This window comes from Streptomyces sp. NPDC001020 (assembly GCF_053599115.1).
Genome location: NZ_JBSFLQ010000009.1, coordinates 54,239 through 108,990 on the forward strand (window position 1 = coordinate 54,239; position 54,752 = coordinate 108,990).

Below are 54,752 nucleotides of genomic sequence, written 5' to 3' on the forward strand. Positions count from 1 at the left end.
ACGCGGTGGAGACGGCGATACGGGAGACGGGCCTCGGAATGCGTGTCCTGGTCGCCGCGAACCGTATGAAGCACCCTTTGGACGCGCGCACGCTGGCGCGGCTGGCGGTGCGCTACCAGGACCGCGGGGTGGTGGGCTTCGGGCTGTCGAACGACGAACGCCGGGGCATGGCACGGGACTTCGACCGCGCGTTCGCGATCGCCCGTGACGGTGGCCTGCTGTCGGCGCCGCACGGTGGCGAGCTGGCGGGGCCGTTGTCGGTCCGTGACTGCCTGGACGATCTGCACGCGACCCGGATCGGCCACGGGGTGCGGGCCGCGGAGGACCCGCGGCTGCTCAGGCGCCTGGCGGACCGGGGGGTGACGTGTGAGGTGTGCCCGGCGTCGAACGTGGCGCTCGGCGTCTACGAGAAGCCGGAGGACGTCCCCCTGCGGACGCTGTTCGAGGGGGGCGTCCCGATGGCGCTGGGCGCCGACGACCCGCTGCTGTTCGGCTCCCGCCTGGCGGCGCAGTACGAGATCGCCCGCCGCCACCACGGCTTCACGGACAGGGAGCTGGCGGAGCTGGCACGGCAGTCGGTTCGCGGGTCGGCTGCGCCGGCGGACGTGCGGGCGCGGCTGTTGTCGGGGGTGGACGCCTGGCTCAGCGGCCCGGCCGCTTGACGCGGACACAGGGCGGATCCGGCCTGACGCGGATCTCAGCCCCGCACGGGGTACTTCATACCTGTGCCGAGGGGCTCTCGGCCACGGACAGCCCACCCAGCAGCGTCCGGGCGATGCGCCGTGCGAAGTCGTCCACGGGCGGGGGCTCGCCCGCCTCCGTCGCGTCGTAGGCGAAGGCCCGCTGCGCGCAGGCGCCGAGCAGGAGCGAGGCCGCCGCGAAGGTGTCCGCGTCGGCGCGGATCCGTCCGACGGCCTGCTCCGCACGCAGGTATGTGTCGAGCAACTGGATCGGCACGTGCGGGCCCGACCCCATCTGCCGCATCGCCTCCTCGTGCCGCCGCTTGAGCTGGGTCTCGGCGTACAGCGACGCGGCGATCGGAAAGCTCTGCTCGTAGAAGAGGGCCGCCTGGCGGGCGATCTCGGTGAGGTTCTCCCCCAGGGTGTGCCGGCCCGGGTCGGCCGCCAGGTCGTTCAGCAGCGGGCTCAGCCGGGGCAGCCGTTCCGCGAGGACCCGGATGAACAGTTCCTCCTTGCTCGCGAAGTACTTGTAGAGCGCGGCCTCGGAACAGCCCGCCGCCTTGGCGATCTCCTTGGTCGTGGCACGGGAGAGCCCCACCGTGAGCATCAGCTCGTGTGCGGCGTCGAGGATACGGACCCGCGCCGGTCTCTGCTGCGCCGTCTTCTGTCGCGCCCCTTTGTGCTGCATGGGCACAAGGATTCCATGGACGGTCCGCTCCAGGCTTGACTGGTGGGTGAGTGCTCACTCACCCTAAGGGCAGGCAAGGTGAGTGAATGCTCACCCACTGCCGACCACATCGATTCTCGAACGGGAAATACGGAGACACGCCATGCAGCTCACCGTTTTCGGTGCCACCGGCGGCATCGGCCGGGAAATCGTCACGCAGGCCCTGGCGGCGGGCCACCAGGTCACCGCCGTCGTACGGGACCCCGCCCGGCTCGCCGTGACCGGCGCGGGCCTGGAGGTGGTGCGCGCGGACCTGACGGACGTCGACGCGCTGCGCCCGGCGGTCGCCGGCCGCGACGCCGTCCTCTCCGGGCTCGGCGCCCGCAGCCGCAAGGACGCCGGGGTGGCGACGCGGCTGACGCGTACGGTGCTGGGCGCCCTTGAGGCGGAGGGGGTGCGCCGGCTGCTGGTGGTGAGCGCGGCGCCGGTCGGCCCCGAGGCCGAGGGCGCGGGCACGCTCGACCGCATGGTCCGCGGCCTCATCTCGGCGATCCTCAAGGACGTCTACGCCGACCTGAGGGAGATGGAGGCGGAACTGGCCCGCAGCGCCACGGACTGGACGGTCGTACGCCCGCCGCGCCTGCAGGACAAGCCGCTCACGGGCTCGTACCGCACGGTCGTCGGCGGGTTCCCGTCCAAGGGCCGCTTCATCGGCCGCGCCGACGTCGCCCACGCGATGCTGGCGATGGCCGACGACCCGGGGACGGTGAAGCAGGGGGTGGGGGTGGCCTACTGAGGGCCACCCGCGTCTCAGAGGCGCACGCCCACCGTCACCGGCTCGTTCACCAGCGTGATCCCGAAGGCGTCCCGGACTCCCGCCACGACCTCGCGGGCCAGGGCGAGCAGGTCCTCGGTGGTGGCTTCGCCCCGGTTGGTGAGGGCCAGGGTGTGCTTGGTGGAGATGCGGGCCGGTCCGGTGCCGTATCCCTTGATGAAGCCCGCCTTGTCGATCAGCCAGGCGGCGGAGGTCTTGACGTGCCCGGTGCCCGTCGCGAACGCGGGCGGCTGCGCGCCCTCGCCCAGCCGCTCCTTCACGCGCGCGTGGAACGCGGCGAACTCCTCGTCGGTGAGGATCGGGTTGGTGAAGAAGGAGCCCGCCGACCAGGTGTCGTGATCCTCGGGGTCCAGGACCATGCCCTTCCCCGCACGCAGCTTCAGGACGGTCTCCCGGGCGGCTGAGAGCGGTACGCGGTCGCCCGCCTCGACACCGAGCACGCGGGCCGTCTCGGCGTACCTGAGGGGGGCCGAGAGCCCCTGCGCGTCCTCCAGTTCGAAGCGGACACGCAGCACCACATAACGCTCGGGGTCGGCCTTGAAGCGGCTCGCGCGATAGGAGAACGCACACTCCTCGTTCGCCAGCGTGACCGTCTCGCGCGTCCTGCGGTCGTACGCGACCACCTCGGTGATCGTCGAGGAGACCTCCTGGCCGTACGCGCCGACGTTCTGGATCGGGGTGGCGCCCGCGGAGCCGGGGATTCCGGCGAGGCACTCGATACCGGCGAGACCGGCTTCGACGGTGCGGGCGACGGCATCGGTCCACACCTCGCCGGCGGCCAGTTCCAGCCTTGTGCCGTCGAGGGAGAAGCCCGTCGTGGCGATGCGCAGGGCGGTGCCCTCGAAGCCCTTGTCGCCGATGACGAGGTTGGATCCGCCGCCGATCAGCAGCAGCGGCGTACCGGAGTCGTCGGCCTCCTGAACAGCGGAGATCACCTCGGCGTCGGTGGTGGCGGTGATCAGGCGGGTGGCGGGGCCGCCCAGCCGGAAGGTGGTCAGCGGGGCGAGCGGGGCGTCGTGGAGTTCCTGCACGCGCCCAAGACTACGAGACGCCATCGAACGGCTCCGCATCGCACACGGGACGCCTCACAGCGCGCGGACGGCCCCGCCGGAGGACCGGCGAGGCCGTGTCGTTCGCCACGGAGGCTGCGGGACGGTGGTGCGGGAAGGAGGCGGCTCAGGGCGCGACCGTCTCCAGCGCCGGGGCCGGAGCCGCGTCGGCCCGGCCCTGTGCGGTGTGCCGCCTGGCCGGGATCAGCAGGGCCGCGACTCCGGCCAGGGCCACCACCGCGGCCCCCACCGCCAGTGCCGGCCGCAACCCGTCCACGAAGCGCTGTGCGCTCTCATAGCCGCCCTGCGCCGCGAAGATCGACGACATGACCGCGATGCCGAGCGCGCCGCCGACCTCGCGCAGAGCATTGTTCGCGCCGGACGCGATGCCCTCCTCCTGCGGCCGGACGCTGGACATGACCAGGCTGGCGGCCGGGGCGAAGTAGAGGGACATCCCGATGCCGCTGATGATCAGTGCGGGCAACTGGGCCACGTACGAGGTGTCGGTTGCGACCACGGAGGCGAAGAAGGCGAGCCCGACGGCCTGCAGGAAGAGTCCGGCGGCGACGACCGGGCGTCCGCCGATGCGGTCGGAGAGGTATCCGGCGGCCGGCGCGATCAGCATGGGCATGCCCGTCCAGGGCAGCATCCGCAGGCCCGCCTGGGTCGGCGAGTAGCCCAGCACGCCCTGCAGGTACTGGCTGAGCAGGAAGATCGAGCCGAACATCCCCAGGAACATCAACAGGCTCGCGGCGTTGATCCCGGAGAAGGCGCGGGAGCGGAAGAGCCGCATGGGGAGCATGGGGTTCTGGTGGCGGATGCCGTGACGGATGAAGCCGACGAGCAGCGCGGTGCCCGCGAACAGGCCCGTCAGTACGAGGGAACCGGTCCAGCCGTCGACCGGGCCGCGCACCAGCCCGTACACGATCCCGAAGAGACCACCACTGACGAGCAGGGTGCCGGGGATGTCGAGCGAGGCGCTGCTGCCGTACGACTCGGCGAGGCGGAGGCGGGCGAGAGGCATCACGGCGAGGCCCAGCGGGACATTCAGCCAGAAGATCCAGTGCCAGGAGATGTGTTCGGTGAGGCTGCCGCCGATGAGGGGCCCGGAGGCGACCGCGAGTCCGTTGACGGCTCCCCAGATCCCGTACGCCATCCCGCGTTTCTCGACCGGAACGGCGGCGGTCAGCAGGGTCAGGGTGAGCGGCATCATGATGGCCGCGCCGACGCCCTGCACGGCGCGGGCCGCGATCAGGGAGTCGATGCCGGGCGCCATGGCCGCGGCGGCGGAGGCGGCGGTGAAGACGCCCAGCCCGACGAGGAAGAGCCACCGGCGGCCGAACCGGTCGCCGAGGGCCGCGCCGAACATGAGGAGGACCGCGAAGGTGAGCGTGTACGCGCTCACGGTCCACTCCAGGTCGTCCAGCGCGCCCCCGAGGTCCTTGCGGATGGAGGGCAGGGCAGTGGTGACGACGAGGTTGTCGAGGGCCGCCATGAATCCGGCAACCCCGGTGATCACGAGGGCCCAGCCCGCTCCCCCGCGTCGTGCTGTGTGCTGCTGTGACATCGCTCCCCCAGCGGGTACATCGCTCGACTATTAGTTATCGATTACTAACTTCCTGAGCAACGAAAAGGCCACCGACGGGCCTCTCGCCACCGTTTCGCTACTTCTCCAGTCGGCCCTTGAGCCGGGCTGACGGGTACATCCCCTGCCAGACCGGGTGTTCCGGCGGAAAACCCATGGCCGCGAGGGTGTTGACGAGCATCCCGTACGCCAGGAACGTCGTGGTCTCGTTCACGTCGGCCCCCAACGGCAGGTGCACCGTCTCCCAGAGCTTCATCCACCCGGCTCGGACCGTTTCACCGAACTCGCGGTCCCCCTCCGCTTCGGCGGCCGCCACGGCGATGTATGTCTGCATCTGCATCAGGAGCCTCTCGGGGTGCTCCGCGATCAGCCGCGTGTACGCATTCGCCATGGCATGCAGGGCCTCCTCGCCCTCAAGCCCCTCGGCGGCCTCCCCGAAGGCCCGGCACACGTCCTCGACGCACCGGCGCGAGGCGGCGACGAAGATCGCCTTCTTGCCGGGAAAGAGTCGGAAGAGATACGGCTGCGAGACGCCCACACGCTTGGCGATCGCCTCGGTGGAGGTGCCGTAGTAGCCCTTCTGCGCGAACTCGGCTGTCGCCGCGCGGATGACGCTCTCGCGCCTCTCCTCTGCGCTCATCCTGACCATGCGAGAAAGTTAGTGCTCAATCACTAACTACGTCAAGCGGTCTGCCGCGTGGAAACACCGCTCCGTCAGGCGTGGTTAGGCGGTGGGCCGTTCGTTCCAGTAGCGGGCCGCGCTCGCGTGAGGGGCGCCCGCAATGGCGGACGCCCCTCACGGCCGGTCGCACTGCCGTTGGCCTGCTCTCAGGCCAGCCGTACAACCGCCCGCGACATGGCCAGGACCTTCTGTCCCGCGCTCATCGCCGTGAGGTCGACGCGGACGGTGTTGTCGTCGAGCTTGGCCGCGACCTTGCCGCTGACCTCGACGAGGGCGCCTTGGTCGTCGTCGGGGACGACGACGGGCCTGGTGAAGCGGACGCCGTACTCGACGACAGCACCGGGGTCACCGACCCAGTCGGTCACCACGCGGATCGCCTCGGCCATGGTGAACATGCCGTGCGCGATCACGTCCGGCAGGCCGACCTCCTTGGCGAACCTCTCGTTCCAGTGGATCGGGTTGAAGTCCCCGGAGGCACCCGCGTACCGCACGAGCGTGGCTCGGGTGACGGGGAAGCTCTGCGCCGGGAGTTCCATGCCGACCTCGACGGCGTCGTACGCGATCTTCGCGGTCATCCGCGTCATGCCTCCTCTTCGGGCGCCCGGGCCACGAGCTTGGTCCAGGCGGTCACCACGTGCTCACCGGCCTCGTCGTGGACCTCGCCGCGGATGTCCAGGACGTCGTTGCCGGCGAGGGACTTGATCGACTCGATGGTCGAGGTGACGCTCAGCCGGTCACCGGCGCGTACCGGGCGGCTGTAGGCGAACTTCTGGTCGCCGTGCACCACCCGGCTGTAGTCCAGGCCGAGCTGGGGGTCCTGGATGACCTGGCCCGCGGCCTTGTAGGTGATCGTGAAGACGAACGTCGGGGGGGCGATCACATCGGTGTGGCCGAGCGCCTTGGCGGCTTCCGGGTCGGTGTAGGCCGGGCCGGCGTCTCCGATCGCCTCCGCGAACTCGCGGATCTTCTCCCGGCCGACCTCGTAGGGGTCGGTGGGCGGGTAGGACCGCCCCACGAAGGACTGGTCGAGCGCCATGGGCTCGGCACCTCCTGGTTGTTCAGCGGGTTCGCCCTCGCCGGTGCCACCGACGAGGCCGGATCTCCGTTCGGCCGACGTGACTGATTCTGCCCGGTCCGTGACCGGAGGTTCCCGTCCGGCCGGCGGGCCGTCAGTCTTCCGCCAGCCCTACGACCAGTCGTGGTCGTCTGTGAGTGTGGCGGTTCACGGTTGGGCAGCCATGACGGGCCGTAGGCCCCTGGGCGTGTCCGCGCGCGTTCTCACCCGTGCGGCGGCCCGGTCCCGCCGATACCGCGGGCTCGCGGGTACGGGGCGCGCACGCGCCGGGTGGCCCGGTCACGGACCTCTCGACCTGGCGTAACGCAGCGAGGCCGCCCCCTTGCTTGTGGGGGCGGCCTCGCTTTGAGCCTGATTTATCGCGTCTCGCGGTGCGCGGTGTGCGCGTTGCAACGCGGGCAGTGCTTCTTCATCTCAAGACGGTCCGGGTTGTTACGCCGGTTCTTCTTGGTGATGTAGTTCCGCTCCTTGCACTCCACGCAGGCCAGCGTGATCTTCGGGCGGACGTCGGTGGCAGCCACGTGAGTGCTCCTTGACGAACAGGTGGACGAAATCTAACGCATGAAAGAGTAGCCGACTGAAGGACCGACCCCGCAATCGGCTACTACGAGTAGCGGTGACCGGACTTGAACCGGTGACACAGCGATTATGAGCCGCTTGCTCTACCGACTGAGCTACACCGCTGCGATGCGATCGGGCCCCGTCTTGCGACGGGAACCTCTCACACCAGAGCCCCAAAACGGAATCGAACCGTTGACCTTCTCCTTACCATGGAGACGCTCTGCCGACTGAGCTATTGGGGCGAGCGATGAAGACATTACACGGTCGCCTGCCGTTCGCCCAAATCCGTTTCGCGGCACCCGCCCGGCCTGTCCCCCACGGTTCCCCGGACGTTTCCCGAGCCACTCCCGCGCCGCGAGCGACGGCGGCCGCCGCGCCACCGGGGCACCAGGAGTGGCCGAAGCGGAAGGGGCTTCTCGCAGTAGGCGGGGCAGTAGGGGCCACACCGGTACGACTATTGCGCTCCTCCCCGTCCCGGGCGGGTCTCCACCCTAGGCTCGACTCACTCTGCGTGATCTTGTCCCCACGATCGCAGCCACCCCCGAGCCTTCAGGAACGCGATGGCCGACAGCCGACCGCAGCCGCCCCATTCCTCGTCCTCGCCGTCGGGACCGTCCGACCCGGCCGCCTTGCTGCTGTGCGGGGCACGACTCACCGACGGCCGGACCGTGGACGTACGGCTGGGCGGCGGGCGCATCGAGGCGGTCGGCACCGCCGGCAGCCTGGCGACGGGAGGCGTCGGGACCCGCGTCGACCTCGGGGGCTATCTGCTCCTTCCGGCGCCCGCCGAGCCGCACGCGCACGGCGACACGGCCCTTTCGGCGGACGGCGACCGCCCGGTGTCGTACGCCCTCGAGGAGATCCAGCGCCGCACCACCGAGGCCACTCTGCTGCAGCTCGGCCATGGCGCGACGGCTCTGCGTTCGCATGTGCACATCGGTGACGTACAGGGCCTGGACGCGCTCGCGGCGGTACTGGGGGCGCGGCGCTCGCTCAGCGGGCTCGCCGAGTTGACGGCGGTGGCGATGCCACGGGTGCTGACCGGGGCCGCCGGTGCGGACGGGCTCGCGATGCTGCGAGACGCGGTGAAGATGGGCGCGACGGTGGTGGGCGGCTGCCCGGACACGGACCCCGATCCGACCGGCTATGTGGAAGCGGTTCTGGAACTGGCCTCCGAGTCCGGCTGCCCGGTCGACCTGCACACGGACGCTGACGATCCGGCGCGCCTCGCCCGGTTCGCTGCGATGGCGGGCGGGCTGCGCCCCGGGGTGACACTCGGCCCGTGCGCCGGTCTCGGACGACTTCCGGCGGAGACGGCCGCGCGTGCCGCCGACCAACTCGCCGCCGCCGGAGTGACCGTGATCTGCCTGCCGCAGGGAGGCTGCGGCGGCGTCGACCGGCGCGGCACGGCTCCGGTACGGCTGTTGCGGTCGGCCGGGGTGCGGGTGGCGGCGGGCAGCGGGGCGCTCAGGGACGTGTCGAATCCCGTGGGACGCGGCGACCCGTTGGAGGCCGCGTACCTGTTGGCATCGCGGTACGGCTGGAGCCCCGAGGAGGCTTACGCCGCGGTGAGCGCGTCCGCGCGGGCCGCACTCGGCCTGCCCGAGGTGCGCGTGGAGGCCGGCTTCCCCGCGGAACTGCTCGCCGTGCGCGGTGACCGGCTGGCGGGCGCGCTCTCGCTCGCGTACAGCCGCGTCGTGGTGCATCGGGGGCGCGTGGTGGCTCGTACCAGCGCGGTCCGGGAGTACTGCGACTCGGCGGCGGTGGCGCTGGACCTGCCTCGGCAGGCGCGGGTCACGGAGGCGTAGGGCGCGGACCGGGTGTGGGGCCGGGACCCTCTGGGCAGGGACGCACGACGCCCGGGACAGCGTGCGCGGACGGCGCGGTGCGCAAGGGGCGTGGTGTTCACTCGTGAGAACTGGAACCGTGCGTGAAGTCGCGCGGCGAAGGCGTTCCTCCGGGCGTACGGTCGGAAACATGCGCATTGTCATCGCTGGTGGTCATGGTCAGATCGCGCTGCGGCTGGAGCGGTTGCTCGCCGCGCGCGGGGACGAGGTGGCGGGAATCATCCGCCACGCGGAACAGGCCGACGATCTGCGGACGGCGGGTGCCGATCCGATCGTGTGCGATCTGGAGTCGGCGGCGGCCGAGGAGGTCGCGGGGCACCTGGAGGGTGCCGACGCCGCCGTCTTCGCGGCGGGCGCCGGCCCGGGCAGCGGTGCGGCCCGCAAGCACACCGTGGACCGGGACGCGGCGATCCTGTTCGCGGACGCGGCGGAACGGGCGGGCGTACGCCGCTTCGTCGTCATCTCGTCCATGGGTGCGGACCCGGAACACGCGGGCGACGAGGTCTTCGACGTCTATCTGCGCGCGAAGGGGGAGGCCGACGCGTACGTACGCGCCCACAAGTCCCTGGACTGGACGATCCTGCGCCCCGGCTCGCTGACGAGCGATGCCGGCAAGGGCCTGGTCCGTCTGGAGGCGCACACCGGCCGCGGCATGATCCCGCGCGACGACGTGGCGGCGGTCCTCGCGGAACTGATCGACACGCCCGCGACGGCCGGTCTGACTCTGGAACTGACGAGCGGTTCGACCCCGGTGTCCGTGGCGGTGAAGGCGGTGGCAGGGAACTGAGCGGGTGCGCAGGCTTCCTGACGGAGCGTCAGATGTGTTTTTGCGAGAGGTCGCGGCCCCGGATTCAGAAGAGGGGAAGTTGACCGGGGAACTCCGGTAGGACGTACCCGTCGAGGGTGGGCTGCGCGGCATCGGCCTGGGCGAGCCTGCGGGATCCGGGGCACGAGACGAGCGTCCCGCCGCTCCGCGGCTCCCGCGGGTCGTGCCGCGCGAACCGCCCCGCGACGACGGCGATCTCCCGATGGCACTCGGGACAGCTCCTGCGGCGCGACGACATGCCCTCAGCGTACGACGACGAAGAGCGTGAGCCGCGTCGGCGGACGCTGGACGGGGGATGAGCGCAACACACCACGACGAAGCCCCCTCCACACTGCGTTTCCGTGCGAAGGGGGCTTCGTCAACTTCCCCGCCCACACCTGCGCGTGGGGCTCCGTGGACGGAGCTGCGGAGGCAAGTGCTATGCCGTCACCGGGCGTTGCGGTGGGGACGGTCGTACGAGGTACTGGTTGCGGGCGGTCAGCTAGGCCACGCGGTGACCGCCCCTCGTCACAGCCCGCAGGAGCCGCGGTCGATGGGGAAGTACCGGGCGCTGGCCCAGCGGGCCAGGCGGATGCCGACCACGACACCGGCGATGGTGACCAGGGCGGGCAGGTAGCCGCCGGCGACCTGGGCGATCGGAATGGCCGGGCATCCGCCCGAGATCGCCCAGCCCGTGCCGAACAGCACCGCGCCGGGGATCACGCCGGCATGGATACGTCCCGGCGTGCGACGGACCCGCAACACGGCGAACACACACGCGATGATCACGACGGCGCCGGCGAAGGACAGCAGCATCCGCAGGTCCTGGAAGGTGAACATGCGGTTCAGCTCGGCGTAGTCGACGAAACCGATGTTGCTGAGGGTGAAGCCGAGGGCCAGCCCGGTGATGATGTTGGCCAGCAGGATCGCACCTCGGGTACGCATCAGATCACCTTCCACAACAGGAACGACACCCCGGCGGCGGTGCCGAAGAACACAGCGGTCGCGACGAGGCTGACCGGCTGCAGTCGGCCACAGCCGTTGAGTCCGTGGCCGGAGCTGCACCCGCCGGCCAGCCGTGTGCCGAAGCCCACCAGCACGCCTCCCAGGAACAGCAGAACGACCATGGTGAGGGGATCGCCGGTCACCAGGTCCCGAAAGCCCGGGCCCATGTCGTAGCGGAGTTTGAACCGCCCGGACGCCAACGAGGCGATCAGTCCGCCGAGGAAGATCGACACCAGCAGGGCGGCCTGGGTGACCAGCGGGGCCGGGCGCCGGTTCGTGACGGAGGAAGTCTCGTCCGCCACCGGTTCGACGACCGGGGTCGGCGGCTGCGGCTCACCGTAGAGAGGCTGCGGCGTGCCGTACGGGGGCTGCGGCGTGCCGTACGGGGGCTGCGACGCGTACGAAGTCTGCGGCTCACCGTAGGGAGGCTGCGACATGCCGTACGGGGGCTGCGACGCGTAGGGAGCCTGCGGCTCACCGTAGGGCGCACCGTACGGAGCCTGCGGCGCGGCGGGCGAGCCGGGAGCGGTGCCGAAGTGCTCCGCGGTGGCTGCGGCGAGCGCGTCGACAAGCGCCTGCTCGTCGGTGAACTCCTCCTCCGCCCGCTCGAGACGGCGTTCCCTGCGCCAGTGCAGCACGCGATCCCAGGCCGCCGACACGCCGAAGGATCGATCGGTGGTGAGGGCGTAGTTGATGGTGACCAGAGCGAGCCCGACAGCGCCCGCCCACCAGGGCCAGTAGGAACTCATGCGGGACCTCTCATCCAATCGACGAGTCGAGCCCACCAGCCCCGCCTGGGGCCGGGCTCCTGCCGCTCGGGCCGAGCGGTGCGGTGCGGGTCCGGGGGTTGGGGCATCCGTGCGGACGGTGACGGTGGTTGAGGTCGGACCGGTGCTGACGCGGGCGTCGCTCCGAACGGCATCGCACCATCCGGCGCCGCGTTCCAGGGTTGTGAAGGCTCAGGTGGCCCGGCCGGTGTCGGTTGGGACCACGCCCCGGTCTCCGGTGACCACGGATCGGTTCGTGGCGGCGGAGCCTGGTGGAGCGGCTGTGCCTGGTGAAACTGTTGTGCCTGCGGCGGCTGGGCTTGGTGGGGCGGCGGAGCTTGGCGCGGTGGCGGAGCCTGCCGGGGCGGCTGCGCTTGTGCCTGCGCCGGATGGGCCGGACCACGCCGGTTCACGTCGGCCGCGCCTTCGAGGTGTCGCGCAGTGGCTCCATTGGGCAGCAGGCTGATCGGCACCGGCTCGCCGGTGAGTGCCGTCCGGTAGCGAGCACAGTCCTGCCACTGATGCGCACTGTCGCAGTAGTAGTCGCGCCAACCCCGCAAACTCGCCCTGAGGAGAGGGAAAAGCGGGCATTCGACGGCGTGTGAGCAACCCACGTTGCTCCCTCCGGTTCTCATCCTTGCCGCGCCCGGAACCGACGATCTCAAGCGTCGGGAGAATGTAGGCACAGAGTTGTTTGGTGACTGCCAGTCACCGCCTTCAGACGCGATCGAATCATTGTTCTGGCGCCCCGGGCAACCTCGGGGAGTTTTCCACCCGAACCGCTGGATGGCGTTCCCCCGTCGACCTGTGAAGGGAGTGCAGATATTGCGGTCGGTTGTGACGGCGGTGTGGACTATCGCAGATCGTGAATAAAGTCACTGGCGGAGAAGAGTCATGCACCGAGGGTGCAATCAGCCGGACATATCGGAAATCGGCTACGTGACCTGCCGCAGGCAAGTGGACTGCATACTCACCGACATGTCGGCCTGTCAGCACTGCATGGGCCGGCCGACGCGCGACATGCCCGCACCCCCAGACGCCGCTCGACGTCCGGAGTTCCCCGGGCCGAGGCGGCCGGCAGGTGGACCCGACGCGGCGATTGAGCGAAAGCCCCGCATGGGCCGAAGCGGAGATCAATCACTCCGCCCAGAATGCGGAGGCGGAAATCCAGGATCCGTGAAATTCCTTACACGGACTCAACTTGTCACGCAGCCCCGTTCTTCGGGGTGATCAGTGGTTCACCCGGCCGTCGTGGGTGAGGATCCGGCAGGCGAGACAGACGAACTGTGCCCGGGACCTGGCCAGTCGGATGCGGGTACCCGGTCGGCCTTCAACTCGCCTGTGAATGCCTCCTTCTATGAGGCGGATTCGAAGGACAGCGCCGACCCGTTCGAGGCCTTTTCCGGCCGTCGGCAGCATGAGAATCGTCAGCAAGCTGCCTGTCGAAGCCTCCGCCGTGGATTCCGTCGTACGCGACGACCAACGTCTCCCTGTCGACGAAGCCGGACGACAACACGCATGCCTCACTGGCCGGCAAGCGACAGTGAGCCGGGTTCCACCCGGCGCGGCAGCCCGGTCCCCTGCTCAAGCGTGCAAGGAAGCTTCGAACCGATTCCGCTCGGGCGTGCAACCCGCCGAGGGTGTTCGGGAGTACCTACGAGCGGACGTCCAAGCCGCGGCCACCGCTCCTGGTGATCGCTGCAGGTCGGCACGCGGGCCCAGCGCGCCGACCGTCGATGACCGCCCGGCGTGCTGTCGGGCGGCAGCTTTGAAGGAGAAATGCTCCGTGGCTCTCAGTTTCGCCAGGAAGACAGCCCTTGCGGCCGTCGCCGTCGCCGTACTCGGAGGGATCTCGTTCGGTGCCTCCGCGATCGCGGCGACGGGCTCGACCGCCCACCCGGCATCCGCTCCCGCATCGGCACCCGCGTCCGTCGTCGCCAAGCACCCTGCTTCCGCTCACCAGCAGGCGCCGCAGGTGGTCACGCAGGTGATCGGCAAGGGCCTGGTGGACGGGCATCGTTGGTCGGTGGCATTGGAGTTCCACCGGACGCTGCCCAAGGGCTACACCCTGCCCACACTCCACGACGGCACCACCGCACCGGGCACATCCCTGCTGTGCCAGCGCATGTTCATCGGCGGTGTCCGCATCGACCACCAAGCCGGCCCCTGGGCCGACTGCCAGCCCGTCACCGGCACACACGACCCCCAGGCCGCCGGAGAAATGGGCCTGTGGGGCCTCCACGAAAAAGGCCTCAGCGGCACCCGACTGATCGTTTCCAACCCCGAACCCGACGTCGCCTACGGCATGGTCTCCCTCTCCGACGGCACCCGGGTAAAGGCCACCACGACCACCGTCCCCGGCACCACCTACCGCGCCTGGGCCGCACCCATCCGGAACGGACAGACCATCACCACCGTCGACCAGTACGACGCCCACCACCACCGCCTCAGCCACGACACGAACTGGCGCTGACCACCCAGACGAAGGACGGGCACCTCCTGCCGTGCAGCCAAGTGACCGCAGGGCCGCGGACAGCGGACCGGACTCGGAGTTCACCCGGTTCGTCACCGCCCGTTGGCGAGCCCTGACCCACACCGCGTACCTGCTCACCGGCGACTTCCACGAGGCGGAAGACCTGGTGCAGACCACGCTGGCAAAGGTGTACCCGCACTGGCAGCGACTCGAGCCAGAGCGCGCCGAACACTACGTTCGACGGGCACTGGTCAACACCAACCGCAGCCGGCATCGCCGCCGCCGGATCACCCACCTCCTTCTCCCGTCCCTGCCTGACATCCGCCCCGCCCATGACGACGGGGCGGGTGTCGGGAGCGTGGACGTGTACGACGCCTTGGCCCGCGACCTCGCCGACCTGCCCGAGCGCCAGCGGGCCGTCGTGGTGCTGCGCTACTGCGAGGACCTGTCCGCCGAGGAGGTGGCAGACGTCCTCGGCTGTTCAGTGGGCACCGTGAAGAGCCAGGCGTCCCGGGCCTTGGCCAAACTGCGCAGCCGTTCGGCTCTCGCCCGCAACTACCTGCCCAGCCGCCCTGCAGAGGCACGATGACTCCTGACCACGATCAAGAAGACCGGCTACGCGTCGCCTTCGCCCGGTCACGCGACGCCTACCCCTCGTCCCAGGCCCCCGTCGACCAGATCCTGACCATCGCGCGCGCCCGAAGGAAACGTCGCCGGGCCGCGGCTGCCGTGGCCAGTGCCATCTGCGTCCTTGCCCTCGGCCTGGCACTTCCGTTCCTGAAGCCGTCACCTCGTGCCGTCGGACCTGCGCGCCAGCCCCCACCCGCGGCGATCCCCACCTTTTCCCCGACCCCCGACACAGTCAGTGTCCGGGTGGCCGAGGGGACGACGGGCAGTCACCGTTGGTCGGTGGCATTGGAGTTCCACCGGACGCTGCCCAAGGGCTACACCCTGCCCACACTCCACGACGGCACCACCGCACCGGGCACATCCCTGCTGTGCCAGCGCATGTTCATCGGCGGTGTCCGCATCGACCACCAAGCCGGCCCCTGGGCCGACTGCCAGCCCGTCACCGGCACACACGACCCCCAGGCCGCCGGAGAAATGGGCCTGTGGGGCCTCCACGAAAAAGGCCTCAGCGGCACCCGACTGATCGTTTCCAACCCCGAACCCGACGTCGCCTACGGCATGGTCTCCCTCTCCGACGGCACCCGGGTAAAGGCCACCACGACCACCGTCCCCGGCACCACCTACCGCGCCTGGGCCGCACCCATCCGCAACGGACAGACCATCACCACCGTCGACCAGTACGACGCCCACCACCACCGCCTCAGCCACGACACGAACTGGCGCTGACCACCGCTGCCAGTAGCTCGGGGACCCTGCACCTCACCCAGAAACGCCTGTTGACGGCTGTGGGCACAGCCGCGCGAGTGCGTCGCTGCTCAGAAAGCCCATCGCGTATGGGTGTAGACCCCGTTGTCCCGGCCGAAGCCGTACGCCGTGGCCGGGGCCACCGCGAACACCACCGCGTCCCCGTTCCGGAACGCGTCCCCGATCCCGTGGAAGGTGCCCTCGGACGAGGTGATGTGCGGCCCGTATTTCGCTTCGTACGCCGTGATCACCTCCTCCAGCACCACCGGATCCGCAACCGGCTCCGCCTTGCCTTCGATCACGAGGGCGCGGCCGGCCTGGAGGATCTGCGAGGTTCTCCGCGCGCCAGCCGGGAGCCTTCTCGGCAGCCGCCACCAGCGGCCCGCTGCCTGTCAAGGCACTCGCCGCGCTCAGTGCACAGCAAGGTCTCGTCGTCACGCCGGTCCGCTCGGCCACCGTGGAGATCGATGGCCACGGCACCCTGGTGGCCGCCGCCGACCCGGCCCGGCTGGGCGCCCACACCGACGACATCGGCCGGGCACGCACGCTGGCCGACGGCACCGCGCTCAGCGGCCTCGACAACGCCGACGTGCACCGGGTCGCGGGGACGGCAGGACGGTCCGGCACCACCCTGCGGATCGAGCCGGGGCGCAGCAGCCTGCCCTTCACACTCCAGAGCGGAGCCTTCCTGCTGGTGACACCGGCGACCCTGGACCGGCTCGCCCCCGGCGCGGCCGTCACCACGGCCTGGATCAGCCCCGCCCCAGGCACCGACCACCTCGCTGCCCGCCGGGCCATGGACCGAGCACTGACCGACTACCCCCACGTCCGCGTCACCGACACCGCGGCACAGGCGCAGAGCCTGCGATCGCTGCTGGACCAGATGATGCTGATCACCATGGCACTGCTCGGCTTCTCGGTCGCCATCGCCGGACTTGGCGTCGCCGCCACTCTGATGCTCAGCGTCAGCGAACGCGTCCGCGAGATCGGCATGCTGCGCGCGATCGGAATGTCCCGCCGGCAACTGCGCCGCATGCTCACCCTGGAAGCACTACTGCTTTCCCTCGCCGCCGCACTGATCGGCACCTCCCTGGGCATCGGCTACGGCTGGGCAGCCGCCCGATCGGTCACCTCCACAGTGGGAACAATCGGCGGCCCACCCATACCGCTGGTACTGGCAGCGCTGGGACTCACCGTGCTCACCGGACTCGCAGCCGCCGTCCTGCCGGCCCGACGGGTCGGACGGATGACCGTCATCGCCGCGCTCGACACGACGTAGAACCTGCGGAGTCAGCCCAGGACAGTGGTCAACCCCAGAGTGCCGTGGGTGGTGACCGAGGTCTGGGCCTCCCGCGCGCCTCGGGAGCGTTCGCAGGGAGTGACTTGGCCCAAGGCATCAGTCTTCGGCGGACGGCTCGCGCACGGGCGGGACCAGGAGATCACGCTCAGGGTGCTTCTCACTGGTGACATTGCCCTGAATCCCCAGGTCTGCCCGCGCTGCTTCGCGCTTGATCCATCTATCGCTCGCCCCGGGCCGGTGTCCCGCCGGTGCGCGGATCCCGTGGTTCGCCGGTAACTCGGCGTGGATGCTCGGCCGAACCTCCACGATGACATCGGCGTCCTCCTGGTCGCCCTCCTCGTCGCGCCAGAGGTAGACCCGCACGTGCTTCGCCCGGTGCAGGCCGCGTACCTTCCACTCGGTCATCAGGTCGGCGACCACGAGGGAAAGTGCGTACTGGGGGCCCTCGCTCGAATCGTCGACGGTGATCGTGCCCCGCCACCGTTCGGGGTCGTTGCCGTAGGGGCGCCATCCCTCCGAGCCATGCGGCTCGAACACCCGGTACACCCAGTCCGTCTCGGTGCCCATAACACCGATCCTGTCACTGCAGTCCAGAACGCCGAAAGGGTCTGCGATCAGCATTGCTGCTGGTCACAGACCCTTTCGGTCTTGTGGCGGCGCCAGGATTCGAACCTGGGAAGGCTGAGCCGGCAGATTTACAGTCTGCTCCCTTTGGCCGCTCGGGCACACCGCCAAATTTGCTGCTGTGGAGACCGCTTTTCGGCGGTGCTCCCTGGCAACGACGTAAACAATACCTGATGCACAGGGGTGCTTCGCCACCCGATAGATCAGCGCCCTGGACGGGGAGGGATGGCTAGGCTTATGCGGATGCGGTCCGGATCCACGCCGGGCCAGGCGACCGCGCCCCCGCACGCCGATACGCACTCCGATCCATCCCGATACAAGGAGCCACAGGACATGGCCGACTCCAGTTTCGACATCGTCTCGAAGGTCGAGCGGCAGGAGGTCGACAACGCCCTCAACCAGGCCGCCAAGGAGATCTCACAGCGCTACGACTTCAAGAACGTCGGCGCCTCGATCGCCTGGTCCGGCGACAAGATCCTGATGCAGGCCAACTCCGAGGACCGTGTGACGGCCATCCTCGACGTCTTCCAGTCGAAGCTGATCAAGCGCGGGATCTCCCTGAAGTCGCTGGACGCCGGTGAGCCGCAACTCTCCGGCAAGGAATACAAGATCTTCGCCTCGATCGAGGAGGGCATCTCCCAGGAGAACGCCAAGAAGGTGGCGAAGATCATCCGCGATGAGGGCCCGAAGGGCATCAAGGCTCAGGTGCAGGGCGACGAACTGCGCGTCACATCGAAGAGCCGCGACGACCTCCAGGCCGTGATCGCCCTCCTGAAGGGCAAGGACTTCGACTTCGCACTGCAGTTTGTGAACTACCGGTAGACCCTTCGATGGTCCGCTGACTGTACGAGGAAGGGTGGTCGCCCCGAGTGTGGGGAGACCACCCTTCTCTGCTGCCGACTGCGGCTTCAGGGGGCTGTTCAGCGACGTGAGTCACCGAACAGGACGCGATAGATGATCAGCAGCACGAGCGAGCCGCCGATCGCGGCCGCCCAAGTCGCGCCGTCGTAGAACTGCTTGGTGATCGGGTGATGCAGCCAGCGTGCGGAGATCCAGCCGCCTATGAAGGCACCCGCGACGCCGATGAGGGTCGTACCGATGAAGCCGCCGGGGTCCTTGCCCGGCAGCAGGAACTTGGCGATGGCGCCTGCCAACAGCCCCAGAATGATCCAGCTGACAATGCCCATGCCTTGGACCTGCCTCTCCGTGCTTTGCCTGCGCTGTGCTCCTGCTCAGGCCAGGCTCTGTTCATGCGTCGGCGCAGCCGCTCGATGCCGCCGATCGCGCTCGACCTGCGCCTCGTACGGCTGTGCCGTCATCAGGAAGGACGCCTTGGCGACAGCCACCGGTTGCGGGAGAACAGTAGGGCGGTCCCATGACGAAGCCCGAGGAGCAGCGGCCGGTGATGCGAGGGTCGTGCCGGACGCCAGGGGTCGGGGACGCCGTCGTCGGGCCCGGCGCGTCATCTCTTCCCGCACAGCCGCCGCGCGAAGGTACCCCCTACGGCGCCTGCGTGGTACCCGTGCGTATCGGGAAGTCCGGCCACGGCGGCAGGTCCGTACCGTCGTTGGCCTCCTCGTACCAGCCTGTGCCGTCGAGCCAGGTCTGGAGCCACTCCGCGAGACCGGGGGCGTCCAGGTACCAGGAGGTGTCGCCCTCGTCGACGTTCGGCTCGTAGAGCAGGACCGTGCCGCGCGGGGTGCGACAGTCCACGCACGCGTACATTCCGCAGCCCCAGTGGGATATCGGCAGCACGCCCTCGGGCCAGGGCCGGGCGGGGTCCGTGCGGGCGCTCTCGCGGTTCGCGAGGTACTGGGAGACGGCGGCCGGCTCGCCGGCCGGTGGGCTCTCGAGCAGGGGCAGCAAGCCGTACTCCGGACCGAATCCGCCGTCTCCTATGCGCAGGTACAGCGCGGCGAGCAGCGGTGGCAGGGAGAAGCCCAGAGCCGCCTCGGCGCGGGCGAGCACCGCGTTGTCCACGGGCTCCGGGAGTGAAGGCCAGCCCCACGGGCGAGTGTTGTGGGCCTGCTCCACCACCCTGTCCAGCAACTGCTCGATTTCGGTCATGAGTTCATGATGCAGGGCGCCGCTGACAATCGGGCGGCCTGTGGACAACCCTCGGAGGCCTCGCACACGGCGGACGTCGACGCGTGGTTCGGACGGGCTGACCACCACGAAGTCAGGGCCGTGGCCGGAGTAATCGCGCCAAGTCCTGAGAGCGCTCGGCGGCTCGGGATGCGCCACCGCGATCCCGAGCCGCCGACCCACTCATCAGCTCATCAGCGTGTTGCGAACGGCTGGTCCGTGGGAACGATTTCGCGTCCCAGGGGAAGCAGTGAGACCGGGATGAGCTTGAAGTTGGCGATGCCGAAAGGAATGCCGATGATCGTGACGCACAGGGCGATGCCCGTGACGATGTGTGCGATGGCCAGCCACCAGCCCGCAAGGACCAGCCACAGCACGTTGCCGATGCAGGACGGCGCGCCGGCGCCACGACGCTCGACCGTCGTATAGCCGAAGGGCCACAGCGCGTAGACGCCGATGCGGAACGCGGCAATGCCGAACGGGATGCCGATGATCGTGATGCAGAGCAGCACTCCGGCCAACAAATAGCCCAGGAACAGCCAGAAGCCGCTCAGGACCAGCCAAATCACGTTCAGGATCGTCTTCACCGGTGGCGACCTGCCATCTGCTCGAGTCGGGCGATGCGTTCCGCCATCGGCGGGTGCGTAGAGAACATCTTGGAGAGTCCCTGGCCCGGACGGAAGGGGTTCGCAATCATCATGTGGCTCGCCGTCTCGATGCGCGGCTCAGGGGGCAGCGGGAGCTGACTGGTGCCCATCTCCAGCTTGCGCAGGGCGCTCGCCAGCGCGAGGGGGTCGCCGGTCAGCCGGGCGCCGGAGGCATCCGCCTCGTATTCCCTGGACCGGCTGATGGCGAGCTGGATGACGGTCGCGGCGAGCGGGCCAAGGATCATGATCAACAGCATGCCGAGGAGGCCGGGGCCCTCGTCGTCGTCCGAGCGGCCGACCGGGATCAGCCAGGCGAAGTTCACCAGGAACATGATCACCGAGGCGAGGGCGCCGGCGACCGACGAGATCAGGATGTCGCGGTTGTAGACATGGCTCAGCTCGTGCCCGATGACTCCGCGCAACTCGCGCTCGTCGAGGATGCGGAGGATGCCTTCGGTGCAGCACACGGCCGCGTTGCGCGGGTTGCGGCCGGTCGCGAACGCGTTCGGCGCCTCTGTCGGCGAGATGTACAGGCGAGGCATGGGTTGCCGGGCCTGGTTGGAGAGCTCGCGGACCATCCGGTACAGCGCGGGTGCCTCGAACTCGCTGACCGGGCGCGCGCGCATCGCGCGTAGTGCGAGCTTGTCGCTGTTCCAGTAGGCGTAGGCGTTCGTGCCGATCGCGATGAGGACCGCGACGACCAGGCCCGTACGCCCGAAGAAGCTGCCGATGACGATGATGAGTGCGGACAGTCCCCCGAGGAGTACTGCGGTCCTGAGCCCGTTGTGCCGGCGGTGCACGGTACGCCCTCCAAATGGTGCGGCAGGGGAACCCTTTGTCTGCGGATGCTGTTGACTCCACTTCTCAGTGGACCCTCCCGTACTGGTCAACGCCAGGCGGAGAGCGCAAGTTCCCTTGTGCGCGGGCCGGAGCCCGTGGGCTGTCCGGGTCATGCGGCGGCCTCCCCACGCGCGCGTGTGCGCTGTTGAGTGTGGCCGCGCGCGTGAGGGCGTCGGTCAGAAGAGGCCGGTGGCCGAGAAGCGGAGCACCAGCTGGGGCGCCCCGGAGAGAGCGATGCCCAGGACGGCGGTCAGCGCGATGGCGGCCGTGAGTGGGGCGGGGGCGCGGTGCCTCGCGGGCTCGCCCTCCGGAGCGCGGAAGAGCAGGGCTGTCCACTGGAGGTAGTAGAAGAGCGCGATCACTACGTTCACGGCCATGACGACGGCGAGCCACCCGAGGCCGGCGTCGACGGCCGCGGAGAAGACGGTGACCTTCGCGAAGAGGCCGATGACGCCCGGTGGGAGGCCCGCCAGACAGAGCAGGAAGAAGGCCAGGAGCAGGGCGGCCAGGGGGCTGGCCGCGTACAGGCCGCGGTAGTCGGTGATGCGGTTGTGGGCCCTCGTGCGGCCCACGAGGGCGGCCACGGCGAAGGCTCCGAGGTTCACGGCCCCGTACATCAGGGCGTACGCCACGGTGGAGCCGATCGACTTCTGGGCGTCCGTGGAGTAGGCGGCCGCGGCGATCGGCACCAGCAGGTAGCCGGCCTGGCCGACGGAGGACCAGGCGAGCAGGCGTACCGCGCTGTACGCGCGCGTGGCCTGCTGCCGGAGTGCGCCGACGTTGCCGACGGTCATGGTGAGGGCGGCCAGCGCGGCGAGTGCCGGGCCCCAGACGTCGGAGTACGACGGTAGGGCGACGACCGTGACGAGGATCAGGCCGGAGAAGCCGACCGCCTTGCCGACGACCGACAGGTAGGCGGCGACCGGCAGGGGCGCTCCCACGTAGGTGTCGGGTACCCAGAAGTGGAACGGGACCGCTGCCGTCTTGAAGGCGAAGCCCACGAGGGTGAGGACGACACCTGTCTGGGCGAGCGTGTGGAGCTGGCCGTCCACGTGCTGGATCCGGTCCGCGATCCGGGTGAGGTACAGGGTGCCGGTGGTGGCGTACACGAAGCTGATGCCCATGAGGCTCACGGCGGTCGCCGTGACGGAGGACAGGAAGAACTTCAGGGCGGCTTCGGAGGATCTCTTGTCGCCGTACCGGATGCCGACGAGGGCGAACGCGGGCAGGGAGGCGACCTCCAGGGCGACGACGAGGGTCGCCAGGTCACGGGAGGCGGGCAGCAGGGCGGCGCCGGCCGCGCTGGAGAGCAGCAGGAACCAGAACTCCCCTGCCGGGATCTCCTTCTTGGCGTCCTTGAGGGCGGTGACCGACAGCAGGGCGGTGAGGAGGGCGCCGGCCAGGACGAGGAACTGGATGACGAGGGTGAAACGGTCTGCCGTGTAGCTGCAGACGTGCGGGTCTCCCCGCAGGCAGAACGTGGCGCGGTCGCCGTCCAGGAGGGGCAGCAGCATGAGCACCGCGGCGGCGAGTCCGGCGATGGAGATCCAGCCCAGGTGGGCTTTCCGCGACTCGCCGAGGAAGAGGTCGGCGACGAGGACGACAAGTCCGGCGACCGCCGCGATGGTGGGCGGCGCGATCGCCAGCCAGTCGACGGACTGGACGAGGGAGCTCATCGGGTGCCTCCTGCCAGGAGCTGCTGCACGGCCGGGTCGGTCAGTCCGAGGAGGGCCTTCGGCCACAGGCCTGCGGCGACGGTGAGGACGACGAGCGGCGTCCAGGCCGCGAATTCGTATATGTGGACGTCGGCGAGTCTCGGGGCGTCCTGCGGAACGGCGCCCATGCAGACACGGCGGACCACGACGAGCATGTAGGCGGCGGTGAGCAGGGTGCCGAAGGCGGCGATCGCCATGAACGTGAGGAAGGCCGGGCGGCTGAGGTCGGCGGCGGGCCTGAACGCGCCGAACAGCGCGAGCATCTCACCCCAGAACCCGGCGAGTCCGGGCAGGCCGAGCGAGGCGACGGCGCCGAAGGCGAGCAGGCCGCCGAGGCGGGGGGCCCGGCCGTAGAGTGCGGCGCCGGTCTTCTCGGACAGGCTGTCGAGGTCGGTGGTGCCGGTGCGGTCCTTCAGCGCGCCGACCAGGAAGAAGAGGAGGCCGGTGATGAGTCCGTGGGCGACATTGGCGAACAGGGCGCCGTTGACGCCGGTCGGGGTCGTCGTCGCGATGCCGAGGAGCACGAAACCCATGTGACCGACGGAGGAGTAGGCGATCAGCCGCTTGAGGTCACCCTTGGCACCTCGTTTGGCGAGGGCGAGGCAGGCGAGGGACCCGTAGATGATCCCGACGACGGCGAAGGCCGCGAGGTACGGCGCGAAGGTGTGGAAGCCGTGGGGCGCGACCGGCAGGATGATACGGACGAACCCGTACGTACCCATCTTCAGCAGGACCCCGGCCAGCAGGACCGAGCCGACGGTCGGCGCGGAGGTATGGGCGTCGGGCAGCCAGCTGTGCAACGGCCACATCGGCGCCTTGACCGCGAGTCCGATTCCGATCGCCAAAACGGCGATGACCTGCACAGATGCGGTGAGCGAGTGGCCGTTGTCAGTGGCGAGTGCCACCATGTCGAACGTGCCCGCCTCGATTCCGATCAGGAGCAGGCCGAGCAGCATGACGACAGAGCCGAGCAGCGTGAAGAGGATGAACCTCCAGGCGGCCCCGGCCCTGCCCGCACCGCCCCAGCGGGCGATGAGGAAGTACATCGGGATGAGGACCATCTCGAACGCGAGGAAGAACAGCAGCAGGTCGAGAACGGTGAAGGTCGCGAGAGTGCCGGACTCGAGGACGAGCAGCAGGGCGACGAAGGCCTTCGGGGACGGGCCCGCAGGCAGCTTGAAGTACGAGTAGAGCGCGCAGAGGAAGGTCAGCAGCGCGGTCAGGAGCAGAAGGGGGAGGGAGATGCCGTCGATGCCCAGGTGGATCCGCACGTCGAGCGCGGGGATCCAGCTGATGTCGGTCGTGGCCTGCATGGTCGACGGGTGGTCGTGGTCGAAGCCGAGCGCGAGGGCGATCGCCGCCATGAGCACGGCGCCGGTGACCGTCACGCCGTGCCGCAGCACGGCCTGCTCGGGCGACTTCCCCTTCAGTCCGGGCGGGGCCGGCAGGAGGGCGGCGAGCGCGCCGATGAGCGGCACGACGACAATGAATGCCAGAAGGAACTGCATCACGGACTCGCTGATATCGATCACGCCTGCTCACGCTCCCGTGGCGACGAGGAGGGCGGCCACCGCCAGGACGACGGTGCCGGCGAGCAGCGCGCTCACATAGGTCTGCACATTGCCGGTCTGGGCGCGCCGTACGGCGGCGCCGAGCAGGCGGGGTAGGGCGCTCGCGGCGCGTACGTAGGTCTCGACGACCTCGCGGTCCAGGAACCGGACGAGGCTTGCTCCGGCCCTGATCGGGCGGACGAAGAGCGTGTCGTACACGGCGTCGAGGTGGAAGCCGACGGCCGCGTGGCGGTGCAACGGGCCGAGCAGGAGGCGGCCCGGGTCCGCCGGGTCGGGTGTGAAGGCCACATCGCCGTACGCGGGCGCGTGGCTCGCGATGGCCTCGGCCTCGACCAGGCCGGCGTCCGCCTCGGGGTGGGCCGCCACCGCACCGAGGGGGACGCGGGCCGCGAGCGTGGTGGTGCGCTGCCAGGCGCCGTACGTCACGAGTCCGCCGACCAGGGCGAAGCCCGTGCCGAGGACGGAGGTGGCGAGCGTCGGCGTCAGGCCGCTTCCGCCGAACCAGTCGGGCAGGACGCGATAGGTGAGCCCGAACGCGAGCGACGGTACGGCGAGCACCCACAGCACGGCGTTCATGACGAGCGGCTGCCTGCCGTGGTCGGGGGCCTCTGCGCCGTGGCCGCGGAACGTGAGCAGCCACAGACGGGTCGCGTACGCGGCGGTGAGCAGGGCCGTGACAAGACCGACGACGAGGACGATCCAGCCCGCGGCGCCGGGAGCGTGCTCGGTGTGGCCGGTGGCGACGTGCTCGGCGGCGGCGAGGACGGACTCCTTCGAGAAGAAGCCGGCGAACGGTGGAATCGCGGCGAGCGCGAGGAGCGCCACGGTCATCGTCCAGTAGGCGTCGGGGACGCGGGCGCGCAGGTCCTTCATGCGGGACATGGCGGCCAGGGAGTTCGTGCCGGCGGCGTGGATGATCACGCCTGCGGCGAGGAAGAGCAGCGCCTTGAAGGCGCCGTGGGACAGGAGGTGGAAGACGGCGGCACCGCGGTCGCCGACGGCGAGGGCACCGGTCATGTAGCCGAGCTGGCCGATCGTCGAATAGGCGAGGACACGCTTGATGTCGTCCTGGGCGAGCGCGGCGATCGCCGAGCCCGCCATCGTCACGGCGGCCATGACGGCGAGAACCACCATCGCGGCCGAGGAGGCCTCGAAGACCGGGAGGAGACGGGCGACGAAGTAGACACCTGCGGCGACCATCGTCGCCGCGTGGATCAGCGCGGAGACGGGAGTGGGGCCCGCCATCGCGTCGGGGAGCCAGGTGTGCAGCGGGAACTGCGCCGACTTGCCGGCCACGCCGCCCAGGAGCAGCAGGGCGACCAGGGTCGGATGGTGCAGGCCGCCGGTCACGACGGTGCCGAGGACCGTCGTGATGCGGAAGGAGCCCGCGTCGGTGGCGAGCGCGAACAGGCCGATGAGGAAGGGGACGTCGCCGAGCTTGGTGACCAGGAAGGCCTTGATGGAGGCGGCGCGGGCCTCGGGGGTCTCCCAGTAGTGGCCGACCAGGAAGTAGGAGCAGATGCCCATGACTTCCCAGCCGACCAGCAGCACGATCAGGTCGCCCGAGTAGACGACCAGGAGCATCGCGGAGGTGAACAGGGAGACGAGAGCAGCGTACGAGGGGTAGCGCGGGTCGCCGCGCAGATAGCCCGTCGAGTAGATCTGCACGCAGGAGGCGACGACGCCGACCAGGATGGCGACGAGGGCGGCGAAGCCGTCGACGTGCAGGGCGAGCTCGATGGGGACCGAGCCGGTGGGTGTCAGCTCGGTGGCCGAGTCGACGGCCCGACCACTGCCCTGCCGTGCGGCTACCAGCACCGCCAGCACGAGTGAGGTGAGGGTCGGGAGGACGGCGAGCGGGCGGACGAGGCCCGGGGCAGTGCGGCCGAGCAGCAGGCCGGCCGCGGCGCCGAGGAAGGGAAGGAGGGGGACGAGGACGGCGAGGGTGGTCGTGGTCACGCGGTGGCCTCAGCCTTCTCAGCCGCAGGGGTGTCGCCTTCGTGGCCCTCGGCGGTGTCACGGAGCCTGTCGATGTCCGCGGTGCCGCGGTTGCGGTAGACGGCGAGGACGATGGCCAAGCCGATGCCGATCTCGGCGGCAGCGATGGCAATGGTGAACAGAGCCAGTGCCTGACCGGAGTGCAGGGTCTCGCGGGCGGTCCTGCTCAGCCAGACGTCGAAGGCGACGAGGTTGAGGTTGACGGCGTTGAGCATGAGCTCGACCGACATCAGGACGAGGATCGCGTTGCGGCGGGCGAGGACGCCGTACAGGCCCGTGCAGAAGAGCAGGGCGGAGAGCGCGGCGGGATAGGCGAGATGCATCAGCGGACGCCTTCCTTCTCGCTCCGGCTGACCGTGTCGGCCGGGGTGCTCGTCGCGCTGGTCATCGCGTCCGCCTTCGCCTTGCGGGAAAGGACGATCGCGCCGACCAGGGCGGTGAGGAGGAGGACGGAGAGGGCCTCGAAGGGGAGAACCCAGTACTGGAACAGGCTCGCGCCGGTGACCTTGGTGGAGCCGGACGCGGGACCGCCAAGGTCCATCCAGGTCGTCCGGAAGGCGTCGACGACCACCCAGACCAGGGCGACCGCGGCGGCGACGGCGACGGTGAGGGCGGCCCAGCGGTTGCCGGAGTCGGCGTCCGGGGAGCGGCCGATGGGGGCCTTGGTGAGCATCAGACCGAACAGGAGGAGGACGACGACGGAACCGACGTAGATGAGGACCTGCACCCAGGCGATGAACTCGGCGGTCAGCAGGAGGTACTCCACCGCGAGGCCGCCGAGGGTCCCCACGAGCCACAGAGCGGCGTGCACCAGTTGCCTGGTGGTGACGGTGACGAGCGCGGCGCCGAAGGTGACGACACCGACGAGGAGGAAGGCGATCTCGACGCCGGTCGGGGAGAGGAAGCCGTGTGTGCCGGCGGCGGCCGTGGTCAGCGCGGCGGAGGCGGGAGTCACGACTCTCCTTCCTGTGGATCGGCGGGCTCGGTCGGTTGGGTCCGGGCCGCGGCGAGCTTCTCGGCGGCCTTGCGGGCGGCGGCGATCTCCTTGGGTTCCTCCGCGCCGGCGTCCAGGGCGGGTGGGGCGGGCACCGTCCACATCCACTCTCGGAGCTTGTCCCGCTCGTGGGTGAGGTCGCGGATGTCGGTCTCGGCGTACTCGAACTCCGGGGACCAGAACAGGGCGTCGAAGGGGCAGACCTCGATGCAGATGCCGCAGTACATGCAGAGGGAGAAGTCGATGGCGAAGCGGTCGAGGACGTTGCGGCTGCGCTCGCGTCCGCCAGGGGCGGCGGGCGGGACCGTCTCCTTGTGGGAGTCGATGTAGATGCACCAGTCCGGGCACTCACGGGCGCACAGCATGCAGACCGTGCAGTTCTCCTCGAAGAGGCCGATCACGCCGCGGCTGCGCGGCGGGAGCGCGGGCTGGGCGTCCGGGTACTGCTCGGTGACGGACTTCTTCGTCATTGTGCGGAGGGTGACGGCCAGGCCCTTGGCGAGGCCGGAGCCGGGAATCGACAGGCGGGGCCGCCCGGAGGGCGTGGTCGAGGGGCGGTGGTCGGGCGACGGGCGGGACATCAGGAGATCACCACCTTGACGATGCCGGTGAGGGCGATCTGAGCGAGGGCGAGGGGAATGAGGACGGTCCAGGAGAGTTTCTGGAGCTGGTCCTCGCGCAGGCGGGGGTAGGTCACGCGCAGCCAGATGACGACGAAGGCGAGGATCGCGGCCTTCAGGAGTGTCCACAGCCAGCCCAGGCCGTCGGTACCCCACGGGCCGTGCCAGCCACCCAGGAAGAGGACCGTGGTCAGACCGCACAGGACGACGATTCCGGCGTACTCGGCGAGCAGGAACAGGGCGAAGCGAAGGCCGGTGTACTCGGTGTAGGCGCCGAAGATGATCTCTGAGTCGGCGACGGGCATGTCGAAGGGTGGGCGCTGCAGTTCGGCGAGGCCGGCGACGAAGAAGACGATCGCGCCGACGATCTGCCAGGGCAGCCACCACCAGTGAAAGGCGTTGACGATGCCGGGCAGCGAGACGGTGCCGGCCGCCATCGCCACCGAGGCGGCGGCGAGCAGCATGGGGAGTTCGTACGCGAGGAGCTGGGCGGCGGTGCGCAGGCCGCCGAGAAGGGAGAACTTGTTGGCGGAGGCCCAGCCGGCCATGAGCGAGCCGAGGACACCGACGCCCATCACGGCCAGGACGAAGAAGATGCCCGCGTCGACGGCCTGGCCGACGGCGCCCTCGCTCGGGCCGATCGGGATGGCGAGGAGGACGAGCAGGTACGGGAGAAGGGCGACGGCGGGGGCCAGCTGGAAGATGCGACGGTCCGCGCCCGCCGGGACGATGTCCTCCTTCTGCGCGAACTTGACGCCGTCGGCGATGAGCTGGGCCCAGCCGTGGAAGCCACCGGCGTACATCGGACCGAGGCGGCCCTGCATATGCGCCATGACCTTGTGTTCGGTCTGGCCGATGATCAGAGGGAAGGTGAGGAAGACGACGAACACGGCGAGGAGTCGCACGGCGACGTCGAGAGCGCCGTTCACTGCGTGCCTCCGGAAGGATCGTCGGGGGTGGGGGTCGAGTCGGAGTTCGGGGGGCGGGCGTCGCGGTCGGCCGCGCCGGGCTCGGTAGCCGCCTGGTCCTCGCCGTCCGCCTCCGCCTCGGGCGACGGTTCGGGGGTGGGTTCCGGCTCGGGCTCGTCGAAGGCCGGGCGGGCATGGTGCCAGGGGGCGTCCGAACCGCGCGGCGCGACGGGGGGCTCGGGGGGCGCGCTCTGGGGTGCCGAAGCGTCCGCGCGTTGCGAGGCGGAGCCCTGGGAGGCGCTGCGCGCACGACGCGGACCGGCCGGAGCCGCGGGAGCAGCCGCCGACTGCGTGCCGCCCGCACGCTGCGATGCCGAACCCTCCGACGCACTCCGCGCACGCCGCGGACCCGCCGGACCCGCCGCACGAGAAGCCTCCGGCGGCGCGCCGGCGTCCGCACCGCGTTGCGTTGCCGAACCCTCCGACGCACTCCGCGCACGGCGCGGCGTAACAGGCGTCGCCGTGCTCTCGGTGCCGGCTGGCGCCTGGCTCGCCGAGCCCTCCGCGGCCGTGCGGGTGCGGCGTACCTGACGATCGCCCGCCGCGCGGCCCGCGGCTCGGGCCGGGCGGGCGGGAGCCGGGGGAAGCTGACCCTTGAGGGGGCCCCACTCGTTCGGGTCGGGGACGCCCGGCGGCAGCATCTGCCGGCGCTTGGGGCCGCCGTGGTCGGACTCGCCCGGTTCCTTCGCGCCGGGCCAGGCCTTGGCGACCCGGGCGGCCAGGACGAAGTCCTTGCGCAAGGGGTGGCCCTCGAAGCCCTCGGGCAGGAGCAGGTGGTCCAGCCCCGGGTGGCCCTCGAAGGTCACGCCGAACATCTCGTGGGTCTCGCGTTCATGCCAGGCGGCACCCGCGTAGACCCCCACGGCGGAGGGCAGGACGGGTGCCTCGTGCGGGACGGTCGTGCGGACGAGCAGACGGCGGACCGGGGCGAGGGCCACGACATGGGCGGAGACACACAGACCCGTGCCCGGCTCGTCGACGGCGCTCAGCCAGTCGAAGTACGTGCAGCCCAGTTCGTCGCGCGCGACGCGCAGCGCCTCGGTCCAGCCCGTCGCCGGTACGTCGACCGTCAGGACGCCGTACGACTCCTCGGCTGTGGCCTGAGGGCCGAAGAGGTCCTCGGCGGGTGCGGGCAGCCAGCCGACGGCGGTCATCGCCCCTCCCCAGCGGCCGAGCCCGCCTCGGGGGCCGCCCCGGGCTCCGAGGCCTCGGAGGGCGGCCGGACCAGACCGCTCTGCAGGGCGGCGGCCGACGGCCGCGACTCCCCGTACCGCTTGCCCAGCGACTCGCGCGCGATCTTCTCCTGGAGCTTGAGGATGCCCTGGAGGAGCGCCTCGGGGCGCGGCGGGCAGCCGGGAACGTACACGTCCACCGGGATGATCTGGTCGACGCCCTTCGTGACGGAGTACGAGTCCCAGTACGGGCCACCGCAGTTCGAGCACGCGCCGAAGGAGATCACGTACTTCGGCTCGGGCATCTGCTCGTACAGGCGTTTGACGGCCGGGGCCATCTTGTCGGTGACGGTGCCTGAGACGACCATCAGGTCGGCCTGGCGCGGGCCGGGCGCGAACGGGATCACTCCGAGACGGATGAAGTCGTGGCGGGCCATCGACGCGGCGATGAACTCGATCGCGCAGCAGGCGAGACCGAAGTTGAAGACCCACAGCGAGTAGCGGCGGCCCCAGTTCAGGACCACTTTCATCGGCTCGGGGGCGAGGCGTGCGAGCGTCCCCAGCCTCTTCGGTTCCGGCACGAGCACCGGCTCGCGAGCCTCGGAATCCGGGGAGGTCATGGGAGTCGAGGGGTTCACGTCCATGACAGGACGCCCTTCTTGTATGCGTACAGCAGTCCCACGGCCAGGAAGCCGAGGAAGACGAACATCTCCACGAGCGTGGTCGCGCCGTAACGGGGGTCGGCGAAGACCGTCGCCCACGGGAAGAGGAAGATCGAGTCGACAGCGAAGATCACGTACAGGAACGCGTAGACGTAGTAGCGGACCTGGGTATGGGCCCAGCCCTCGCCGACGGGGTCGACCCCGCACTCGTACGTGAGGAGTTTCTCGGGGGTGGGCACGACGGGGCGCAGCAGACGGCTCGCGCCGAAGGCGACGGCGACGAAGAGCACGCCGACCACGGCGAGCAGCCCGACGACGGAGTAGGAGTGGAAGTAGCCCGCCGCGACGACGGTCCCGGCGTTCTGGGCGGTCCTCGCGCTCCCGGTCTCCGCCATGACAGCGACGGCGGTCAGATCCGGCACGTCAGCTCCTCGCTCCCTGACCTCGTGACCCTGGTGTACGTCGTCTCCGACGACCTGTACGCACGGGAGTCTAGGCCCTGCTAAAGAAAGGGTAAGCAGCCCGTCACACGGGGGTGGGGTTTCCCCCAGTGAACCTCGGCGGTCCACCTCATGGCACCGCGGCCCGACGCACGGCAGGCTTACGGACATGACCGAACGAGGCCGGCAGATATGACCGAACGCATCACGAGCCCTGGCACCCTGGACGACGACCGTCCGCCGCCCCCGCGCTTCGCCCTGGACAAGCGCACGTGGCGGGAGATCGCGCATCTTCTCGCGAATCTACCGATGGCGCTGGCCGGGTTCGTCTACGTGGTGACAGTGCTGTCCGTGGGTGCCGGGCTGACGGTGACCGTGATCGGCTTTCCGGCGCTGGCCTTGGGACTGCTGGGCTCGCGGCAGCTGGGCAAGCTGGAGCGGGCGCGGGCCAGGGCGCTGCTCGGGGTGCGGGTGCAGGAGCCGAGCCCGCTGCCGTTGCGCAAGGGCGGCGGCGGGATGCTCCCGCGGCTGTGGATGGCGCTGAAGGACCCGGTGGCCTGGCGGACGTGCCTCTATGACTTCATCCGGCTTCCGTGGGGGATCCTGACCTTCACGGTGATGATGGTGTCGTTGTTCGTCCTGTGGCCAATCCTGCCGTTCCTCGCGCGTGGACTGACGAACGTGGACCGGGCCATGGTGCGGGGGCTGCTGTCCCCCTCCGACGAGCTGGAGCGGCGCATCCGGGAGCTGGAGTTCGACCGCGGCGTGGTCGTGGACACGGCGGCGGCCGATCTGCGGCGCATCGAGCGCGATCTGCACGACGGTGCGCAGGCCCGGCTGGTGAACCTGGCGATGGGGCTCGGCCTGGCCAAGGAGAAGCTGCTGGAGGACCCCGACGCCGCGGCGGCCATGGTCGACGAGGCGCACGGCGAGGTGAAGCTGGCGCTGCAGGAGCTGCGGGACCTCGCACGTGGAATCCATCCGGCGGTCCTCACCGACCGCGGCCTGGACGCCGCGCTGTCCTCGGTCGCGTCGCGCTGCACCGTGCCGGTGCAGGTGAGCGTCGACCTCGCCGCACGACCTGCCGCCGCGATCGAGGGCATCTCCTACTTCACGGTCTCCGAGCTGCTGCAGAACATCAGCAAGCACAGCGGGGCCAGTTCCGCCTCCATCGACGTGTGGCGGTCCGGGGAAAGGCTGCTCATCGAGGTGCGCGACGACGGTCGCGGCGGCGCCCGCCTCGACGGCGGCACCGGTATGGCGGGACTCGCCGAGCGGCTGGGCGCGGTCGACGGCCTGTTCGTCATCGACTCGCCGGTGGGCGGCCCGACGACCGTCACGGCGGAGCTGCCCTGGCGGGACCGGGAGGACGAGGCGCCACAGCGGTAGGGCGCGCGGCGGCTGTGGGGGCCGCGGGGAGCGGTCGCACGCGGGTCGTGCGGCCGCTTCGGCGTACGCGGGATCTGTCCCGTGGGTGCGCCGGACGTGCGGGGGTGGGGAAAACCCCCGGTCCAAGACGCCGACCCGCTCCATGGCCGGGCGGGCGCACGGCCAGCAGAGTATTGCTGGAGCCCCGCAGACGGGCCGCGCAGGCCGACCAGGGCCTGGCGGAAGACGAGGAGAACGGACGACGCCGATGGCCACGCAGTACGGGCAGGGATACGGAGAGTGGGACGGCCCTGGATCCCAGGGCGCCCGGGAGCGGTCGCACCGGCTTCCGGCCGTGCTGCGGGCGCCGGTCGAGAAGCGCACCTGGGGCGAGCTCTGCTATGTGCTGCTCGGCCTGCCGATCGGGATCACGACGTTCGTGTACAGCATCACCATGTTCTCCCTGGGAGCCGGGCTGCTGGTGACGTTCCTGGGGATCCCCGTACTCGCGGCGACGCTCGCGGGCTGCCGTGGCTTCGGGGCGCTGGAGCGGGCCCGGGCACGGGCGCTGCTGGGGCTCGACGTGGCCGCTCCGGAGCCGCTGCGGGTCAAGAGGGCCGGGGCGATGGCGTGGATGGGGGCGATCCTCAAGAGCGGGACGTCGTGGCGGCAGATGCTGTACATGGTGGTGCAGTTCCCGTGGGCGGTGTTCTCGTTCGTCGTGGGGACCGTCTTCTGGACGTGCGGGTGGACGCTGCTGACCTATCCGCTGTGGTTCTGGGTGTTCCCGCTGTTCGGCGGCCAGGGCGGGATCCAGCTGTACGGCGACGGGAACCACCAGGTCTACCTCGACAACCCGTTCGAGATCTCGGTGACCGCGCTGGTGGGGCTTTTGATCACGCTGGCCACGCCGTGGATCATCAGGGGACTGACGACAGTGGACCGGCTGCTGGTGTACGGGCTGCTCGGGCCGTCGCGGCTGGCGACGCGGGTGGTGGAGCTGGAGTCGGACCGGGGGGTCGTGGTCGACACGGCGGCGGCCGACCTGCGGCGCATCGAGCGGGATCTGCACGACGGGGCGCAGGCCCGGCTGGTGAACCTGGCCATGGATCTGGGGCTGGCCAAGGAGAAGCTGGCGGAGGATCCGCAGGCGGCGGCGCGGATGGTGGACGAGGCGCACGGCGAGGTGAAGACGGCGCTGCAGGAACTGCGGGATCTGGCGCGGGGAATCCATCCCGCCGTGCTGACGGACCGGGGTCTGGACGCGGCGCTGTCGGCGGTCGCCTCGCGGTGCACCGTGCCGGTCCAGGTGGAGGTGGACCTGTCGGCGCGGCCGGCGCCCGCGATCGAGGGAATCGCGTACTTCACGGTGTCGGAGCTGCTGCAGAACGTCAGCAAGCATGCACGGGCGTCGCGCGCGACGGTGGATGTGTGGCGGGTGGAGAACCGGTTGTTGCTCCAGGTGGCGGATGACGGGGTGGGCGGTGCGGACGCCTCCAACGGGTCGGGCCTGGCGGGGCTGGCCGGGCGGCTCGACGCGGTGGACGGGGTTCTGGTGGTGGATTCGCCGGTCGGGGGGCCCACCCGGATCACCGCGGAACTGCCGTGGCGGGCGTGAGGGACGAAGCTACCTGCCCCAGCTCCGGGTGCGGCCCCGGCCCCGGCACCCGGGACAGGCCCTGGTAGCACCGGCACCGTGACCTTCTTCCCTCTCGACGTCACCGCCCCCTGCCGCTCCCTGTCGTGGCACGGCTTCCCCGGGGGCGGGGCGCGCGCCGGCCGGAATGCTGGGATGCTGGGGGCTGTCGCACGGGCGGCGGCCGGCCTGGGTTCCACGCCGGTGTGGGAAAGAAGTGGGCTGTGGGGGGCCGAAGATCGTGGAGGACAGGGTGCGGGTGGTCATCGCCGAGGATTCAGTGCTGCTCAGGGAGGGCCTGACCCGGCTGCTGACCGACCGCGGGCATGACGTCGTCGCCGGTGTCGGTGACGGGGACGCGCTGGTCAAGACCATCACCGAGCTGGCCGCCGCCGGTGACCTGCCCGATGTCGTCGTCGCCGACGTACGGATGCCGCCGACGCATACGGACGAGGGCGTGCGGGCCGCGGTCAAGCTGCGCAAGGAGCATCCCGGGCTCGGTGTGCTGGTGCTGTCGCAGTACGTCGAGGAGCGGTACGCCACCGAGCTGCTGGCCGGTTCCAGTCGGGGCGTCGGCTATCTGCTCAAGGACCGGGTCGCCGATGTGCGCGAGTTCGTGGACGCCGTGGTGCGGGTGGCCCAGGGCGGCACCGCGCTGGACCCGGAAGTGGTGGCGCAGTTGCTCGGCCGCAGCCGCAAGCAGGACGTCCTGGCCGCGCTCACCCCGCGTGAGCGGGAGGTCCTAGGACTCATGGCCGAGGGGCGGACGAACTCGGCGGTCGCCCGGCAGCTCGTGGTGAGCGACGGAGCCGTCGAGAAGCACGTCAGCAACATCTTCCTGAAGCTCGGACTGTCCCCGAGTGACGGTGATCATCGGCGTGTTCTGGCCGTGCTCACCTACCTCAACTCCTGATCGGCCGACACTGGATCGGTCGCCGGGCGGCAGATGCCCTCGGGTACGTCTCGAGCTACCTCTGAAGTACCAGAACCAAAGGATGAACAGGGAACGTCTTCACCAGCAGCACCGAGGGCTGTGCATATCGGGGCGAATCAGGGCATCAGACCGTCTCATCATGAAGTCCATCATGCGAACGGCCGAGGGAAGGCGACCCTCACCGACGTAGGGTTGATTTTGGGAAGGCCGGTGGGACGGCCGCTCCCAGACAGCAGCCTCGAGGAGGTCCAGTTCAGTGACCAGCCAGGTCAGCAGTCCAGCGGAGCAGGCCGACGAAGCCGTCGTAGGAGAACAGTGCAAACCGGCGGTTACGAAGGACGTACGCCGCCTGGACCGGGTGATCATCCGGTTCGCGGGAGACTCCGGTGACGGCATGCAGCTCACCGGTGACCGGTTCACGTCGGAGACGGCCTCCTTCGGCAACGACCTGTCCACCCTGCCGAACTTCCCTGCCGAGATCAGGGCTCCCGCAGGCACCCTTCCCGGTGTCTCGTCGTTCCAGCTGCACTTCGCCGACCACGACATCCTCACTCCGGGAGACGCGCCGAACGTACTGGTGGCGATGAACCCGGCCGCCCTGAAGGCGAACATCGGCGATGTGCCGCGTGGTGCGGAGATCATCGTCAACACGGACGAGTTCACCAAGCGGGCGATGCAGAAGGTCGGCTACGCCGCCAGTCCCCTGGAGGACGGCTCGCTGGACGGCTACAACGTCCACCCGGTGCCGCTGACCACGCTGACCGTGGAGGCGCTCAAGGAGTTCGACCTCTCCCGCAAGGAGGCCGAGCGCAGCAAGAACATGTTCGCGTTGGGCCTGTTGTCGTGGATGTACCACCGGCCCACCGCGGGCACGGAGTCGTTCCTGAGGTCGAAGTTCGCGAAGAAGCCCGAGGTGATGAAAGCGAACCTGGTGGCTTTCAGGGCGGGCTGGAACTTCGGTGAGACGACGGAGGACTTCGCGGTCTCCTACGAGGTCGCGCCGGCCACCAAGGCCTTCCCGGTGGGTACGTACCGCAACATCTCCGGGAACCTGGCCCTGGCCTACGGCCTGATCACCGCTTCCCAGCAGGCGGATCTTCCGCTGTTCCTGGGGTCGTACCCGATCACCCCGGCCTCGGACATCCTGCACGAGCTGTCCAGGCACAAGAACTTCGGGGTGCGGACCTTCCAGGCCGAGGACGAGATCGCCGGCATCGGTGCGGCACTGGGTGCGGCCTTCGGCGGCTCGCTGGCGGTGACCACGACCTCCGGGCCGGGTGTGGCACTCAAGAGCGAGACCATCGGGCTCGCCGTCTCCCTGGAGCTGCCGCTGCTGGTCGTCGACATCCAGCGCGGCGGCCCGTCCACCGGCCTGCCGACCAAGACCGAGCAGGCCGACCTGCTGCAGGCGATGTACGGCCGCAACGGCGAGGCGCCGGTCCCGGTGATCGCCCCGCGCACCCCGGCCGACTGCTTCGAGGCGGCCCTGGAAGCGGCCCGGATCGCGCTCACCTACCGCACTCCCGTCATCCTCCTGTCCGACGGTTACCTGGCCAACGGCTCGGAGCCCTGGCGCATCCCGGAACTGGACGAGCTGCCCGACCTCAGGGTGCGGTTCGCGCAGGGCCCGAACCACACGCTGGACGACGGCACCGAAGTGTTCTGGCCCTACAAACGCGATCCGCGGACCCTGGCCCGGCCATGGGCCATCCCGGGCACGCCCGGCCTGGAGCACCGCATCGGCGGCATCGAGAAACAGGACGGCACGGGCAACATCTCCTACGACCCGGCCAACCACGACTTCATGGTCCGCACCCGGCAGGCCAAGATCGACGGCATCGAGATCCCGGACATCGAGGTCGACGACCCCTCCCAGAACGCCCGGACCCTGGTCCTGGGCTGGGGCTCGACCTACGGGCCGATCACTGCGGCGGTACGGCGGCTGCGCGCGGCCGGCGAGGTGATCGCGCAGGCGCACCTGCGGCACCTGAACCCGTTCCCGGGGAATCTGGGCACGGTGCTGCGGCGTTACGACAAGGTGGTGGTCCCGGAGATGAACCTCGGTCAGCTCGCCACCCTCATCCGGGCGAAGTACCTGGTCGACGCCCGCTCCTACAACCAGGTCAACGGCATGCCGTTCAAGGCCGAGCAACTCGCCACGGCTCTCAAGGAGGCCATCGATGGCTGAGACGTCCACGGAAGCCAGGAGCACGACCGAGGCGCTCTCCCTTGTCCCCAAGGCCGTGGCCAGACAGACCATGAAGGACTTCAAGTCCGACCAGGAAGTGCGCTGGTGCCCTGGCTGCGGAGACTACGCGATCCTCGCCGCCGTCCAGGGCTTCATGCCGGAGCTGGGCCTGGCCAGGGAGAACATCGTCTTCGTCTCGGGTATCGGCTGCTCCTCCCGCTTCCCGTACTACATGAACACGTACGGCATGCACTCCATCCACGGCCGTGCCCCCGCGATCGCGACGGGACTCGCCTCCTCACGCCGGGACCTGTCCGTATGGGTGGTCACCGGCGACGGCGACGCCCTGTCCATCGGCGGCAACCACCTCATCCACGCCCTGCGCCGCAACGTCAACCTCAAGATCCTGCTGTTCAACAACCGGATCTACGGCCTGACCAAGGGCCAGTACTCCCCGACCTCAGAGGTCGGCAAGATCACCAAGTCGACGCCGATGGGCTCGCTTGACGCGCCCTTCAACCCGGTGTCGCTGGCCATCGGCGCCGAAGCGTCCTTCGTGGCCCGCACCGTGGACTCCGACCGCAAACACCTCACCGAGGTACTGCGCCAGGCCGCCGCCCATCCCGGCACCGCGCTGATCGAGCTCTACCAGAACTGCAACATCTTCAACGACGGCGCCTTCGACGTCCTCAAGGACAGGCAGAGCGCCGAGGAGGCGGTGATCCGGCTGGAGCACGGGCAGCCGATCCGCTTCGGCCCCGGCAACGCGCGTGGGGTCGTACGCGACGCGCGGACCGGAGACCTCGAGGTCGTCACGGTCACGCCGGAGAACGAGGCGGACGTCCTCGTCCACGACGCCCACGCCGCCTCCCCCACCACCGCGTTCGCGCTGTCCCGGCTCGCCGATCCCGACACCCTCCAGGGCACCCCGATCGGCGTCTTCCGCTCCGTGGAACGCCCCGTCTACGACACGCAGATGGCCGACCAGCTCGAGACCGCCGTCGAACAGAACGGCAAGGGCGACCTGGCCGCGCTGCTCGCCGGCGGCGACACCTGGACCGTCGTCGGCTGACCGGTTCGACCGTCCTTCACGAGGCCCGGGCGCTCGCCGCCCGGGCCTCGTCGTATGCCGGGCGGAACCGCACTCCTGCTGTGTCATGACCGTATGGCGATACGGGCATGACAGTCAGGGGCGCTCGCGCTACCTTCATGGAGGCTGCACGGAAGCAGCCGTGCGCGCGAGAAGGAGGGGCCTGTGGCCGGGAACTCGAAGGGTGAGCGGCGGACAGGTCTGCTGAACGGCTTCGCGGCATACGGAATGTGGGGGCTCGTCCCCCTCTTCTGGCCCTTGCTGAAACCCGCCGGGGCGGTGGAGATCCTCGCCCACCGCATGGTCTGGTCCCTGGTCCTCGTCGCCCTCGCGCTGCTGGTGATGCGGCGCTGGGCCTGGGCGGGCGAGCTGCTGCGGCAGCCGCGCAAGCTGGCGCTGATCACGGTCGCCGCGGCGGTCATCACCATCAACTGGGGTGTCTACATCTGGTCCGTGAACTCCGGCCATGTGGTGGAGGCCTCGCTCGGATACTTCATCAACCCGCTCGTCACCATCGCGATGGGCGTGCTGATACTCAAGGAGCGGCTGCGACCCGTCCAGTGGGCGGCGGTGGCGGTCGGCTTCGCGGCCGTGGCCGTCCTGACCGTCGGCTACGGCCGCCCGCCGTGGATCTCGCTCTGCCTCGCCTTCTCCTTCGCCACGTACGGCCTGGTGAAGAAGAAGGTCAACCTGGGCGGCATCGAGTCGCTGGCCGCGGAGACCGCCGTGCAGTTCCTGCCCGCGCTCGTGTATCTGCTGTGGCTCTCGGCGCACGGCGGGTCGACGTTCACGTCCCAGGGCCCCGGCCATGCGACGCTGCTCGCCGCCACCGGGGTGGTCACCGCGCTGCCCCTCGTCTGCTTCGGTGCCGCCGCGATCCGGGTGCCGCTGTCGACGCTCGGTCTGCTTCAGTACCTGGCTCCGGTCTTCCAGTTCCTGCTGGGCATCGTCTACTTCCACGAGGCCATGCCACCCGAGCGCTGGGCGGGCTTCGCGCTGGTCTGGCTCGCCCTGTCACTGCTGACCGCTGACGCACTGCGCACGGCTCGCCGGGCGGCGCGCATGCTCCAGAACGGCACCGGCACCACGGGCGCCGCCGTCGCCGATGACCCGGTGAGCTTGCCGCGCAGGGTGGGCGACGTGGCGGCGGGACCCGACCCGGTGGACGCCAGGCCGTAGACCACGGACGCCGCCGAGGTCACCGGCCGACGGTGCGGGGCCGGGGCGACGGCCTCACCCGGTCCCGTCAGCGGACGTGGGAGTGGCCGGCGGCGGCGACGCGGGCGCGTTCGGCAAGGCGGACCATACGGGCCCTGGCGCGCTCCAGTTGCTCGAGGTCGTCCGCGGCCGGGCCCTCGGCAGCGGCGACCTCGCGCCATATGCCGATGAGATCGCGGCCCAGGTGCAGGCCCTGGAGCGGATCGCGAACGGCACGCCAGGCGGCGGCCGCGCTCTGCACGTTGCCGTATGCCCCACGCGGGTCACGCAGGCGGTGGCGGAGCCGGGCCAGGTCCAGGGAGAGGTGGAAGGAGCGCAGCGCGTCACCGGCCAGGTAGGCGATGTAGGCGGTGAGTTCCCGCAGACGCAGTACGTCGGGATGGTCGGCGCCGAGAATTCCCGAGGTCTCGGCGACGGCCTGCTCGGCCATCCCCGCGGCCTGAGCGATCCGACCCTGCCTCACGGCCTCGCTGATCCGGGCCAGGGGCCCGGCGACCGGCCCGCCCGGGGATACGGATCCCGACCCTGGCGCGAGCACCGCCTCGGCCACGGAGTCGAACTCCCGCACCGGCGGCTCCTTGGCCTCCGTCTCGGCGACCGGTACGGGCCACGGAGCCGACGCGGGCTTCCGTGCGGGGGCGGCGTACGCGTCGGGGACGGCCAGGGAGTCGGGCCGAAGCGTCTTCGGCTCGTCCGGTCCGGTCTCCGGCGCCCTCCAGACGGGCGTGGTGACCACCGGGGGCGGGCCGAAGGTACCCGTCGGCGGGGCGACCGTCCCCGGGCCGTCCGCGGGGACCCGGACGTCGCCCGGTGCCGTCGCCGGGGCGACCGAGGGCGCCGAAGGCTGCTGTTCCGGTTTCTTCTCGCGGCTGGGTCGAGGCATCTGTTCCCTCACTCTGCTGTGCCGGGGATCCCGGTCACACGCTTACATTTCGAGTCTCTCCGGTCCTCTCCCGGTTTCACGTCACCAGGGCGTCACAGACTCGTTCCAGACGCCCGGCACCATCCCCGATATACCTGCGGCGAAACGAACACCGCCGAGAGGAAGCGAGGAGCCACGCATGCGTTGGACCGTCCACCGGGAGCGTCCGCTCTACGAAACGCCCTGGGTGCGGCTGCGTTCCCTGGACGTCGAACAGCCCGACGGGACCCGCTGCGACTACCACGTGGTCCGGCTGCGGGACCTCGCCGTCACCGCAGCCGTCGACGAGGAGGAGCGCGTCCTGATGATGTGGCGCCACCGCTTCGTCACCGACACCTGGGCCTGGGAGTTGCCCATGGGGCTCGTCGAGGACGGCGAGGCGCCCGCCGAAGCGGCGGCGCGCGAACTCGAGGAGGAGACCGGCTGGCGCGCCGGCTCACTGCGGCCGCTCGTCCGGGCACAGCCCGCCGCGGGCATCACCGACTCCCGGCACTTCGTCTTCCGTACGGACGACGCCGCTTGGGTCGGCGACCCGACCGAGCGCAACGAGTCGGACCGTCTGGAGTGGATCCCGCTGCCAAGGGTGCGGGCGCTGATCACGGGCGGGCAGATCGTCAGCAGCGCCACGCTGGTGGGGGTGATGGCCCTGCTGCTCGGCATCGAGGAGGAGGCGACCCAGGGCCTCGGAAGGCCCTGGGCGTGAGCCCTACGCGGTGATGTCCTTCGCCGTGAAGCGCGCCCAGGCCGCCGAGCCGAAGACCGCCGCGTACAGCGCCTGGAGGCCCAGGTTGTGGAGCAGGTCGTCCCAGTAGACCGGGTCGCGCATGAGGTCGGCGAAGGACAGCCAGTAGTGCGAGAAGAAGTACGGCTGGAGCGCGTGCAGCTGGGGGATCTGGTCGAGGATCTGGACCGTGATCAGCAGCCCGACCGTGGTCGCCATCGCGGCGATGCCGCTGCTGGTGAGGGTGGAGATGAACAGGCCCAGGGCCGCCACACCGACCAGGGACGCGGCGACGACCAGTGCGATCAGCAGGGCCCTGCCCAGCCCCTCTGCGAAGCTGATGTGCGTGCCCGAGATCGTCGTCAGGTCGCCCAGCGGGAAGAGCAGGGCGCCCACCACGAGCGCCGACAGAGCGACCACGAGGGTGGCGAGGAGGCAGAAGGCCATCGTGGTCGTGTATTTGGCGACCAGCAGGCGAGTACGGCCGGCGGGGGCGACCAGGAGATAGCGGAGCGTCCCGGAGTTCGCCTCGCCCGCGATCGCGTCGCCCGCGATGACACCGATCGCCATCGGCAGGAAGAACGGGAGCGTCGCGGCCAGCGCCGTGAACACGAGGAACAGCCCGTTGTTGGTGACCTGTGCGATGAACGCCGGTCCGGCGTCGCCGCCGTGTCCACCGCCACCTGAGCCGCCGTTCGTCTCGCTCTTGACGGCGATCCCGATGAGGACCGGCACAGCGGCCAGCACGGCCAGCAGCGCGAGCGTGCGCCAGCGCCGGAAGGTGGTCACCAGCTCGCTGCGCAGCAGCCCCAACGTCCACAGGGGATTGGGCTTCCGCGACACCGGCGCCGGCTCAGTGACGGCCGACTCAACCCGCGACATCGAAACCCTCTCCCGTCAGTGCCACGAACGCGTCCTCGAGCGAGGCACGTTCGACACCGAAACCGCGGACGCGGACCTCGGCGTTGACCAACGCGGCGTTCACATCGGCCAGTTCACGACCTGGGGGTTCACCCGTCACCCGGCCCTCTTCCACCACCACGTCGGTCACGCCCTGTTCCTTCAGGACACGGGCCGCGTCGGCCACGTCCGGGGTCGTCACGACGAGACGCCCGCGCGCCCCGGCCGCCAGGTCCGCCACCGCGCCCTGTGTGATCAGCCGCCCCTGGGCCATGACCGCGGCGTGCGTGCAGACCTGCTCGATCTCGTCGAGCAGATGGGAGGAGAGGAAGACGGTCGTGCCGTCCGACGCCAGCTCCCGCACCAGGGAGCGGATCTCCCGCATGCCCTGCGGGTCGAGTCCGTTGGTCGGCTCGTCCAGAACGAGGAGCCTGCGGGTCTGGAGCAGTGCGGCCGCGAGACCGAGGCGCTGCTTCATACCCAGGGAGTACGCCTTCGCCTTCTTGCCGGCGGCCGCTGTGAGCCCGACCCGGTCGAGGGCGGCCGCGACCCGCGTCCGCCGGGTGCGCGGGTCGGCGGTGGGGTCGGCGGCGTCGTACCGCAGGAGGTTGTCGCGGCCGGAGAGGAAGCCGTACAGCGCCGGGCCCTCGATCAGGGCGCCGACGTGCGGGAGCACGGCGCGCGAGGACCGGGGCATGGGCTGCCCCAGGACGCGCGCCGTGCCGGAGGTGGGCTCGATCAGGCCCATCAGCATGCGGATGGTGGTGGTCTTGCCCGAGCCGTTCGGCCCGAGGAAACCGAAGACGCTGCCCGCCGGGACGGCCAGGTCGAGACCGTCCACGGCGAGCTGGCCGCCGCGGTAGCGCTTGGTGAGGGCACGGGTGGCGATGACCGGGACATCCCGGTCACTCGCCATCACGTCGGGCCCCGCTTCCGCTTCCGCGGCGGACCGCTCCTGCATGGGCTCTCCTGCTTCTGCCGTCGGCGCGGGGCCTACTTCCCCGCGTTCGCCGCCTTCACCAGCGCGTCCTTGGTCACCGCGCCCGCGTACACCTTGCCGTTGTCCGTGATCAGGGCGTTGACCAGGCGGGTCGAGAAGACCGTGCCCTTGCCGAACGAGCCGGTGACGTGGTCGCCGAGCGAGTTCAGGACGCCGGACACCGCGCTGCCGTCGGACGACGGGCCCGAGGGCACCCCGCCCTTGCTGCCGGAGTCGAACACGACGATCGAGTTCCAGCCCTGGCCGATGGTCTTCGACCGGCCTCCCTCGGCCGCCTTCTTCTCCATCGCCTTGGGCCGCTCCTTCCGCTGCTCGGCCTTCAGGTCATCGCCCTGGGTGACCTTCGTGCCCTTGGGCGGTGTGAAGGTGAACGTCGACGCGGCCGGCTTGGCGAACGAGATCTCCGTGTAGCCCACGTCCACGACGGCCGCGCCACCCGACGCCGGGGTCAGCGTGAACTTCAGCGGCGTCCCGGTCTTCGCGTCCACCCCGATGCTGATCGCGCCGACCGTGGTGCCCGACTGCTTCGGCCGGATGAGCAGCTTGTACGCGTCCCGGCCCGCGATCTGGGCCGTGCCGTCCACCGTGACCGAGGTCGTCTTGTCGGCGGCCTTCAGGGCCTCCTGAGCGAAGTCCTTGGGCGTGGCGGGCACCTCCTCGGGTGTCGCCTTGCCGCTCCTGTGGTCACCCGCGCCGGTCGAGTGGTACGCCTCGTTCGACGCGCTGTCGTACGCCCACACGTCGTTGCCGTTGCGGATGACGCTGTACTCGGCGGCCTTCTCTATGAGCGAGAGCTTCTGCTTGTCCTGGCCGTCGGCCGCGACGCGCACGGTGTGGGTGCCGGAGGCCAGTTCGAACAGCTTGGATTTCGGGTCGGCGACCGAGCCTTCCTTGCCCTTCGCTCCCTGGGAGAGCGCACCCGAGGCGAGGCTGTTCTCCAGCCCGCCGAGGTTTGGCAGACCCAGGTCCGTGCTGATCTTCACCGTGCCGGACATCTGCTGGACGTCCGACTTGGCGATCTTCTCGATGAGCTGCTGCGCACTGATCTTCGGCAGGTCGGGGTCGCCGGATCCCGCGAACGCCGGGGCAAGCCCGATGGTCGCCGCGGCCACCCCCACCACCGCGACCGGAACGACGTACCGCGCGGCCCTGCGCCGCCCGTCGCGTACGTCCTCGGCTTCCCCGGCGGGTGTGCTGTCGTCGGATTCGTACGGTGCCATGTGTGCCTTACCTCCGTCGTCGGCGGCGGCCCTTCTTCCGTGCACTCGTCCACCCCTGCGCCGCCATTGTCACCCGAACTCCTGTGGGGTGGTGTCTTCCATCTGACCAAATCGGCCGGACGGAAGCGTCAGACCGCGGGCTCAACTCCGCGTAATCCTGGGGTATGACATGGCGGGGCGGCTCCTCCCCCGACCCGTAGGGGTCGTCGAGGGAGGCCGGTTGGCGAACAGGCGACACGCCGGCTCACCTCCGCGCGAAGGCGTGGTTCGCCCGGTACGGCACGCCGATGATCGCGCCGACGTGCGGGATCCGGTCGACACGGCTCCGCCCACCGCGTCCAGGCGCGGAAATCCGGACGGTGTCCGCGAGCAGGCCATGGCGTGTTACCGAACGAGTGTCCGAGCAGATGGAGTTCGGGGAGCCCGCCGCTGCTCATGGACACGGACCTGGACTCGCTCCAGGCCTGCGAACCTGCCTCACGGTTCCCGAGGTGCGTGACGTGACGGCCACGGGTGCACCAGGCCTGCCACAGGAGGCAGGAGTGACACCACTGGGGCGGCGTCAGCCCGCCCGGTGCACCACCGCGTCACACAGTTGCATCAGGGCCGCCTTCGCGTCGCACTCCCGCAGCGGGCCCAGGGCCGCGCGGGCGTCCTCCACGTAGCGGACCGTGTCGCGACGGGCCTGCTCCAGAGCCGGATGGGCACGGAGGCGGGCGAGTGCCTCGGCGTGGCGGGCGTCGTCGGTGAGGTCCGAGTCCAGCAGTTCGCACAGGGCGATGTCCTCGGGCAGTCCCAGGCGCTTCGCACGCTCCCGCAGACGCAGGACGGGGAGGGTCGGGATGCCCTCGCGCAGATCCGTCCCGGGTGTCTTCCCGGACTCACGCGAGTCCGAGGCGATGTCCAGCACGTCGTCGGCGAGCTGGAACGCCACGCCCAGCCGCTCGCCGTACTGCGTCAGCACATCCACGACCGTCTCGTCGGCGCCCGACATCATGGCACCGAACCGGCATGCCACCGCCACCAGCGAACCCGTCTTGCCGCCGAGGACGTCGAGGTAGTGCTCCACCGGGTCACGGCCGTCCCGTGGGCCCGCCGTCTCCAGAATCTGGCCCGTGACCAGCCGTTCGAAGGCCTCCGCCTGGATGCGGACCGCCTCGGGGCCGAGGTCGGCCAGGATGTGCGACGCCCTGGCGAACAGGAAGTCACCCGTGAGGACGGCTACCGAGTTGCCCCAGCGGGTGTTCGCGCTGTCCACCCCGCGCCGCACCTCGGCCTCGTCCATCACGTCGTCGTGGTACAGCGTGGCCAGGTGGGTCAGCTCCACGACCACGGCCGAGGGCACGACACCGGGCGCGTACGAGTCACCGAACTGGGCCGCGAGCATCACGAGCAGTGGCCGGAACCGCTTCCCGCCCGCGCGCACCAGATGCTGTGCGGCCTGCGTGATGAAGGGGACCTCGCTCTTGGTGGCGTCGAGCAGCCCTTCCTCGACAGCGGCCAATCCGGCCTGGACATCGGCTTCGAGAGCCTGGCCCCGCATGCTCAGCCCGAATGGCCCGACGACGCTCACGTGGGGTCTCCTGTCTGCTGACGATCACACGGCCGGTGTCAAGGATGGTCACTAGGTCGATGGCGTTGGCTGTCGACTGGCTCACGGAGTTTGTCGATCTGTCTCCGCCATCACTCAAGTCAGCGTATCCGGTCACGTTTCGATCACCACGAGCGCCCGCTGTTCCAGGCCAGGCCGTATCGGATCACGAACGGCGCATTCAAGACCAGGTGATACAAAAAGGTATTTATCGGTACAGCCGAAAAGCGCCCCTCATAGCCGGAAGCGACCCCCGTTCGGTGGGTGTCGGCGATCCCGACAGGCGCCGTCACGAGAGACGCGACCGCCACCGTCACCCGGCCGGGCGCACGCACCGACGTCCCACCCATGCCGCGCTCACACTGAAACCCACCCTCACCCTCACCCCAGGGCGGCACCCGTCTGTACGCACCGGCATGGCGCCCACCGACCGGCGATCCGCACCGGCCGCCCCAAAACCTCGCCCTGCCACCCACTCCACTGACTCCACCGCGCCCCGCGACGAGCCACATCTCCCCCGGCACGCGGGGCACGGCCACGCCTTCACGCACGACCACACCTTCTTGCCCATGGAGACGCGCAGGCACGACACGCCGCCGACAAGTGCGGCGAGACGGCGTTCCACCGGTGCCGGAGGGGCGGATTCCGCGCACACCGAATGAACGGACGGATTCCGTGTACGGCGACCGGCGGGGCGGAGGTTGCGGCGCACAGGACTTCGTAACTGCCAGAATGTGAACCTTTTGCCCGAATTACCCATTTATGCGAGCTACGCACCAATTGGGATCAAGATGGTGTGAGTGAAATGGGTCACGCCAGCACCCAAATCGGACATTCGAGGCCGTTCGCCAACTCCCCATTTGCAGGCGGCAAGTTGAGTCCTACTCAACAAAATGGATCATACCCCCCATTCCCCCAGGTCAAGGTCATTTTGATCGGACCGTGATGTCTGGCCTTGTTTCCGACATGTGCTTCCGCATACCTTCCCTTCACCCGAGCGGACGCCAAATCCTGCCACCGCTCGAAAACCCATCGACCCCTTTAAGGCAGGAGCGGGGGACCCAGGTAAGTCGCCGATCCGGACACCGCGCCGGTACGGCTCGGGGTGAAGCCGTGGCCTCTTCGACGAGGACATGGCCGGGCACCTCCCCGCCCGAACCCGACAGCTCACCTCGCAGGCGTCAGGAGAGGAATACGACATGCCCGCTTTCGCCCTGCCCACACGCCGTCGGGACCGCGGCTCCAAGGCCACCCGCCTCACCCGCACCCTCGCCCTCGCCGGCGCCGGTGCAGCCGTTCTCGTCCTCCCGGTCGCCGGCGCGACCAGCGCTTTCGCCGCCCCCGCTGCCACGCCGACCGTGGCCGTGACGACCCAGGGCACGACCCTCGACAGTTGGATCCGCCAGTCGCTGACGGTCATGGCGCAGCACGGCATTCCCGGTACGTACAACGGCATCTACCGCAACGTGATGCGCGAGTCCTCGGGCAACCCGAAGGCCATCAACCTCTGGGACTCGAACGCCCGAGCTGGCATCCCGTCCAAGGGTCTCCTCCAGGTCATCGACCCGACGTTCCGCACGTACCACGTGCCGGGCACGGCGTTCGACCCGTACGACCCGGTGGCGAACATCACCGCCGCGTGCAACTACGCCGCCGCACGGTACGGCTCGATCGACAACGTCAACAGCGCGTACTGAGGCAGCCCGGCCGAGAGCTGCCGCCGGGGCCTACCGCCCCACGAAGAGTCGTTCGAGGACGACGGCGATGCCGTCGTCCTCGTTCGACGTTGTGACCTCGTCCGCGACCGCCTTGAGTTCGGGATGGGCGTTGGCCATGGCTACGCCATGCGCGGCCCACTGGAACATGGGGATGTCATTGGGCATGTCACCGAAGGCGATGGTCGCCGACGGCGACAGGCCCAGGTACTCGGCGGCCAGCGCGAGACCCGTCGCCTTGGTGACACCGCACGGCTGAAGCTCGACGGTGCCGGGCCCCGACATGGTGACCGAGGCAAGGGAACCGACCGCCTCGCGGGCCGCCGTGGCCAACTCGTCGTCGGACAGGGCGTGATGGCGCAGCAGCACCTTGCTGATCGGCTCGCACCACAGGTCGTCGCGCCGTTCGACGCGCACCGCGGGCAGGGTGGGATGCGGCATCAGGTAGCCGGGCTCGACGAGCGTGAGCCCGTCCACCCCGTCCTGGTCGACGGCCGCGTACACCTGCCCGACCTCGGCCTCGATCTTGCCGAGCGCGGTCTCGGCCAACTCCCGGTCCAGGGTGACGGAGAACAGCAGCCGATCCGCGCGGGCGTCGTACACCTGCGCGCCCTGTCCGCACACCGCGAGCCCCAGGCTGCCGAGTTCGTCGAGCAGCGGCCGCACCCTCGGTGCCGGGCGTCCCGTCACCACGAGGTGCTGCGCGCCGGCTGCCGCGGCCCGCTCCAGCACCGCCTTCGACCGATCGGAGAACGTGTCGTCACCGCGCAGCAGCGTTCCGTCCAGGTCAGTGGCGATGAGGGCGTATGCGAGGGGTGCGGCCATGATCAGAGAATACGGATGGATCCACCGGGCGACCGGACGACGTCAAGTATCCCGTGCGCACCCCGATGAACGCGCTACGGTGGAGGGTTGGGCGTCCCGAGTTCGCGCCGTCGGCGGTGTCGGTCCCGACGGCGGCTTTCTGGACGGCCGTTGAACCAGTGCGACGACGACACACAGCCCGTGCCGAGCCTCGGCGCGCCCCGGCTCACTGCCAGTTCCGTGCGCAGTTCGTGGCCCAGGAAGTCCATCGCGGCGATGTCCACGCGGTAGCCCAGGACGCAGTGTGCCTACTTCGTGGTGGAAGGTCGAGCCCGTACTGTCCGCCCGAACCCGTGGTGGTTTCTGTTAGATGAATCGTGCGGCGAGGTCCGCGAGTTCCGGGTTGTCGACGACGTACGCGTTCGCCGTCATGCCTGCGTGCGGCGGCCAGGAGCGGACCTTGACGCCGGTGAACAGAGCGAGCGGGGTCGAGCTCTGGTCGAAGTACGCGTGCACGATCCAGTGGAGTCCACCTCCAGGAAGGGGCCGCCCAGGACGTCCTGATGCTCGGCGATCAAGACGGCCGCCTCCTCGTCGGTGGGGATGAGGACGGTCGGGCAGCCGATGCGGCGCCCGATGCGCAACAGACCCTCCACGAGCCGCTCCGGCTCCTCCGTCCCGCTGGTCGGCCACACGAAAGCGCGCCGCAGACAGCGAGAGGAAGCGGCCGGGGTGTAACGGTCCTCTGTGATCGCATACACCGGTATGCCGAGCCGGCCCAGGGCACGGAGGGCGCCCACCCCGCCGTGGTGCAGCGGGTAGTCGCCGAACTTCACTATGAGCCCCGGCACCTCGCGGTCGGCGTCGAACGGCACGCTGCCGGTGCTCCTGGCCACGGGTCCCCGACGTGTCCCCCCCATTGGGCCGGACCCACCCCGTCCGTGTCCCTAAAGGGGCGCTAAGCCGGAATTGGGCCCTCCGACAAGGATCTATTCGGACATTGCGAACCCTTTAGACACTGCCCAAGACAAGCAACTCACCCGTAACGTGTGGGACGACCACATGGAACGCACCCATGCACGGCACACCTGAAGTGCACGAAAGCGAGGCAGCACCCCATGCCCCCCTTCGATGTCCCCGCGGATGATCCCTTCGGCCCGCACAACCTCCCCTACGGCGTGTTCTCACCGGCCGACTCCGACGAGCGGACCGTGGGCGTCCGGCTGGGCGATCACGTGCTCGACGCGGGCGCCGCGGCGAAGGCGCTCGGCTCCCCCTACGTCTCCCTGCTGGCGCAGCCGTCCCTGGGCCCGCTGATGGCCGCGGGCCGCACCGCCTGGTCGGATGTGCGCCGGGCGCTGACGGCCTGGGTGACGGTGCCCGCACACCGGGAGACCGTCGAGCCCCTTCTGCGCCCGCTCTCCGAGGTGACCCTGCACCTGCCCTTCGAGGTCGCGGACTACGTCGACTTCTACGCCTCCGAGAACCACGCCCGCAATGTCGGGCAGATCTTCCGCCCGGACGCGGCGGACTCCCTGACCCCCAACTGGAAGCACCTGCCGATCGGCTATCACGGCCGGTCGGGCACGGTGGTGGTGTCGGGCACGGACGTCGTACGTCCGCAAGGGCAGCGCAAGGCGCCCACGGAACCGGCGCCGGTCTTCGGTCCCTCCATCCGCCTGGACATCGAGGCTGAGGTGGGGTTCGTGGTGGGAGTCCCGTCGCGGCCGGGCCGGCCGGTGGGACTTTCCGGGTTCCGGGACCATGTGTTCGGACTGTGCCTGCTCAACGACTGGTCGGCACGGGACGTCCAGGCCTGGGAGTACGTCCCGCTCGGGCCGTTCCTCGGCAAGTCTTTCGCCACGTCCGTCTCGGCGTGGATCACCCCGCTGGACGCGCTGGAGGACGCTCGGGTGGCGCCACCGGAGCGCACGCACCCGCTGCTGCCGTACCTGGACGACTCGCAGGAGGAACCGGCGGGCTACGACCTGCGCATCTCCGTCGCGATCAACGGCCATGTCGTCTCCGAGCCGCCGTTCTCGACGATGTACTGGACGGCCGCCCAGCAGTTGGCGCACATGACGGTGAACGGGGCATCGCTGCGGACCGGCGACCTGTACGGCTCGGGCACCGTGAGCGGCCCGGCGGAGAACGAGCGCGGCTCACTCCTCGAACTGACGTGGAACGGACGGGATCCGCTCGAACTCCCTGACGGCAAGCGGACCTTCCTGGAGGACGGCGACGTGGTGACGCTGACCGCCTGGGCACCGGGGCCGGACGGGACCCGGGTGGGACTCGGCGAGGTGACGGGCCGAGTGGTGCCGAGCAGCTGAGTTGTATCAATCATTTGACACAAATCCCCGACGGGGCGCATCTTGTACTTACCGCTTGATACAAGTGGTGAGTACAGCCGTGCTGCACGGCTCTTCCATCGGGGGTCCCTCATGCTCGAACTCGACACGGTCCCAACGGCATCGAAAGTCGACCGCTCCACACGGTGGGCCGGCCTGCTCATCGGCCTGATCGCCGGCCAGCTGGTGGCGTACGGCCTGGGTGGCGGTGAAGGCCTCGGCATCCTGTACGCCATCCCGGTCTTCGGCCTGTGCGCGGTAGCCGGAGTCCTGGTGGGTGACGCGCTGACGGCCCGGCCCCAGGGCAGGGTCCGCACCGCGGGGCTCGCCCCGCGCCGGGTGCGCGACTGCCTACCGCCACGCCTCACTCGGCTACTGCTCGTCCAGGCGGCAATCCTGGTCGTGCTGCTGGCGGTGGCGGCCGCGGTCGCCTCGCCAGACGACCAGGGACGTGCGGGCCGCTGGCTGACGCTCTCCTGCCAGGCCGACGGCACGGCCTCGTACGGCCCATGGCCCGGCCTGTACTACGGGCTGCCGCTGCTGGTCTCGGTAGCGGTGTCCACGGCGGCCTGCGGCTGGTCGCTCGCACGCATCGCCCGGCGCTCCTGCGACGAACGAACGCGCCAGGAGCGCACACGGGCGATCGTCGCCGCGTGGGGCCTGACGGTGGCCGCGCCGCTGCTCGGTGCGGCGGCCACGGCATCCGGCGCGCTGACGAGCATCGGCTGCGCGGGCGCGACCGGACTGGTCCTCGGTCGGGTCCTGTGGCCCGTCGCGGTGAGCGCGCTGATCTCGTTCCTGTGGTGCCTGTTCACGGTGATCTCGCCGCAGACGTGGGGGCCACGCCGATGACCGGTGCCGCGGTGCGCGTGGACACATCGAGCCCGGTCCCGCCGTACGAACAGATCCGCGCCCAACTGGCCGCCCTGATCACGTCCGGCCGCCTCCCCGAGGGTGAGCGCCTGCCGACGGTTCGTCAGCTGGCGGCCGACCTGGGCCTGGCGGCGGGGACGGTGGCCAGGGCGTATCGCGAGCTGGAGGCCATGTCCCTGATCCGCACGCGTCGGGGGGCGGGGACCCGGGTGGCCCCGCTCCCGGCTCCGGCCAGGACGCCGGATCCGGCGAAGCTGACTGCCCTCGCAGAGCGGTTCGTGGCGGAGGCACGGGGAATGGGGGCGGATTCGGAGGCGGTACTGGGGGCAGTGCGGGACGCGCTGGACGAGCGATCCCCGCGGCTGTAGCTGCGGACGCCACACGGCTGGGCCGCACTCCAGTCCCGGCTCCCCTATATCCAGTCCTCCGGCTCCCCCTCCGGTTCGGGCCGTTCCGGGTCCTCGGCTCCCTCCGGGGAGGAATCCCCGTCCAGAGACGCCAGCACCGCGAGCACTCCCTCCCCGTACGTCGCCAGCTTCTTCTCGCCCACCCCGCTGATCGCGCCCAGCTCCGCCACCGTTGTGGGTCGGGCGGTCGCGATCTCCCGGAGCGTCGCGTCGTGAAAGATCACATAGGCCGGGACGCCCTGTTCCTTCGCCTGGGCCGCGCGCCAGGAACGCAGGGCCTCGAAGACCGGATGCAGCTCCGCCGGGAGTTCCGCGGCGGCCTTCGACGCGCGCTCGCCCTTCGTGGACGCGGACCGCGCGACGGCGGGCTTCGCCGGCTCCTTGCGCAACGGCACCTCGCGCTCCGACCGCAGCACCGCCCCGCTCGCCTCCGTCAGCACCAGTGTCCCGAACTCGCCCTCGACAGCGAGCAGCCCCTGAGCGAGCAACTGCCGGACAACACCCCGCCATTCACCCTCGGTCAGCTCCTCACCGATACCGAACACGGACAGCTGATCATGGTCGAACTGGATGACCTTGGCCGTGCGCCGCCCCATCAGGATGTCGACGATCTGCACGGCGCCGAACTTCTGCCGCCGCTCCCGGTCCAGCCGCCACACCGTGGACAGCACCTTCTGCGCCGCGATCGTGCCGTCCCACGTGTCGGGCGGCACCAAGCACGTGTCGCAGTTGCCACAGGCGCCCGGCTCGGGCTTCTGACCGAAGTAGGCGAGTAGCTGGCCACGGCGGCAGCGGACCGTCTCGCACAGCGCCAGCATCGCGTCCAGGTGCGCCTGGGCCCTGCGGCGATTGGGGTCTCCCCTGTTCGAGCGAAGCCGAGAACTTGGGGAACCCTCGTCGCCCTCCCCGGACTGGATCAGCTTGCGCTGCTGCACGACGTCGTTCAGCCCGTACGCCATCCAGGCCGTGGACGGCAGTCCGTCGCGGCCCGCCCGGCCCGTCTCCTGGTAGTAGCCCTCGACCGACTTCGGCAGGTCCAGGTGGGCCACGAACCGTACGTCCGGCTTGTCGATGCCCATACCGAACGCGATGGTCGCGACCACGACCAGGCCGTCCTCGCGCAGGAAGCGGGACTGGTGCGCGGCGCGCGTACCCGCGTCCAGGCCGGCGTGGTACGGCACAGCCTCGACCCCATTGCGAGTGAGGAACTCCGCGGTCTTCTCCACCGAATTCCGCGAGAGGCAGTACACGATGCCCGCGTCGCCGGCGTGCTCCTCTCGCAGGAACGACAGCAGCTGCTTCTTTGGGTCGGCTTTCGGCACGATCCGGTACTGGATGTTGGGCCGGTCGAAGCTCGCGACGAAGTGGCGGGCCGCCGGCATGTTCAGTCGCTGGATGATCTCCTGGTGGGTCGTGCGCGTCGCGGTCGCCGTGAGCGCGATCCGGGGGACGTCCGGCCAGCGCTCGCCCAGCAGGGACAGCGCCAGGTAGTCGGGCCGGAAGTCGTGGCCCCACTGCGACACGCAGTGCGCCTCGTCGATCGCGAAGACCGAGATCTTGCCGCGGGAGAGCAGGTCGAGGGTGGACTCCAGGCGCAGCCGCTCCGGGGCCAGATAGAGCAGGTCCAGCTCGCCGGCCAGGAACTCCGCCTCCACCACGCGCCGCTCGTCGAAGTCCTGCGTGGAGTTCACGAACCCGGCGCGCACACCGACCGCCCGCAGCGCGTCCACCTGGTCCTGCATCAGCGCGATCAGCGGGGAGATCACCACGCCCGTACCGGGTCTGACCAGGGCCGGGATCTGGTAGCAGAGGGACTTGCCGCCACCGGTCGGCATGAGGACGACGGCGTCACCGCCGGACACCACATGGTCGACGATCGCTTCCTGCTCGCCGCGGAAGGCCTCGTACCCGAAGACCCGGTGCAGCGTGGCCAGCGCCTCGCTCCCGCCGTCCGGCGCCGGCATCACACCAGCCTCGGTCATCACACTCGTCCCGTCCATCGCCCGTCCCCCGTATGTCGTCCCTCGACCACCGCATCCACGATAGGGGGCCGCGCCGACAGCCCCGGAGTTATCCACAGGACGCCCGCCCAGTGCCCGTCAATGACACGACACTCGTTCACACGTGCGCAGGAGACCTGGCCGTTTCCGGTCGATAGTCTGAACGCACCGGCGAGACTCCGTCTTATGGGAGCACTGATGAGCGTCGCACCGAAGGCGTCCGCGTCCACCTGGCCGATGCCGCCGGAGGGCGGCTGGACCGCCGACGACCTGGACCGGCTTCCGAATCTTCCTCCGCACACGGAACTGATCGACGGGAGCCTGGTCTTCGTGAGTCCGCAGACCATCTTTCACGAACGTGCCATCGACTACTTCAAGTGGCAGCTACAGTCTCTGGCGCCTGCGGACCTCGAGGTGTTCCGCGAGTTCACCATCGACCTCGACCGCCAGAACAGGCCCGAGCCGGACGTGGTCGTCGTGCGCGCGGAGGTGGTGAAGGACCCTGGGCAGACCCGTTTCCCGGCCGGAGCCGTCGTCCTGGCCATCGAGGTCGTCTCGGAGGACTCCGTCTCCCGCGACCGTGAGACCAAGCCCCTGAAGTACGCCAGGGCGAAGATCCCTCACTACTGGCGGGTCGAGAACGAGGACGGCCGCGCCGCCGTGCACGCCTTTGAGCTGGAACCCACCACGGGCATGTACACCAGTGTGGGGATCTTCCGCGAGCGGATGAAGGTGGACGTTCCGTTCCCGGTGGACCTGGACCTCACCGAGAT

At 70.0% G+C, this 54,752-nt stretch carries 53 protein-coding genes, 3 tRNA genes, 3 pseudogenes and 1 riboswitch (2 of these 60 running past the window's edge); of the genes and pseudogenes, 21 read left to right on the top strand and 38 right to left on the bottom strand.

All coding sequences use genetic code 11. From position 1 onward, the window contains the following. Window positions 1-662 carry the 3' portion of an adenosine deaminase gene (locus ACWDEX_RS10795; RefSeq protein WP_450462916.1) on the top strand. It extends 379 nt beyond the left edge of the window, so the window shows 662 of its 1,041 coding nt (coding positions 380-1,041); its start codon lies off the left edge, out of view; it ends in the stop codon at window positions 660-662. Between the two features lie 55 nt (window positions 663-717). Here the strand turns inward: ACWDEX_RS10795 and ACWDEX_RS10800 are convergent, their stop codons facing one another. Further along, complete coding sequence (locus ACWDEX_RS10800; RefSeq protein ID WP_450462917.1) at window positions 718-1,368, bottom strand: TetR/AcrR family transcriptional regulator; 651 nt, start codon at window positions 1,366-1,368, stop codon at window positions 718-720. 142 nt (window positions 1,369-1,510) lie between these two features. On the opposite strand from ACWDEX_RS10800, the gene ACWDEX_RS10805 reads away from it, so the two are divergent. Further along, window positions 1,511-2,143: an NAD(P)-dependent oxidoreductase gene (locus ACWDEX_RS10805; protein ID WP_450462918.1), complete on the top strand. Its 633-nt coding sequence runs from the start codon at window positions 1,511-1,513 to the stop codon at window positions 2,141-2,143. Between the two features lie 14 nt (window positions 2,144-2,157). Here ACWDEX_RS10805 and ACWDEX_RS10810 read toward each other — a convergent pair whose 3' ends face one another. The 8 genes from ACWDEX_RS10810 to ACWDEX_RS10845 all read right to left on the bottom strand — a co-directional run bounded on the left by ACWDEX_RS10810 (window position 2,158) and on the right by ACWDEX_RS10845 (window position 7,376). Beyond that, window positions 2,158-3,237, bottom strand: a complete 1,080-nt coding sequence (locus ACWDEX_RS10810) for a UDP-N-acetylmuramate dehydrogenase (RefSeq protein WP_450462919.1) — start codon at window positions 3,235-3,237, stop codon at window positions 2,158-2,160. Between the two features lie 121 nt (window positions 3,238-3,358). Further along, window positions 3,359-4,798, bottom strand: coding sequence for a DHA2 family efflux MFS transporter permease subunit (locus ACWDEX_RS10815; protein WP_450462920.1), 1,440 nt, complete (start codon window positions 4,796-4,798; stop codon window positions 3,359-3,361). Between the two features lie 97 nt (window positions 4,799-4,895). After that, window positions 4,896-5,465, bottom strand: a complete 570-nt coding sequence (locus ACWDEX_RS10820) for a TetR/AcrR family transcriptional regulator (RefSeq protein WP_450462921.1) — start codon at window positions 5,463-5,465, stop codon at window positions 4,896-4,898. Window positions 5,466-5,644: 179 nt separating this feature from the next. After that, complete coding sequence (locus ACWDEX_RS10825; protein WP_450463085.1) at window positions 5,645-6,073, bottom strand: MaoC family dehydratase; 429 nt, start codon at window positions 6,071-6,073, stop codon at window positions 5,645-5,647. A gap of 5 nt (window positions 6,074-6,078) precedes the next feature. After that, complete coding sequence (locus ACWDEX_RS10830; protein WP_450462922.1) at window positions 6,079-6,534, bottom strand: FAS1-like dehydratase domain-containing protein; 456 nt, start codon at window positions 6,532-6,534, stop codon at window positions 6,079-6,081. A 395-nt stretch (window positions 6,535-6,929) separates the two neighbouring features. Next, window positions 6,930-7,094, bottom strand: coding sequence for a 50S ribosomal protein L33 (gene rpmG / locus ACWDEX_RS10835; protein ID WP_003948671.1), 165 nt, complete (start codon window positions 7,092-7,094; stop codon window positions 6,930-6,932). Window positions 7,095-7,184: 90 nt separating this feature from the next. After that, a tRNA-Met gene (locus ACWDEX_RS10840) sits at window positions 7,185-7,257 on the bottom strand. Between the two features lie 46 nt (window positions 7,258-7,303). After that, window positions 7,304-7,376 (bottom strand) — tRNA-Thr (locus ACWDEX_RS10845). A gap of 318 nt (window positions 7,377-7,694) precedes the next feature. Here ACWDEX_RS10845 and ACWDEX_RS10850 point away from each other — a divergent pair. Together ACWDEX_RS10850 and ACWDEX_RS10855 are read left to right on the top strand one after the other, a co-directional pair. Further along, complete coding sequence (locus tag ACWDEX_RS10850; protein WP_450462923.1) at window positions 7,695-8,942, top strand: amidohydrolase family protein; 1,248 nt, start codon at window positions 7,695-7,697, stop codon at window positions 8,940-8,942. Window positions 8,943-9,111: 169 nt separating this feature from the next. After that, complete coding sequence (locus ACWDEX_RS10855; RefSeq protein ID WP_450462924.1) at window positions 9,112-9,768, top strand: SDR family oxidoreductase; 657 nt, start codon at window positions 9,112-9,114, stop codon at window positions 9,766-9,768. Window positions 9,769-9,832: 64 nt separating this feature from the next. Here the strand turns inward: ACWDEX_RS10855 and ACWDEX_RS10860 are convergent, their stop codons facing one another. From ACWDEX_RS10860 to ACWDEX_RS10870, 3 genes are all read right to left on the bottom strand, one after another. Continuing rightward, window positions 9,833-10,045 carry a hypothetical protein gene (locus ACWDEX_RS10860; RefSeq protein WP_450462925.1) on the bottom strand — a complete coding sequence of 71 codons (213 nt, stop codon included), beginning with the start codon at window positions 10,043-10,045 and terminating at the stop codon, window positions 9,833-9,835. A 269-nt stretch (window positions 10,046-10,314) separates the two neighbouring features. Next, window positions 10,315-10,731, bottom strand: a complete 417-nt coding sequence (locus ACWDEX_RS10865; protein ID WP_450462926.1) for a YeeE/YedE thiosulfate transporter family protein — start codon at window positions 10,729-10,731, stop codon at window positions 10,315-10,317. Beyond that, a complete protein-coding gene (locus ACWDEX_RS10870) occupies window positions 10,731-11,540 on the bottom strand; it encodes a YeeE/YedE thiosulfate transporter family protein (RefSeq protein ID WP_450462927.1) in 810 nt (269 codons plus the stop codon). The genes ACWDEX_RS10865 and ACWDEX_RS10870 overlap by 1 nt, the downstream gene beginning before the upstream one ends. Before the next feature lie 1,804 nt (window positions 11,541-13,344). Here ACWDEX_RS10870 and ACWDEX_RS10875 point away from each other — a divergent pair. The 3 genes from ACWDEX_RS10875 to ACWDEX_RS10885 are packed head-to-tail and all read left to right on the top strand — an operon-like array spanning window position 13,345 to window position 15,387. Then, window positions 13,345-14,031, top strand: coding sequence for a hypothetical protein (locus ACWDEX_RS10875; RefSeq protein WP_450462928.1), 687 nt, complete (start codon window positions 13,345-13,347; stop codon window positions 14,029-14,031). Window positions 14,032-14,062: 31 nt separating this feature from the next. Beyond that, window positions 14,063-14,620, top strand: a complete 558-nt coding sequence (locus tag ACWDEX_RS10880) for a SigE family RNA polymerase sigma factor (RefSeq protein ID WP_450462929.1) — start codon at window positions 14,063-14,065, stop codon at window positions 14,618-14,620. Then, on the top strand, window positions 14,617-15,387 hold the full coding sequence (locus tag ACWDEX_RS10885; protein ID WP_450462930.1) for a hypothetical protein: 771 nt from the start codon (window positions 14,617-14,619) through the stop codon (window positions 15,385-15,387). The genes ACWDEX_RS10880 and ACWDEX_RS10885 overlap by 4 nt, the downstream gene beginning before the upstream one ends. An 89-nt stretch (window positions 15,388-15,476) precedes the next feature. Here ACWDEX_RS10885 and ACWDEX_RS10890 read toward each other — a convergent pair. Next, window positions 15,477-15,728 (bottom strand): annotated as a pseudogene (locus ACWDEX_RS10890) (pyridoxamine 5'-phosphate oxidase family protein); the annotation flags it as partial. Window positions 15,729-15,862: 134 nt separating this feature from the next. Between ACWDEX_RS10890 and ACWDEX_RS10895 the strand changes: the two are divergent. Beyond that, window positions 15,863-16,684 carry an FtsX-like permease family protein gene (locus ACWDEX_RS10895; RefSeq protein WP_450462931.1) on the top strand — a complete coding sequence of 274 codons (822 nt, stop codon included), beginning with the start codon at window positions 15,863-15,865 and terminating at the stop codon, window positions 16,682-16,684. 117 nt (window positions 16,685-16,801) lie between these two features. On the opposite strand, the gene ACWDEX_RS10900 is transcribed toward ACWDEX_RS10895, so the two are convergent. Both ACWDEX_RS10900 and ACWDEX_RS10905 read right to left on the bottom strand, forming a co-directional pair. Next, window positions 16,802-17,272 carry a hypothetical protein gene (locus tag ACWDEX_RS10900; protein ID WP_450462932.1) on the bottom strand — a complete coding sequence of 157 codons (471 nt, stop codon included), beginning with the start codon at window positions 17,270-17,272 and terminating at the stop codon, window positions 16,802-16,804. An 84-nt stretch (window positions 17,273-17,356) separates the two neighbouring features. Next, window positions 17,357-17,438 (bottom strand) — tRNA-Tyr (locus ACWDEX_RS10905). Between the two features lie 224 nt (window positions 17,439-17,662). Here ACWDEX_RS10905 and ACWDEX_RS10910 point away from each other — a divergent pair. Next, window positions 17,663-18,151, top strand: coding sequence for a YajQ family cyclic di-GMP-binding protein (locus ACWDEX_RS10910; protein ID WP_450462933.1), 489 nt, complete (start codon window positions 17,663-17,665; stop codon window positions 18,149-18,151). A gap of 98 nt (window positions 18,152-18,249) precedes the next feature. Here ACWDEX_RS10910 and ACWDEX_RS10915 read toward each other — a convergent pair whose 3' ends face one another. The 14 genes from ACWDEX_RS10915 to ACWDEX_RS10980 all read right to left on the bottom strand — a co-directional run bounded on the left by ACWDEX_RS10915 (window position 18,250) and on the right by ACWDEX_RS10980 (window position 30,996). Then, window positions 18,250-18,516 (bottom strand): GlsB/YeaQ/YmgE family stress response membrane protein, encoded by a 267-nt coding sequence (locus ACWDEX_RS10915; protein ID WP_450462934.1) that lies wholly within the window; start codon window positions 18,514-18,516, stop codon window positions 18,250-18,252. Window positions 18,517-18,829: 313 nt separating this feature from the next. After that, window positions 18,830-19,396 carry an SMI1/KNR4 family protein gene (locus tag ACWDEX_RS10920; protein WP_450462935.1) on the bottom strand — a complete coding sequence of 189 codons (567 nt, stop codon included), beginning with the start codon at window positions 19,394-19,396 and terminating at the stop codon, window positions 18,830-18,832. 212 nt (window positions 19,397-19,608) lie between these two features. After that, window positions 19,609-20,001: a YccF domain-containing protein gene (locus tag ACWDEX_RS10925; RefSeq protein WP_450462936.1), complete on the bottom strand. Its 393-nt coding sequence runs from the start codon at window positions 19,999-20,001 to the stop codon at window positions 19,609-19,611. Next, the gene (gene htpX / locus ACWDEX_RS10930) at window positions 19,998-20,861 is read right to left on the bottom strand and encodes a zinc metalloprotease HtpX (protein ID WP_450462937.1); all 864 of its coding nucleotides are present in this window, start codon (window positions 20,859-20,861) and stop codon (window positions 19,998-20,000) included. Before htpX ends, ACWDEX_RS10925 begins: the two co-directional genes overlap by 4 nt. A 216-nt stretch (window positions 20,862-21,077) precedes the next feature. Then, window positions 21,078-22,577 carry an NADH-quinone oxidoreductase subunit N gene (locus tag ACWDEX_RS10935; protein ID WP_450462938.1) on the bottom strand — a complete coding sequence of 500 codons (1,500 nt, stop codon included), beginning with the start codon at window positions 22,575-22,577 and terminating at the stop codon, window positions 21,078-21,080. Then, the gene (locus tag ACWDEX_RS10940) at window positions 22,574-24,148 is read right to left on the bottom strand and encodes a complex I subunit 4 family protein (protein WP_450462939.1); all 1,575 of its coding nucleotides are present in this window, start codon (window positions 24,146-24,148) and stop codon (window positions 22,574-22,576) included. The genes ACWDEX_RS10935 and ACWDEX_RS10940 overlap by 4 nt, the downstream gene beginning before the upstream one ends. A 6-nt stretch (window positions 24,149-24,154) precedes the next feature. Beyond that, window positions 24,155-26,146, bottom strand: a complete 1,992-nt coding sequence (locus tag ACWDEX_RS10945; protein ID WP_450462940.1) for an NADH-quinone oxidoreductase subunit 5 family protein — start codon at window positions 26,144-26,146, stop codon at window positions 24,155-24,157. After that, window positions 26,143-26,508, bottom strand: a complete 366-nt coding sequence (gene nuoK / locus ACWDEX_RS10950) for an NADH-quinone oxidoreductase subunit NuoK (protein ID WP_450462941.1) — start codon at window positions 26,506-26,508, stop codon at window positions 26,143-26,145. Before nuoK ends, ACWDEX_RS10945 begins: the two co-directional genes overlap by 4 nt. Next, the gene (locus ACWDEX_RS10955) at window positions 26,508-27,140 is read right to left on the bottom strand and encodes an NADH-quinone oxidoreductase subunit J family protein (protein ID WP_450462942.1); all 633 of its coding nucleotides are present in this window, start codon (window positions 27,138-27,140) and stop codon (window positions 26,508-26,510) included. The genes nuoK and ACWDEX_RS10955 overlap by 1 nt, the downstream gene beginning before the upstream one ends. Continuing rightward, the gene (locus tag ACWDEX_RS10960; RefSeq protein WP_450463086.1) at window positions 27,137-27,649 is read right to left on the bottom strand and encodes a 4Fe-4S binding protein; all 513 of its coding nucleotides are present in this window, start codon (window positions 27,647-27,649) and stop codon (window positions 27,137-27,139) included. The genes ACWDEX_RS10955 and ACWDEX_RS10960 overlap by 4 nt, the downstream gene beginning before the upstream one ends. A gap of 110 nt (window positions 27,650-27,759) precedes the next feature. Further along, complete coding sequence (locus ACWDEX_RS10965) at window positions 27,760-28,728, bottom strand: complex I subunit 1/NuoH family protein (RefSeq protein WP_450462943.1); 969 nt, start codon at window positions 28,726-28,728, stop codon at window positions 27,760-27,762. Further along, window positions 28,725-29,921: an NADH-quinone oxidoreductase subunit C gene (locus ACWDEX_RS10970; RefSeq protein WP_450462944.1), complete on the bottom strand. Its 1,197-nt coding sequence runs from the start codon at window positions 29,919-29,921 to the stop codon at window positions 28,725-28,727. The genes ACWDEX_RS10965 and ACWDEX_RS10970 overlap by 4 nt, the downstream gene beginning before the upstream one ends. Then, window positions 29,918-30,583 (bottom strand): NADH-quinone oxidoreductase subunit B, encoded by a 666-nt coding sequence (locus ACWDEX_RS10975; RefSeq protein ID WP_450462945.1) that lies wholly within the window; start codon window positions 30,581-30,583, stop codon window positions 29,918-29,920. Before ACWDEX_RS10975 ends, ACWDEX_RS10970 begins: the two co-directional genes overlap by 4 nt. Continuing rightward, window positions 30,574-30,996 (bottom strand): NADH-quinone oxidoreductase subunit A, encoded by a 423-nt coding sequence (locus tag ACWDEX_RS10980; protein ID WP_450463087.1) that lies wholly within the window; start codon window positions 30,994-30,996, stop codon window positions 30,574-30,576. Before ACWDEX_RS10980 ends, ACWDEX_RS10975 begins: the two co-directional genes overlap by 10 nt. A 237-nt stretch (window positions 30,997-31,233) precedes the next feature. On the opposite strand from ACWDEX_RS10980, the gene ACWDEX_RS10985 reads away from it, so the two are divergent. The 6 genes from ACWDEX_RS10985 (at window position 31,234) to rarD (ending at window position 39,436) form a co-directional block, all read left to right on the top strand. After that, window positions 31,234-32,430 carry a sensor histidine kinase gene (locus tag ACWDEX_RS10985; RefSeq protein WP_450462946.1) on the top strand — a complete coding sequence of 399 codons (1,197 nt, stop codon included), beginning with the start codon at window positions 31,234-31,236 and terminating at the stop codon, window positions 32,428-32,430. Window positions 32,431-32,677: 247 nt separating this feature from the next. After that, window positions 32,678-34,027, top strand: a complete 1,350-nt coding sequence (locus ACWDEX_RS10990) for a sensor histidine kinase (RefSeq protein WP_450462947.1) — start codon at window positions 32,678-32,680, stop codon at window positions 34,025-34,027. A gap of 271 nt (window positions 34,028-34,298) precedes the next feature. After that, entirely contained in the window at window positions 34,299-34,958 is a 660-nt protein-coding gene (locus tag ACWDEX_RS10995) for a LuxR C-terminal-related transcriptional regulator (protein ID WP_450463088.1), read from the top strand. A gap of 277 nt (window positions 34,959-35,235) precedes the next feature. Beyond that, complete coding sequence (locus ACWDEX_RS11000) at window positions 35,236-37,167, top strand: 2-oxoacid:acceptor oxidoreductase subunit alpha (RefSeq protein WP_450462948.1); 1,932 nt, start codon at window positions 35,236-35,238, stop codon at window positions 37,165-37,167. After that, window positions 37,160-38,239, top strand: a complete 1,080-nt coding sequence (locus tag ACWDEX_RS11005) for a 2-oxoacid:ferredoxin oxidoreductase subunit beta (RefSeq protein WP_450462949.1) — start codon at window positions 37,160-37,162, stop codon at window positions 38,237-38,239. The genes ACWDEX_RS11000 and ACWDEX_RS11005 overlap by 8 nt, the downstream gene beginning before the upstream one ends. A gap of 183 nt (window positions 38,240-38,422) precedes the next feature. Continuing rightward, window positions 38,423-39,436, top strand: a complete 1,014-nt coding sequence (rarD, locus tag ACWDEX_RS11010; RefSeq protein WP_450462950.1) for an EamA family transporter RarD — start codon at window positions 38,423-38,425, stop codon at window positions 39,434-39,436. Between the two features lie 67 nt (window positions 39,437-39,503). Here the strand turns inward: rarD and ACWDEX_RS11015 are convergent, their stop codons facing one another. Further along, window positions 39,504-40,358 carry a hypothetical protein gene (locus tag ACWDEX_RS11015; RefSeq protein WP_450462951.1) on the bottom strand — a complete coding sequence of 285 codons (855 nt, stop codon included), beginning with the start codon at window positions 40,356-40,358 and terminating at the stop codon, window positions 39,504-39,506. A 178-nt stretch (window positions 40,359-40,536) separates the two neighbouring features. On the opposite strand from ACWDEX_RS11015, the gene ACWDEX_RS11020 reads away from it, so the two are divergent. After that, complete coding sequence (locus tag ACWDEX_RS11020; protein WP_450462952.1) at window positions 40,537-41,100, top strand: NUDIX domain-containing protein; 564 nt, start codon at window positions 40,537-40,539, stop codon at window positions 41,098-41,100. A 3-nt stretch (window positions 41,101-41,103) separates the two neighbouring features. Here ACWDEX_RS11020 and ACWDEX_RS11025 read toward each other — a convergent pair whose 3' ends face one another. The 4 genes from ACWDEX_RS11025 to ACWDEX_RS11040 all read right to left on the bottom strand — a co-directional run bounded on the left by ACWDEX_RS11025 (window position 41,104) and on the right by ACWDEX_RS11040 (window position 45,811). After that, window positions 41,104-42,000, bottom strand: coding sequence for an ABC transporter permease (locus ACWDEX_RS11025; RefSeq protein WP_450462953.1), 897 nt, complete (start codon window positions 41,998-42,000; stop codon window positions 41,104-41,106). Further along, window positions 41,987-42,979, bottom strand: a complete 993-nt coding sequence (locus ACWDEX_RS11030) for an ABC transporter ATP-binding protein (protein WP_450462954.1) — start codon at window positions 42,977-42,979, stop codon at window positions 41,987-41,989. Before ACWDEX_RS11030 ends, ACWDEX_RS11025 begins: the two co-directional genes overlap by 14 nt. 32 nt (window positions 42,980-43,011) lie before the next feature. Then, entirely contained in the window at window positions 43,012-44,238 is a 1,227-nt protein-coding gene (locus ACWDEX_RS11035) for a LolA family protein (protein WP_450462955.1), read from the bottom strand. A 562-nt stretch (window positions 44,239-44,800) separates the two neighbouring features. Next, window positions 44,801-45,811 carry a polyprenyl synthetase family protein gene (locus ACWDEX_RS11040; RefSeq protein WP_450462956.1) on the bottom strand — a complete coding sequence of 337 codons (1,011 nt, stop codon included), beginning with the start codon at window positions 45,809-45,811 and terminating at the stop codon, window positions 44,801-44,803. Between the two features lie 1,038 nt (window positions 45,812-46,849). Continuing rightward, window positions 46,850-47,024: riboswitch (cyclic di-AMP (ydaO/yuaA leader) on the top strand. A 4-nt stretch (window positions 47,025-47,028) separates the two neighbouring features. On the opposite strand from ACWDEX_RS11040, the gene ACWDEX_RS11045 reads away from it, so the two are divergent. Then, window positions 47,029-47,526: a transglycosylase SLT domain-containing protein gene (locus ACWDEX_RS11045; protein ID WP_450462957.1), complete on the top strand. Its 498-nt coding sequence runs from the start codon at window positions 47,029-47,031 to the stop codon at window positions 47,524-47,526. Window positions 47,527-47,556: 30 nt separating this feature from the next. On the opposite strand, the gene ACWDEX_RS11050 is transcribed toward ACWDEX_RS11045, so the two are convergent. The 3 genes and pseudogenes from ACWDEX_RS11050 to ACWDEX_RS11060 form a co-directional block, all read right to left on the bottom strand. After that, a complete protein-coding gene (locus ACWDEX_RS11050) occupies window positions 47,557-48,369 on the bottom strand; it encodes an HAD family hydrolase (RefSeq protein WP_450462958.1) in 813 nt (270 codons plus the stop codon). A gap of 140 nt (window positions 48,370-48,509) precedes the next feature. Continuing rightward, window positions 48,510-48,641 (bottom strand): annotated as a pseudogene (locus tag ACWDEX_RS11055) (NAD(P)/FAD-dependent oxidoreductase); the annotation flags it as partial. A 76-nt stretch (window positions 48,642-48,717) separates the two neighbouring features. Further along, window positions 48,718-49,268: pseudogene (locus ACWDEX_RS11060) on the bottom strand (hypothetical protein); the annotation flags it as partial. Window positions 49,269-49,466: 198 nt separating this feature from the next. On the opposite strand from ACWDEX_RS11060, the gene fahA reads away from it, so the two are divergent. The 3 genes from fahA (at window position 49,467) to ACWDEX_RS11075 (ending at window position 51,940) form a co-directional block, all read left to right on the top strand. Continuing rightward, entirely contained in the window at window positions 49,467-50,681 is a 1,215-nt protein-coding gene (gene fahA / locus ACWDEX_RS11065) for a fumarylacetoacetase (RefSeq protein ID WP_450462959.1), read from the top strand. 111 nt (window positions 50,682-50,792) lie between these two features. After that, a complete protein-coding gene (locus ACWDEX_RS11070) occupies window positions 50,793-51,551 on the top strand; it encodes a hypothetical protein (protein WP_450462960.1) in 759 nt (252 codons plus the stop codon). Further along, on the top strand, window positions 51,548-51,940 hold the full coding sequence (locus tag ACWDEX_RS11075) for a GntR family transcriptional regulator (RefSeq protein ID WP_450462961.1): 393 nt from the start codon (window positions 51,548-51,550) through the stop codon (window positions 51,938-51,940). Before ACWDEX_RS11070 ends, ACWDEX_RS11075 begins: the two co-directional genes overlap by 4 nt. A gap of 44 nt (window positions 51,941-51,984) precedes the next feature. Here the strand turns inward: ACWDEX_RS11075 and recQ are convergent, their stop codons facing one another. Further along, the gene (gene recQ, locus ACWDEX_RS11080) at window positions 51,985-53,979 is read right to left on the bottom strand and encodes a DNA helicase RecQ (protein WP_450462962.1); all 1,995 of its coding nucleotides are present in this window, start codon (window positions 53,977-53,979) and stop codon (window positions 51,985-51,987) included. A 198-nt stretch (window positions 53,980-54,177) separates the two neighbouring features. Between recQ and ACWDEX_RS11085 the strand changes: the two genes are divergently transcribed. Next, window positions 54,178-54,752, top strand: partial view of a Uma2 family endonuclease gene (locus tag ACWDEX_RS11085; RefSeq protein WP_450462963.1) — the 5' portion only. Its footprint extends 28 nt past the window's final position; 575 of the gene's 603 nt are visible here — the first part of the coding sequence; its start codon is at window positions 54,178-54,180; its stop codon lies off the right edge, out of view.

Excerpts from the sequence above, each read along its gene's own strand:
- ACWDEX_RS10860 (WP_450462925.1), bottom strand. The coding sequence starts at position 10,045 with ATGTCGTCGCGCCGCAGGAGCTGTCCCGAGTGCCATCGGGAGATCGCC.
- nuoK (WP_450462941.1), bottom strand. The coding sequence starts at position 26,508 with ATGCATCTCGCCTATCCCGCCGCGCTCTCCGCCCTGCTCTTCTGCACG.
- ACWDEX_RS10865 (WP_450462926.1), bottom strand. The coding sequence starts at position 10,731 with ATGCGTACCCGAGGTGCGATCCTGCTGGCCAACATCATCACCGGGCTG.
- ACWDEX_RS10885 (WP_450462930.1), top strand. The coding sequence starts at position 14,617 with ATGACTCCTGACCACGATCAAGAAGACCGGCTACGCGTCGCCTTCGCC.
- ACWDEX_RS10810 (WP_450462919.1), bottom strand. The coding sequence starts at position 3,237 with ATGGCGTCTCGTAGTCTTGGGCGCGTGCAGGAACTCCACGACGCCCCG.
- ACWDEX_RS10805 (WP_450462918.1), top strand. The coding sequence starts at position 1,511 with ATGCAGCTCACCGTTTTCGGTGCCACCGGCGGCATCGGCCGGGAAATC.
- ACWDEX_RS11020 (WP_450462952.1), top strand. The coding sequence starts at position 40,537 with ATGCGTTGGACCGTCCACCGGGAGCGTCCGCTCTACGAAACGCCCTGG.
- ACWDEX_RS10825 (WP_450463085.1), bottom strand. The coding sequence starts at position 6,073 with ATGACCGCGAAGATCGCGTACGACGCCGTCGAGGTCGGCATGGAACTC.
- ACWDEX_RS10990 (WP_450462947.1), top strand. The coding sequence starts at position 32,678 with ATGGCCACGCAGTACGGGCAGGGATACGGAGAGTGGGACGGCCCTGGA.
- ACWDEX_RS10855 (WP_450462924.1), top strand. The coding sequence starts at position 9,112 with ATGCGCATTGTCATCGCTGGTGGTCATGGTCAGATCGCGCTGCGGCTG.
- ACWDEX_RS10910 (WP_450462933.1), top strand. The coding sequence starts at position 17,663 with ATGGCCGACTCCAGTTTCGACATCGTCTCGAAGGTCGAGCGGCAGGAG.
- ACWDEX_RS11050 (WP_450462958.1), bottom strand. The coding sequence starts at position 48,369 with ATGGCCGCACCCCTCGCATACGCCCTCATCGCCACTGACCTGGACGGA.
- ACWDEX_RS11070 (WP_450462960.1), top strand. The coding sequence starts at position 50,793 with ATGCTCGAACTCGACACGGTCCCAACGGCATCGAAAGTCGACCGCTCC.
- ACWDEX_RS11005 (WP_450462949.1), top strand. The coding sequence starts at position 37,160 with ATGGCTGAGACGTCCACGGAAGCCAGGAGCACGACCGAGGCGCTCTCC.
- ACWDEX_RS10830 (WP_450462922.1), bottom strand. The coding sequence starts at position 6,534 with ATGGCGCTCGACCAGTCCTTCGTGGGGCGGTCCTACCCGCCCACCGAC.
- ACWDEX_RS11015 (WP_450462951.1), bottom strand. The coding sequence starts at position 40,358 with ATGCCTCGACCCAGCCGCGAGAAGAAACCGGAACAGCAGCCTTCGGCG.
- ACWDEX_RS10980 (WP_450463087.1), bottom strand. The coding sequence starts at position 30,996 with ATGGCGGAGACCGGGAGCGCGAGGACCGCCCAGAACGCCGGGACCGTC.
- ACWDEX_RS11025 (WP_450462953.1), bottom strand. The coding sequence starts at position 42,000 with ATGTCGCGGGTTGAGTCGGCCGTCACTGAGCCGGCGCCGGTGTCGCGG.
- ACWDEX_RS11030 (WP_450462954.1), bottom strand. The coding sequence starts at position 42,979 with ATGCAGGAGCGGTCCGCCGCGGAAGCGGAAGCGGGGCCCGACGTGATG.
- recQ (WP_450462962.1), bottom strand. The coding sequence starts at position 53,979 with ATGGACGGGACGAGTGTGATGACCGAGGCTGGTGTGATGCCGGCGCCG.
- ACWDEX_RS10920 (WP_450462935.1), bottom strand. The coding sequence starts at position 19,396 with ATGACCGAAATCGAGCAGTTGCTGGACAGGGTGGTGGAGCAGGCCCAC.
- fahA (WP_450462959.1), top strand. The coding sequence starts at position 49,467 with ATGCCCCCCTTCGATGTCCCCGCGGATGATCCCTTCGGCCCGCACAAC.
- ACWDEX_RS10985 (WP_450462946.1), top strand. The coding sequence starts at position 31,234 with ATGACCGAACGCATCACGAGCCCTGGCACCCTGGACGACGACCGTCCG.
- ACWDEX_RS11035 (WP_450462955.1), bottom strand. The coding sequence starts at position 44,238 with ATGGCACCGTACGAATCCGACGACAGCACACCCGCCGGGGAAGCCGAG.
- ACWDEX_RS10915 (WP_450462934.1), bottom strand. The coding sequence starts at position 18,516 with ATGGGCATTGTCAGCTGGATCATTCTGGGGCTGTTGGCAGGCGCCATC.
- ACWDEX_RS10815 (WP_450462920.1), bottom strand. The coding sequence starts at position 4,798 with ATGTCACAGCAGCACACAGCACGACGCGGGGGAGCGGGCTGGGCCCTC.
- ACWDEX_RS11075 (WP_450462961.1), top strand. The coding sequence starts at position 51,548 with ATGACCGGTGCCGCGGTGCGCGTGGACACATCGAGCCCGGTCCCGCCG.
- ACWDEX_RS10850 (WP_450462923.1), top strand. The coding sequence starts at position 7,695 with ATGGCCGACAGCCGACCGCAGCCGCCCCATTCCTCGTCCTCGCCGTCG.
- ACWDEX_RS10820 (WP_450462921.1), bottom strand. The coding sequence starts at position 5,465 with ATGGTCAGGATGAGCGCAGAGGAGAGGCGCGAGAGCGTCATCCGCGCG.
- ACWDEX_RS10975 (WP_450462945.1), bottom strand. The coding sequence starts at position 30,583 with ATGGACGTGAACCCCTCGACTCCCATGACCTCCCCGGATTCCGAGGCT.
- ACWDEX_RS11045 (WP_450462957.1), top strand. The coding sequence starts at position 47,029 with ATGCCCGCTTTCGCCCTGCCCACACGCCGTCGGGACCGCGGCTCCAAG.
- ACWDEX_RS10800 (WP_450462917.1), bottom strand. The coding sequence starts at position 1,368 with ATGCAGCACAAAGGGGCGCGACAGAAGACGGCGCAGCAGAGACCGGCG.
- ACWDEX_RS10900 (WP_450462932.1), bottom strand. The coding sequence starts at position 17,272 with ATGGGCACCGAGACGGACTGGGTGTACCGGGTGTTCGAGCCGCATGGC.
- ACWDEX_RS10935 (WP_450462938.1), bottom strand. The coding sequence starts at position 22,577 with ATGAGCTCCCTCGTCCAGTCCGTCGACTGGCTGGCGATCGCGCCGCCC.
- ACWDEX_RS10970 (WP_450462944.1), bottom strand. The coding sequence starts at position 29,921 with ATGACCGCCGTCGGCTGGCTGCCCGCACCCGCCGAGGACCTCTTCGGC.
- ACWDEX_RS10870 (WP_450462927.1), bottom strand. The coding sequence starts at position 11,540 with ATGAGTTCCTACTGGCCCTGGTGGGCGGGCGCTGTCGGGCTCGCTCTG.
- ACWDEX_RS10960 (WP_450463086.1), bottom strand. The coding sequence starts at position 27,649 with ATGACGAAGAAGTCCGTCACCGAGCAGTACCCGGACGCCCAGCCCGCG.